56 protein-coding genes and 4 pseudogenes (1 of these 60 cut by a window edge) are annotated in these 55,863 nt (G+C 68.4%); 25 read left to right on the top strand and 35 right to left on the bottom strand.

Annotated elements, in window-relative coordinates; translation table 11 throughout:
• Both B8W69_RS13850 and B8W69_RS13845 read left to right on the top strand, forming a co-directional pair.
• Nucleotides 1–156, top strand: a complete 156-nt coding sequence (locus B8W69_RS13850) for a DUF222 domain-containing protein (protein WP_439330611.1) — start codon at nt 1–3, stop codon at nt 154–156.
• A gap of 299 nt (nt 157–455) precedes the next feature.
• Nucleotides 456–779, top strand: a pseudogene (locus B8W69_RS13845) (HNH endonuclease signature motif containing protein); the annotation flags it as partial.
• Nucleotides 780–793: 14 nt separating this feature from the next.
• Here the strand turns inward: B8W69_RS13845 and B8W69_RS13840 are convergent.
• Nucleotides 794–1,558, bottom strand: coding sequence for an SOS response-associated peptidase (locus B8W69_RS13840; protein WP_085290361.1), 765 nt, complete (start codon nt 1,556–1,558; stop codon nt 794–796).
• A gap of 68 nt (nt 1,559–1,626) precedes the next feature.
• Between B8W69_RS13840 and aroA the strand changes: the two genes are divergently transcribed.
• On the top strand, nt 1,627–2,922 hold the full coding sequence (aroA, locus tag B8W69_RS13835; protein ID WP_085290360.1) for a 3-phosphoshikimate 1-carboxyvinyltransferase: 1,296 nt from the start codon (nt 1,627–1,629) through the stop codon (nt 2,920–2,922).
• On the top strand, nt 2,919–3,914 hold the full coding sequence (gene rsgA, locus B8W69_RS13830; protein ID WP_085290359.1) for a ribosome small subunit-dependent GTPase A: 996 nt from the start codon (nt 2,919–2,921) through the stop codon (nt 3,912–3,914). The genes aroA and rsgA overlap by 4 nt, the downstream gene beginning before the upstream one ends.
• Here rsgA and B8W69_RS13825 read toward each other — a convergent pair.
• A complete protein-coding gene (locus B8W69_RS13825; RefSeq protein WP_085290358.1) occupies nt 3,898–4,374 on the bottom strand; it encodes a winged helix-turn-helix transcriptional regulator in 477 nt (158 codons plus the stop codon). The two genes, rsgA and B8W69_RS13825, sit on opposite strands and share 17 nt — an antisense overlap.
• A 98-nt stretch (nt 4,375–4,472) precedes the next feature.
• Here B8W69_RS13825 and B8W69_RS13820 point away from each other — a divergent pair, with 98 nt between their 5' ends.
• From B8W69_RS13820 to B8W69_RS13795, 6 genes and pseudogenes are all read left to right on the top strand, one after another.
• Nucleotides 4,473–5,669: a thiolase family protein gene (locus tag B8W69_RS13820; RefSeq protein ID WP_085290357.1), complete on the top strand. Its 1,197-nt coding sequence runs from the start codon at nt 4,473–4,475 to the stop codon at nt 5,667–5,669.
• Nucleotides 5,670–5,719: 50 nt separating this feature from the next.
• Complete coding sequence (locus B8W69_RS13815; protein ID WP_085290373.1) at nt 5,720–6,178, top strand: DUF302 domain-containing protein; 459 nt, start codon at nt 5,720–5,722, stop codon at nt 6,176–6,178.
• A gap of 360 nt (nt 6,179–6,538) precedes the next feature.
• On the top strand, nt 6,539–6,877 hold the full coding sequence (locus B8W69_RS13810) for a DUF732 domain-containing protein (protein WP_085290356.1): 339 nt from the start codon (nt 6,539–6,541) through the stop codon (nt 6,875–6,877).
• Nucleotides 6,878–6,990: 113 nt separating this feature from the next.
• A pseudogene (locus B8W69_RS31990) lies at nt 6,991–7,074 on the top strand (hypothetical protein); the annotation flags it as partial.
• 112 nt (nt 7,075–7,186) lie between these two features.
• Nucleotides 7,187–7,795, top strand: a complete 609-nt coding sequence (locus B8W69_RS13800) for a TetR/AcrR family transcriptional regulator (protein WP_085290355.1) — start codon at nt 7,187–7,189, stop codon at nt 7,793–7,795.
• The gene (locus tag B8W69_RS13795; protein WP_085290354.1) at nt 7,792–8,616 is read left to right on the top strand and encodes a hypothetical protein; all 825 of its coding nucleotides are present in this window, start codon (nt 7,792–7,794) and stop codon (nt 8,614–8,616) included. Before B8W69_RS13800 ends, B8W69_RS13795 begins: the two co-directional genes overlap by 4 nt.
• Here the strand turns inward: B8W69_RS13795 and B8W69_RS13790 are convergent.
• The 3 genes from B8W69_RS13790 to B8W69_RS13780 are packed head-to-tail and all read right to left on the bottom strand — an operon-like array spanning nt 8,603 to nt 9,481.
• Nucleotides 8,603–8,899, bottom strand: a complete 297-nt coding sequence (locus B8W69_RS13790; RefSeq protein ID WP_085290353.1) for an AraC family transcriptional regulator ligand-binding domain-containing protein — start codon at nt 8,897–8,899, stop codon at nt 8,603–8,605. The two genes, B8W69_RS13795 and B8W69_RS13790, sit on opposite strands and share 14 nt — an antisense overlap.
• Nucleotides 8,826–9,074, bottom strand: a complete 249-nt coding sequence (locus tag B8W69_RS30305) for a hypothetical protein (RefSeq protein ID WP_133057998.1) — start codon at nt 9,072–9,074, stop codon at nt 8,826–8,828. The genes B8W69_RS13790 and B8W69_RS30305 overlap by 74 nt, the downstream gene beginning before the upstream one ends.
• A gap of 26 nt (nt 9,075–9,100) precedes the next feature.
• The gene (locus tag B8W69_RS13780) at nt 9,101–9,481 is read right to left on the bottom strand and encodes a nuclear transport factor 2 family protein (RefSeq protein ID WP_085290351.1); all 381 of its coding nucleotides are present in this window, start codon (nt 9,479–9,481) and stop codon (nt 9,101–9,103) included.
• A gap of 139 nt (nt 9,482–9,620) precedes the next feature.
• Between B8W69_RS13780 and B8W69_RS13775 the strand changes: the two genes are divergently transcribed.
• The 4 genes from B8W69_RS13775 (at nt 9,621) to B8W69_RS30935 (ending at nt 11,881) form a co-directional block, all read left to right on the top strand.
• Nucleotides 9,621–10,364: an SDR family NAD(P)-dependent oxidoreductase gene (locus B8W69_RS13775; protein WP_085290350.1), complete on the top strand. Its 744-nt coding sequence runs from the start codon at nt 9,621–9,623 to the stop codon at nt 10,362–10,364.
• A gap of 33 nt (nt 10,365–10,397) precedes the next feature.
• Nucleotides 10,398–11,288, top strand: coding sequence for an ABC transporter substrate-binding protein (locus tag B8W69_RS13770; protein WP_085290349.1), 891 nt, complete (start codon nt 10,398–10,400; stop codon nt 11,286–11,288).
• 124 nt (nt 11,289–11,412) lie between these two features.
• Nucleotides 11,413–11,628, top strand: a complete 216-nt coding sequence (locus B8W69_RS30940; RefSeq protein ID WP_085290348.1) for a PAS domain-containing protein — start codon at nt 11,413–11,415, stop codon at nt 11,626–11,628.
• A 52-nt stretch (nt 11,629–11,680) separates the two neighbouring features.
• Nucleotides 11,681–11,881, top strand: coding sequence for an ANTAR domain-containing protein (locus B8W69_RS30935; RefSeq protein WP_085290347.1), 201 nt, complete (start codon nt 11,681–11,683; stop codon nt 11,879–11,881).
• Nucleotides 11,882–11,909: 28 nt separating this feature from the next.
• On the opposite strand, the gene B8W69_RS13755 is transcribed toward B8W69_RS30935, so the two are convergent.
• The 5 genes from B8W69_RS13755 to B8W69_RS30930 form a co-directional block, all read right to left on the bottom strand.
• Nucleotides 11,910–13,193: a fatty acid desaturase family protein gene (locus tag B8W69_RS13755; RefSeq protein WP_085290372.1), complete on the bottom strand. Its 1,284-nt coding sequence runs from the start codon at nt 13,191–13,193 to the stop codon at nt 11,910–11,912.
• Between the two features lie 97 nt (nt 13,194–13,290).
• Nucleotides 13,291–14,451 carry a ferredoxin reductase gene (locus tag B8W69_RS13750; RefSeq protein ID WP_085290371.1) on the bottom strand — a complete coding sequence of 387 codons (1,161 nt, stop codon included), beginning with the start codon at nt 14,449–14,451 and terminating at the stop codon, nt 13,291–13,293.
• Between the two features lie 137 nt (nt 14,452–14,588).
• Nucleotides 14,589–15,110: a DUF6912 family protein gene (locus B8W69_RS13745; RefSeq protein ID WP_085290346.1), complete on the bottom strand. Its 522-nt coding sequence runs from the start codon at nt 15,108–15,110 to the stop codon at nt 14,589–14,591.
• Nucleotides 15,111–15,116: 6 nt separating this feature from the next.
• On the bottom strand, nt 15,117–15,968 hold the full coding sequence (gene ppk2, locus B8W69_RS13740; protein ID WP_085290345.1) for a polyphosphate kinase 2: 852 nt from the start codon (nt 15,966–15,968) through the stop codon (nt 15,117–15,119).
• Between the two features lie 41 nt (nt 15,969–16,009).
• A complete protein-coding gene (locus tag B8W69_RS30930) occupies nt 16,010–17,431 on the bottom strand; it encodes a WS/DGAT/MGAT family O-acyltransferase (protein ID WP_085290344.1) in 1,422 nt (473 codons plus the stop codon).
• Nucleotides 17,432–17,690: 259 nt separating this feature from the next.
• Between B8W69_RS30930 and B8W69_RS13730 the strand changes: the two are divergent.
• A pseudogene (locus B8W69_RS13730) lies at nt 17,691–18,205 on the top strand (Rv3235 family protein).
• 12 nt (nt 18,206–18,217) lie between these two features.
• On the opposite strand, the gene B8W69_RS13725 reads toward B8W69_RS13730, so the two are convergent.
• From B8W69_RS13725 to B8W69_RS13645, 17 genes and pseudogenes are all read right to left on the bottom strand, one after another.
• Nucleotides 18,218–19,375 carry a cation:proton antiporter gene (locus tag B8W69_RS13725; RefSeq protein WP_085290343.1) on the bottom strand — a complete coding sequence of 386 codons (1,158 nt, stop codon included), beginning with the start codon at nt 19,373–19,375 and terminating at the stop codon, nt 18,218–18,220.
• A gap of 4 nt (nt 19,376–19,379) precedes the next feature.
• A complete protein-coding gene (locus tag B8W69_RS13720; protein ID WP_085290342.1) occupies nt 19,380–19,862 on the bottom strand; it encodes a cation:proton antiporter regulatory subunit in 483 nt (160 codons plus the stop codon).
• Between the two features lie 58 nt (nt 19,863–19,920).
• Nucleotides 19,921–20,688, bottom strand: a complete 768-nt coding sequence (mddA, locus tag B8W69_RS13715) for a methanethiol S-methyltransferase (RefSeq protein WP_085290341.1) — start codon at nt 20,686–20,688, stop codon at nt 19,921–19,923.
• Nucleotides 20,689–20,851: 163 nt separating this feature from the next.
• Nucleotides 20,852–21,175: pseudogene (locus B8W69_RS13710) on the bottom strand (HD domain-containing phosphohydrolase); the annotation flags it as partial.
• Nucleotides 21,176–21,338: 163 nt separating this feature from the next.
• Complete coding sequence (secA, locus tag B8W69_RS13705; protein ID WP_085290340.1) at nt 21,339–24,167, bottom strand: preprotein translocase subunit SecA; 2,829 nt, start codon at nt 24,165–24,167, stop codon at nt 21,339–21,341.
• Between the two features lie 135 nt (nt 24,168–24,302).
• Nucleotides 24,303–24,971, bottom strand: coding sequence for a ribosome hibernation-promoting factor, HPF/YfiA family (gene hpf / locus B8W69_RS13700; protein ID WP_085290339.1), 669 nt, complete (start codon nt 24,969–24,971; stop codon nt 24,303–24,305).
• 332 nt (nt 24,972–25,303) lie between these two features.
• Entirely contained in the window at nt 25,304–25,936 is a 633-nt protein-coding gene (locus tag B8W69_RS13695) for a ComF family protein (protein ID WP_085290338.1), read from the bottom strand.
• A 75-nt stretch (nt 25,937–26,011) separates the two neighbouring features.
• Nucleotides 26,012–27,766: an MtrAB system accessory lipoprotein LpqB gene (gene lpqB, locus B8W69_RS13690; protein WP_165762607.1), complete on the bottom strand. Its 1,755-nt coding sequence runs from the start codon at nt 27,764–27,766 to the stop codon at nt 26,012–26,014.
• A complete protein-coding gene (gene mtrB / locus B8W69_RS13685; RefSeq protein WP_085290336.1) occupies nt 27,766–29,442 on the bottom strand; it encodes an MtrAB system histidine kinase MtrB in 1,677 nt (558 codons plus the stop codon). The genes lpqB and mtrB overlap by 1 nt, the downstream gene beginning before the upstream one ends.
• Nucleotides 29,443–29,488: 46 nt before the next feature.
• On the bottom strand, nt 29,489–30,175 hold the full coding sequence (gene mtrA, locus B8W69_RS13680; protein ID WP_007168097.1) for a two-component system response regulator MtrA: 687 nt from the start codon (nt 30,173–30,175) through the stop codon (nt 29,489–29,491).
• Nucleotides 30,176–30,286: 111 nt separating this feature from the next.
• A complete protein-coding gene (locus B8W69_RS13675) occupies nt 30,287–30,943 on the bottom strand; it encodes a dTMP kinase (RefSeq protein WP_085290335.1) in 657 nt (218 codons plus the stop codon).
• 58 nt (nt 30,944–31,001) lie between these two features.
• Nucleotides 31,002–32,474, bottom strand: coding sequence for an adenosylhomocysteinase (gene ahcY / locus B8W69_RS13670; protein ID WP_085290334.1), 1,473 nt, complete (start codon nt 32,472–32,474; stop codon nt 31,002–31,004).
• Nucleotides 32,475–32,572: 98 nt separating this feature from the next.
• Nucleotides 32,573–33,226, bottom strand: coding sequence for a TetR family transcriptional regulator AlkX (gene alkX / locus B8W69_RS13665; RefSeq protein ID WP_110881932.1), 654 nt, complete (start codon nt 33,224–33,226; stop codon nt 32,573–32,575).
• A 76-nt stretch (nt 33,227–33,302) separates the two neighbouring features.
• Entirely contained in the window at nt 33,303–33,488 is a 186-nt protein-coding gene (locus B8W69_RS13660; protein ID WP_067104206.1) for a rubredoxin, read from the bottom strand.
• Entirely contained in the window at nt 33,485–33,658 is a 174-nt protein-coding gene (locus B8W69_RS13655) for a rubredoxin (protein ID WP_085290333.1), read from the bottom strand. Before B8W69_RS13655 ends, B8W69_RS13660 begins: the two co-directional genes overlap by 4 nt.
• The gene (locus B8W69_RS13650; RefSeq protein WP_085290332.1) at nt 33,655–34,905 is read right to left on the bottom strand and encodes an alkane 1-monooxygenase; all 1,251 of its coding nucleotides are present in this window, start codon (nt 34,903–34,905) and stop codon (nt 33,655–33,657) included. The genes B8W69_RS13655 and B8W69_RS13650 overlap by 4 nt, the downstream gene beginning before the upstream one ends.
• 100 nt (nt 34,906–35,005) lie before the next feature.
• On the bottom strand, nt 35,006–36,523 hold the full coding sequence (locus tag B8W69_RS13645) for an amino acid permease (protein WP_085290331.1): 1,518 nt from the start codon (nt 36,521–36,523) through the stop codon (nt 35,006–35,008).
• A gap of 94 nt (nt 36,524–36,617) precedes the next feature.
• Between B8W69_RS13645 and B8W69_RS13640 the strand changes: the two genes are divergently transcribed.
• Nucleotides 36,618–38,087, top strand: a complete 1,470-nt coding sequence (locus tag B8W69_RS13640; RefSeq protein ID WP_245843243.1) for an FAD-dependent oxidoreductase — start codon at nt 36,618–36,620, stop codon at nt 38,085–38,087.
• 1 nt (nt 38,088) lies between these two features.
• On the opposite strand, the gene manA is transcribed toward B8W69_RS13640, so the two are convergent.
• From manA to B8W69_RS13620, 4 genes are all read right to left on the bottom strand, one after another.
• Complete coding sequence (gene manA, locus B8W69_RS13635; RefSeq protein WP_085290329.1) at nt 38,089–39,315, bottom strand: mannose-6-phosphate isomerase, class I; 1,227 nt, start codon at nt 39,313–39,315, stop codon at nt 38,089–38,091.
• A gap of 8 nt (nt 39,316–39,323) precedes the next feature.
• Nucleotides 39,324–40,424 (bottom strand): TobH protein, encoded by a 1,101-nt coding sequence (locus B8W69_RS13630; protein WP_085290328.1) that lies wholly within the window; start codon nt 40,422–40,424, stop codon nt 39,324–39,326.
• The gene (locus tag B8W69_RS13625) at nt 40,421–41,818 is read right to left on the bottom strand and encodes a phosphomannomutase/phosphoglucomutase (protein ID WP_085290327.1); all 1,398 of its coding nucleotides are present in this window, start codon (nt 41,816–41,818) and stop codon (nt 40,421–40,423) included. Before B8W69_RS13625 ends, B8W69_RS13630 begins: the two co-directional genes overlap by 4 nt.
• Before the next feature lie 180 nt (nt 41,819–41,998).
• Nucleotides 41,999–42,442: a DUF3499 domain-containing protein gene (locus tag B8W69_RS13620; RefSeq protein ID WP_181447395.1), complete on the bottom strand. Its 444-nt coding sequence runs from the start codon at nt 42,440–42,442 to the stop codon at nt 41,999–42,001.
• A 188-nt stretch (nt 42,443–42,630) separates the two neighbouring features.
• Here B8W69_RS13620 and B8W69_RS13615 point away from each other — a divergent pair, with 188 nt between their 5' ends.
• Nucleotides 42,631–43,053 (top strand): metallopeptidase family protein, encoded by a 423-nt coding sequence (locus B8W69_RS13615; RefSeq protein ID WP_065029840.1) that lies wholly within the window; start codon nt 42,631–42,633, stop codon nt 43,051–43,053.
• Between the two features lie 69 nt (nt 43,054–43,122).
• On the opposite strand, the gene B8W69_RS13610 is transcribed toward B8W69_RS13615, so the two are convergent.
• Nucleotides 43,123–43,461, bottom strand: a complete 339-nt coding sequence (locus tag B8W69_RS13610) for a WhiB family transcriptional regulator (protein WP_085290325.1) — start codon at nt 43,459–43,461, stop codon at nt 43,123–43,125.
• 389 nt (nt 43,462–43,850) lie between these two features.
• Here B8W69_RS13610 and cofD point away from each other — a divergent pair, with 389 nt between their 5' ends.
• The 4 genes from cofD to B8W69_RS13585 are packed head-to-tail and all read left to right on the top strand — an operon-like array spanning nt 43,851 to nt 48,384.
• Nucleotides 43,851–44,852, top strand: a complete 1,002-nt coding sequence (gene cofD, locus B8W69_RS13600) for a 2-phospho-L-lactate transferase (protein WP_085290323.1) — start codon at nt 43,851–43,853, stop codon at nt 44,850–44,852.
• Between the two features lie 49 nt (nt 44,853–44,901).
• Complete coding sequence (locus B8W69_RS13595) at nt 44,902–46,254, top strand: coenzyme F420-0:L-glutamate ligase (RefSeq protein WP_085290322.1); 1,353 nt, start codon at nt 44,902–44,904, stop codon at nt 46,252–46,254.
• A 10-nt stretch (nt 46,255–46,264) separates the two neighbouring features.
• Nucleotides 46,265–47,851, top strand: coding sequence for an Eco57I restriction-modification methylase domain-containing protein (locus B8W69_RS13590; protein ID WP_085290321.1), 1,587 nt, complete (start codon nt 46,265–46,267; stop codon nt 47,849–47,851).
• A complete protein-coding gene (locus B8W69_RS13585) occupies nt 47,848–48,384 on the top strand; it encodes an NUDIX hydrolase (RefSeq protein WP_085290320.1) in 537 nt (178 codons plus the stop codon). Before B8W69_RS13590 ends, B8W69_RS13585 begins: the two co-directional genes overlap by 4 nt.
• Here the strand turns inward: B8W69_RS13585 and manB are convergent.
• Genes manB through rfbD form a run of 3 tightly spaced genes read right to left on the bottom strand, consistent with a single transcriptional unit; the run spans nt 48,381 to nt 51,274 of the window.
• A complete protein-coding gene (gene manB, locus B8W69_RS13580; RefSeq protein WP_085290319.1) occupies nt 48,381–49,472 on the bottom strand; it encodes a mannose-1-phosphate guanylyltransferase ManB in 1,092 nt (363 codons plus the stop codon). The genes B8W69_RS13585 and manB overlap by 4 nt on opposite strands.
• Before the next feature lies 1 nt (nt 49,473).
• Nucleotides 49,474–50,403 carry a glycosyltransferase family 2 protein gene (locus B8W69_RS13575; protein WP_110881923.1) on the bottom strand — a complete coding sequence of 310 codons (930 nt, stop codon included), beginning with the start codon at nt 50,401–50,403 and terminating at the stop codon, nt 49,474–49,476.
• Nucleotides 50,357–51,274 (bottom strand): dTDP-4-dehydrorhamnose reductase, encoded by a 918-nt coding sequence (gene rfbD, locus B8W69_RS13570; RefSeq protein ID WP_085290317.1) that lies wholly within the window; start codon nt 51,272–51,274, stop codon nt 50,357–50,359. The genes B8W69_RS13575 and rfbD overlap by 47 nt, the downstream gene beginning before the upstream one ends.
• Before the next feature lie 98 nt (nt 51,275–51,372).
• On the opposite strand from rfbD, the gene B8W69_RS13565 reads away from it, so the two are divergent.
• From B8W69_RS13565 to ctpC, 4 genes are all read left to right on the top strand, one after another.
• A complete protein-coding gene (locus B8W69_RS13565) occupies nt 51,373–52,845 on the top strand; it encodes an LCP family protein (protein ID WP_085290316.1) in 1,473 nt (490 codons plus the stop codon).
• Complete coding sequence (locus B8W69_RS13560; protein WP_220084552.1) at nt 52,833–53,561, top strand: TIGR03089 family protein; 729 nt, start codon at nt 52,833–52,835, stop codon at nt 53,559–53,561. The genes B8W69_RS13565 and B8W69_RS13560 overlap by 13 nt, the downstream gene beginning before the upstream one ends.
• Before the next feature lie 112 nt (nt 53,562–53,673).
• Nucleotides 53,674–53,955, top strand: coding sequence for a DUF1490 family protein (locus B8W69_RS13555; RefSeq protein WP_085290315.1), 282 nt, complete (start codon nt 53,674–53,676; stop codon nt 53,953–53,955).
• A gap of 10 nt (nt 53,956–53,965) precedes the next feature.
• A protein-coding gene (gene ctpC, locus B8W69_RS13550; RefSeq protein ID WP_085290314.1) for a manganese-exporting P-type ATPase CtpC crosses the window boundary here: on the top strand, nt 53,966–55,863 show its 5' portion. It continues 343 nt past the right edge of the window; only the first 1,898 of its 2,241 coding nucleotides appear in the window; its start codon is at nt 53,966–53,968; its stop codon lies off the right edge, out of view.

Below are 55,863 nucleotides of genomic sequence, written 5' to 3'. Positions count from 1 at the left end.
ATGAGCGACGTCATCCGGTTGGCCCGCCACGCCCACCACTATCTGGCGATCTTCGACAAGGACAAGGCGCTGGCGCTCTATCACACCAAACGACTCGCCTCACCCGGACAGCGAATCGTGTTGTACGCCAGTGAATGTTTCGGTTGTGCACTCTAAACTGAACAACGAGCAATCTACGACGGGCGGTAACAGGATGGCCGACGCTACCAGCTCATTGAGCCTTCTCAAGCGGCAGCCCTTTTGGTGGTTGGTGATAGGTGTGGCTGGTGCTGCTGGCTCGGTATGGGGGAAGCGCCTAGGCCAGGACCGCCCACTCCTGGGTTATATCGTTTTCGTTGTTGGCCTAGCGCTTATCGCGATCGGTCACGGCTGGGCGATCAACTGGGCGTACGTTCGTCTTGTCGGTCATGATCGGCATCATCAACGGCGCGCCTAATCGCAAGTAGCACGGACATCAGCGCGTCGTGTTGTACGCCAAGGATCGCGGGTGTTCGGCCCCGGGCTGCACCGTGGCCGGCTACTACTGCGAAGTCCACCACGTCACCGACTACAGCAAGTGCCACAGCACCGACGTCAACGACCTCACCTTCGCCTGCGGCCCCCATCATCGCCTGCTGAAACCGGGCGGCTGGACCACCCGCAAGAACGCCAACGGTGACACCGAATGGAGCCCGCCCCCACACCTGGACCGAGGCCAACCGCGAATCAACACCTTCCATCACCCCGAGAAACTGCTCCGCGATGGAGACGACGATGAGGCGGCCGCGTCCTCGGCATAGCGGCCAAAGCCGCGCTACAGGATTTTCATCTGCTCGGGCTGCGGCTCGGCCGGCTCGAGCAACTGCGGGCCGTTGTTGCGGACGTTGTTGACCAACGTCGACACCTCGCGCATCCGGATGGCGCTCACATCGGGCGTGCGGGTCAGCAGTTGCTCGTCGATCGCGGCGTCCGGGTCCAGCCACCGGTCCCAGTCGCGCTCGGGCAACACCAGCGGCATCCGATCGTGAATCTGCGCCAGCTCCCCCGGCGCATCGGTGGTGATGATCGTGCAGCTCAGCAACGGCGACGCGTCCTTGGCCGGCTTCCATACCGACCACAGACCGGCCATGAACAGCGGCTCCCCGTCTTCGGAGTACATGAAGAACGGCGTCTTGCGGGTCTTCTTGCCGGCCGCGTCGTCCGAGTTGACCCGCCACTCGTAGTAGCCGTCCATCGGGATCAGGCAGCGCTTGGACTTGGCGCTGGTCCGGAAGGCCGGCGACGTGGTGACCTTGTCCGCGCGGGCGTTGATCAGCATCGGGCCCTTGGTGTCGGGCGCGCCGTCGGCACCCGCCTTGGCCCACGGCGGCACCAGGCCCCAGCGCATCAGCCGCACCCGACGGGTCGGCTGGTCCTCGGGCTCGGAACGCCTGCTGACGACAGCCGCGATGGACGTGGTCGGGGCCACGTTGTAGTTGGGTGCGCTCGAGGCCCCATCGGCGCCGGTGGCCTCGTCAATCGCCTTGATCTTCTCGGCCAGCAGGGCCGGATCGGTGGTCACCGCGAACCGTCCACACATAAGACCCATAGTGGCAGAGCCGCGAAGTCCTATTGGGGCAGAAACCGGTGACAGGCGATGATGGACCGGTGACGACCTGGACCGCCCCCTTGGCATCGCAGCCGGTGCACGCGACCGTGACCGTGCCGGGTTCGAAGTCGCAGACCAACCGGGCCCTGGTGCTGGCGGCGCTGGCGGCCACGCAGGAACAGGGCACCCCGACCGTCAGCGGGGCGCTGCGCAGCCGCGACACCGACCTGATGATCGGGGCGCTGCGCACCCTGGGCTTGCGCATCGACGGCGACGGGACGGAGCTGACGGTGAGCGGCCGCGTCGCCCCGGAGCCGCCGACGCAAGTCGATTGCGGCCTGGCCGGCACGGTGCTGCGGTTCGTGCCGCCGCTGGCGTCGCTGGCCGAGTCGGCGGTGGAGTTCGACGGCGACGAGCAGGCCCGGGCCCGGCCCATCGCCCCGCTGCTGGACGCGCTGCGCGGGCTCGGCGTGCGGATCGACGGCTCCGGCCTCCCGTTCCGGGTGCTGGGCACCGGTTCGATCATGGGCGGCACCGTGGACATCGACGCCTCGGCCTCGTCGCAGTTCGTCTCCGGCCTGCTGTTGTGCGCGGCCTCGTTCACCGAGGGCCTGACCGTGCAACACACCGGCGCGTCGCTGCCATCGGCTCCGCACATCGCGATGACGGTGGTGATGCTGCGCCAGGCCGGGGTCGACGTCGACGACTCCGTCGCCAACCGCTGGACGGTGCGGCCCGGGCCGGTCGCGGCGCGGCACTGGGAGGTGGAGCCGGACCTGACCAACGCCGTCCCCTTCCTGGCCGCGGCGGTGGTCAGCGGCGGCGCGGTGCGCATCACCGGCTGGCCGGCCAGCAGCGTGCAGCCCGCCGACAACATCCTGCACGTCTTGGGCAAGCTCAATGCCGTTGCCACACACAATGATTCGTCCCTGGAGGTACGCGGGTCCGGGGACTTCGGCGGCTTCGACGTCGACCTGCGCGCGGTCGGCGAGCTGACGCCGTCGGTGGCCGCGCTGGCGGCACTGGCGACGCCGGGGTCGGTGTCACGCCTGTCCGGCATCGCGCATCTGCGCGGCCACGAGACCGATCGGCTGGCGGCGCTGAGCGCGGAGATCAACCGACTGGGCGGCGAGTGCACCGAAACCCCCGACGGTCTCGAGATCACCGCGAAGCCGCTGCGGTCCGGGGTGTGGCACTCCTATGCCGATCATCGAATGGCGATGGCGGGTGCGATCGTCGGGCTGCGGGTGGACGGGGTCGAGGTCGACGACATCGGCGCCACCAGCAAAACGCTGCCGGACTTTCCGCGGCTGTGGGCCCGCATGCTGGAGCCCGGGGAAGAGCAGCGCATGTGAAGCCGGGCGACTACGACGAGTCGGACGTCAAGATCCGCTCCGGCCGGGGCTCGCGCCCGCGGACCAAAACCCGTCCCGAGCACGCCGACGCCGAGGCCGCGATGGTGGTCAGTGTCGACCGTGGCCGCTGGGGATGCGTGCTGGGCGGCGACGTCGACCACCGGGTCACCGCCATGCGGGCGCGCGAACTGGGCCGCACCCCGATCGTGGTGGGCGACGACGTCGACGTGGTCGGTGACCTGTCGGGGCGGCCGGACACGCTGGCCCGCATCGTGCGTCGCGGGGAGCGGCGAACGGTGTTGCGGCGCACCGCCGATGACACCGATCCGACCGAACGGGTGGTGGTCGCCAACGCCGACCAGTTGCTGATCGTGGTGGCGCTGGCCGACCCGCCGCCCCGCACCGGCCTGGTGGACCGGACGCTGATCGCCGCCTACGCGGGCGGACTCACGCCGATCCTGTGCCTGACCAAGACCGACCTCGCCCCGCCGGAGCCGTTCGCGGAGCAGTTCGTCGACCTGGATCTGACCGTGGTGGCCGCCGGCCGCGACGATCCCCTGCTGGCCGTGGCGGACCTGCTCGCGGGCAAGATCACCGTGCTGCTCGGGCATTCCGGCGTCGGGAAGTCCACCTTGGTGAACCGCCTGGTGCCCGACGCGGACCGCGCCGTCGGCGACGTGACCGACATCGGCCGGGGGCGGCACACGTCGACGCAGTCGGTGGCGCTACCGCTGACCGAGCCGCTGGGCACCACCGGATGGGTGATCGACACGCCGGGCATCCGTTCCTTCGGGCTCGCCCATATCCAGCCCGACGATGTCATGATGGCGTTCTCCGACCTGGCCGAGGCCATCGCGGATTGCCCCCGCGGCTGCGGGCACATGGGGCCGCCGGCCGACCCCGAGTGCGCGCTGGACACCCTGACCGGGCCCGCCGTGCGCCGCGTCGCCGCGGCCCGCCGGCTGCTGGCCGCGCTCAACCAGACTTCTTAGCCAGCCGCATGCCGAGCTCGTCGGGCGGCACCAGATGGCCTTCCGCGCAACGAATTTCGACACCCACCTCGGCGCCGCAGCCCAGGTGGGTCAGCCGTAGCCGGTTGCGGCCCGGCAGGTGATGCCTCCCCCACTCGAACAGCGCCCACACCACCGGCATGAAGTCGACGCCGGCGTCGGTGAGCACATACTCATCACGGCTGCGCTGCCCGGGTTCTTGATAGGGCTGGCGCCGTAGCAGCCCCAGCTCGACCAGTTCGCTCAGCCGCGCCGAGGTGGCGGCCTTGGTGATGCCCACCCGCCGGGCGAAGTCGTCGAACCGGGTGGTGCCGTAGTACGCCTCGCGCATGATCAGCATCGCGGATTTGGTTCCGACGACCGCCATCGTCTTCTCGATCGCGCACTCGCCCACCGCCGACCAGGCGTCGCGGTCGGCCAGCGGTCCTTGCAGCAGTGTCATCTAAATCACCTCCGCACCTGGGTTGCTTTAAGCATACCGAGGTGTTTACCTGGGTACAGCGATCTATACCTAGATCGAGATCGACTCGAGGAGGAGTCATGACGAGCCATCCCAGTTTCGGGGTCCGCGACGCCGTCATCGTCGGAGCCGTCCGCACCCCCATCGGCAAGGGCAAGGCCAGTGGCGCGCTGCACGACGTGTTGCCCGCCGACCTGCTGGCCCACAGCCTGCGCGAGCTGGTGGCGCGCACCGGCGTGGATCCGGCCCAAGTCGACGACGTCATCGCCGGCGCCGTCACCCAGGTCGGCGACCAGGCCGCCAACATCGCCCGTAATGCGCTGCTGGGCGCGGGTTTCCCGGAGTCGGTTCCCGGTGTCACGATCGACCGGCAATGCGGCAGTAGCCAGCAGGCCATCAGCTTCGCCGCCCAGGGCGTGGTCGCCGGCGCCTACGACCTCGTCATCGCCGGTGGTGTGGAGTCGATGAGCCGCGTGCCGATGGGTACGCAGGTGCTGCCGGGCAGTAACCCGATGGGCGAGGACATGACCCGCCGCTATCCCGACGGCCTGGTGCTGCAGGGCATCAGCGCCGAGCTGATCGCCGCGAAGTGGGGCTTCTCGCGCGCCCAGCTCGACGAGTTCTCGGCAGGCAGCCACGAGAAGGCCGCCCGCGCCACCAAGGAAGGGCTGTTCGACAACGAGCTCATTCCGATCGCCGGGCTGGCCACCGATGAGATCATCCGCCCCGGCACGACGGTCGAGACGCTGGCCGGATTGCAGCCGGCGTTCTACAGCGACGCGGCCAAAGCCCGCTTCCCGCAGATCAATTGGGAGATCACGCCCGGCAACTCCTCGCCGCTGTCCGACGGCAGCGCCGCGGTGCTGATCGCCAGCAGTGAGGCCGCCAGCAAGCTGGGGCTACGCCCGCTGGCGCGAATCCACACCGCCACCGTGGTGGGCTCCGACCCGCTGTACATGCTGACCGGTGTCATACCGGCCACCGAGAAGGTGTTGTCGAAGGCGGGTCTGACGCTCGCCGATATCGACCTGTTCGAGGTGAACGAGGCGTTCGCACCCGTCGTGCTGGCCTGGGCCAAGGACACCGGAGCGGATCTGGCCAAGACCAACGTCAACGGCGGTGCCATCGCCATCGGCCACCCGTTGGGCGCCAGCGGTGCTCGCCTGATGACCACCCTGGTCAACGCGCTGGAACAGCGCGGCGGTCGCTACGGGCTGCAGACGATGTGCGAGGGGGGCGGCATGGCCAACGCCACCATCATCGAGCGACTCGACTAGGAGGGTCCATCGTGAGTAATTCGCAAGAAATCAAATTCGACGGCATCCGGATGCGCTACGACAGCGCCAAGAGCTACGACGCACTGCTCGCCGCATTGCTGGATGACATCGGTGAAAAGCCGGTGTCGCTGACAGACCTCGCGAAGGCCGATACCTGGGCGTCCTACCAAAAGCAGGTCGAACCCCACGTCGGCCCAAGCGGATTCATGTTGTTCAAGCTGATCGACCACGGTGCCTGGATCAGCAAGGCTGGCATCGACCGCAAGGTGATGCGCGTGGTCCTCGGCAACCCGCTGATCGCCATCACCATGCTGCGCCACGACGTGAAGGCCGGTTTGTTCGCCCCGGTCGAGCTGCTGCTCGTCGACGAGGGTGAGGGCCGCAGCAGTTTGACCTACATCAAGCCGTCGTCACTGATGGTATTCGAACCGAATGCGGAATTACTGAGCGCCGCAGAGAAACTCGACGCCAAGCTGGCGGCACTGGCCGCCAAGGTGACCAGCGGCTAATGCCGTCAACGCAGGTGAGCGGCCCGGAGCGGGTCGATGATTCTGTGCATAATCAGCGTGGGCAGCCGCAATTTCGAGAGCGCCTCAGTCCTGTTGGGGGCAGCGAGCATTGCCGCCTGCTGACGAAGTTTGCCGTTGGGGTCATGGGCCCGTTGACGGCTTATCGCGCCGACTGCGGTGGTGCAAATGGCCAGTAGACTCCGACGAACTTCAAAGGCACTACACAGCTACTCGGGGTAGCATCGCATCTCCGATCATGCCAACGGTTTCGGCACCCCATCCCTGCGGAGCGCATCGCGGAGGTTCTCCAGAGTGAAGTCTTCCAATTCGCTCCGTTTCGTAGGCAAAGGAGAAGGAGCTATGGCGGCGCACAGGCGCTATGGGCGACTTATGGCCCTGCCGCTGACAATTGGTCCGCTTCTGGTCGCCGGGGTCATCTGGGCCGGCCCGGCTTATGCTGACGTTGCCTCCTATCTGAGTGACCTGCACAACGGGGGGATCCGCGACGTCGACGGCGGTGACGCGACGCTGGTGCAAGTAGGCCAGGAGATTTGCCAACAGGTATGGGCGGGCGTTGATGTCCGACAGCTGAAGCAAACGGTGCTGCAGACCTCCGACGCCAGGCTGGGCAGAGGTGGGCTCACTCCCGAACAGGCCAGCGACTTCGTTAACTACGCCGTAAACGATCTTTGTCCATAACTAGTTGGTGTTACCGAGAACAAGTTCCCAGTGGTGTTCCTCAAATAGTGGTTAACGCCTGGTGCAGCCGCACCCGCACTCCTGTGGCGTTCGACGTGTCGCGATGCCTGGGCACCGGCGCCGATCTGGCCAAGACCAACGTCAACGGCGGTGCCATCGCCATTGGCCACCCGTTGGGCGCCAGCGGTGCTCGCGTTGAGGATCCCGGCGATTCGCGACTGGGCGGAACACCCGGCGGCGGGAATCATCGGCTGACACTCGCTGACGACCGTCATTGACGATCGTCAGCCATTGACGTACGGTGCCCCCATGGAGTCACTACGCGCGCCATCCGCGACCGGATCGCCGGGCGCAAGCGTCCGCGAAACGCGCCGGCTGGAAACCCGCGCGCGCCTGTTCGACGCGGCGCTGGCCGAGATCTCGCGGCGCGGCGTGGCCGCCGCCGATGTCAGTGCGATCGTCGCCGAGGCGGGCGTGGCACGGGGGACGTTCTATTTCCATTTCCCGACCAAGGAGCATGTTCTCATCGAGGTGGAGCGGGTGGAGGAGACCCGGATCATCAGCGAACTCGGCGACGCCAAGGGTGAGCTGGCGTCGGTGCTCTCCCAGCTCGTGCATCACGTGCTCAGCGCCGAAAGTCGTTTGGGCGAAGCGGTTTTCCGGGACATGCTCGGATTGCATTTCTCCTCGACCCGTCCGGTCGAAGACGAATTCGCCCAGCACCCGGTCGGACAATTCCTGGTGGGTGTCATCGGTCGGGCCCAGGACGCGGGGCAGGTCAACTCCGACGTCGACGCGGCCGAGCTCGCGACGTTCTTTCTCACCGGACTGTTCGCGCTGCTGGCCACCGGGACCCATGATGCCGCGCTGTTAAGCCGTTACGTGACAACGATTGTCAAAGGAATGGAGAAGCGATGAACCGCACCGGCATCGAAGGCTACCGGGACTTTCTGGCCAAGCGTGACGGCGAGGCCGATCTGCTCAACAGGCGGCTGGCCAACCGCGAGCAGTTCTTCAGCGACATCGAATCCAATCCCGTGCGGTCGGCCCACCCCGCCGACCGAACCACCTTCCTGCGCAACCTGCGCCGCCGACGACCCGAACCCGGACTGGACGCCAAGATGCTGTTCCTGCTGGCAACCGCAAAGCTCAATCAGGCGGAGCGATTCGGCGTGGGGTTGGGCGAGACCTACGGGCGCAACAGCGACGAGAGCGTGCCGCCCGAGCGCGTCTACCTCGAACTCGAAGAGCACTACCACACCCGGCTGCTGGCCTACGCGCTCGACGTGTTCGACCTGACCTTCCAGGTCGTCCCGCCGCCCTTCGTGATACGCCAGTTCGTCAAAGCGAATGTGTTCCTGCCCGAACGGCTCGGCTTCATGTTCGTCGGAGCCGCGGAGATGGCGGGATGCATCCTGTTCGACGAATTACGCCGTGCCGGCAGAAGGCTTTTCGCCGACGAACCCCGCGTCGCCGAGCGAATCGAACTGCTCTACAGCGAAATCCTCACCGACGAGATCGGCCACGTCGGCTACTGCGCGTCGCGCTGCACGTCCGCGGAGCGGGCGATCATGCGCCGAATCTATCCCCTCATCGGGCGACTGTTCGCCCGTCAAACCGCGGAAATAAGCCTGCTCATCGACCCGAAGGCCTTGCACGCGCGTCTGGACCGTCCCTTCGACGTCGAGGAACTCACCGCCGACCTCGACAACGAGACCTATCTCGTCACACACCCCTGACCATAGGGATACGCAGCGCACCCGCAGGGCCACGCCGGTCCAGGGCACGGCGGCGTTCGAGCAGGGCACTGCACTGTTGCTCGCACGTGGCCACGCTCATCTCGCTGGCGCGGGGCGGCCGCTCCTCCAGCAGCGCGACCGGCAGGCGTGCGACATTGGCCGGCGCCCCGTACTGCGGTGCCACGCCGAATGCCTCGCGGGCCGCGTCATCACCCGGCGACGGCGCCGGGCCGGTGAAATCGATCGAGGTGAACGGGACCCGGCTGGCCAACAATTCCGACATGACGCGCGATCGCGGCGAGCTCGCGCCGCACCAGGAACTCGGCGACCGGGCCGGTCAGGTCGGGCAGGTCGAGCCGCAACGCGGCGTGCTGCGCGGGAAAGTGCGACACCTGGGATCCGACGAACACCTGCACATCCTCCTGTATGGCCGAACCGTCCGGGAGGCTCGAATGCATACCGCGACAGTGCAATCCACGGCGGCTCACTCCATGCGTTCAACCCATTGAGCGCGGGATGGCCCCGGTTCGAACGGCTCGCTGAAGTACTGCGTCTCGCGGACCACTTCCCCACCTTCGAGCTCCATGATGCTGACCACGTAGAACGGTTGCCCGTCATACGTCAGGACTAGTTCGCTGATCCAGAGGCCGCCGCCGCCCAGCATGCGCCGGACGTTGAAGCGTTTGGCATTCGGCTGAGCGGCGCGTGCGGCCTGGATATTGGCCCGGCCCCGGATTCGCTCGCCCGATTGCGGATACTCGAGAACAGCGTCGACCCGATAGATCTCGTGCTCCGCCCCGAAGTCGTTGGTGTCCGAAGCTGCCCAGTGGCGCCGCAAAGCGTTGCGCACATCCTCATCATTCATGGCGGCTGTCTCCTCGTGGGTGGATGCACCAATGTTCCGCCATCGGATCTCTGAGCGCAGCCCTTTACCCGGGTGCACCGCGGGAGTATCGTTCGCGCGTGCCAGCCAGGCGCGGTGAGCGCGGTCGGAGGTAGCGCTGATGGGTCGTGTCGCGGTGATCACCGGAGCCAGCCGGGGCATCGGCGCGGCGACCGCATTGGTCATGGCGGAGCAGGGATTTCGGGTGGGCGTCAACTACCGGTCCAGCGCCGCGGAGGCCGACGAGGTGGTCGCGGCCGCCGCCGCTGCGGGCAGTGAGGCCGTCGCGATTCGAGCCGATGTCACCGAACCCGACGATGTCGCCGCCATGGTCGGCGAGATCAACACGAGGTGGGGCGGCGTTGACGTGCTCGTGCACAACGCGCTCATCCCCTACGACGTCACCTCGTTCGCCGATCTGAGCTGGGAGCAGCTGGGCGGCAAGCTGGACCGCGAACTGCATGCCGCCTTTTTGGTGACCAAAGCCGTTGTCCCCGAGATGATTTCGCGGACGTATGGTCGGCTGATCTATCTCACCACGGTGTTGTCCCGCCGTCCCAGACAGGGCATGATCACGGTAGGAACCGCCAAGGCGGCAATGGACCAGTTTGTCCGCTACGTCGCACTCGAGCTGGCTCCGCACCAGATCACGGCCAATCTCGTCTCGCCCGCCACCGTCGCCGATCCCACGGCGAACGCGCTGTTGACGGCCGAACAGATACACCAGCTCGGCGCGACCAATCCCATGGGGCGGCTCGTCAGCCCCGAGGAGGTGGCGAAGACGGTGGCCTTCCTGGCCGACGAGGATTCCGGCTTCATCACCGGCCACTGCCTGGAGGTCAACGGCGGCCTCGCCATGGATTGACAGCGGATTCTGCTACCGGGAAAGGGGTTCGGCGTGCAGACGATCGATCTCGCTTACGTCGGGCGGGGCATTCACGAGGAGCTGGTCGCCCATGTCGCCGATCAGGAGGACTACTACCGGGACGAAGGTGTTCACGTCGCGATCCGCGATGGGGTCGGCTGGAGCGCGCAGCGGCTGCGCCACGGCGCGGTGATCGGCCTGGGCCGGGCCCTGCTGTCGCGGCTTCACGACGGGATCGGATGGAAAGCGTTGAGCGTCAACACCGATCGCCCGTTGTTCTGGTTTCTGGGCAACGCCGAGGTGAAGTCCATGGCGGACCTTCGTGGTCGGCGTCTGGCCGTACACGCCGCCGACAATCCACCAGGCACCTTCGCCCGGATCGTCCTGCGTGAGCATGGCCTGGACCCCGACCGCGACCTCCGCTGCGTGGTGCGGCATCCGGGTGACTACCAGATGGACATCCGGCGGCTGCGTGACGGCTCGATCGATGCCGCCTACGTGGGCAGCACCCTGTCCCCCGAACAGGTCGCCGCCGAAGAGGGGTTTCACCTGCTGGCCTGGGTCGGCGATCACTTCCAGATCCCCACCGTGGGCGTCGCCGTGGACCCAGTCCACATCCCCCTGGACAGCCCCGCGCTGCAGGCCCTGCTGCGTGCCAATCAGCGCGCGCTGCGATTTCTCACCGAACAGCCAAGCCGTGCAGTCGATTACATCAACTCGTTCCTCGACCGGCTCGCCCCCGATGAAGCGCGATGGCACTACGAGCGTTACGTCGGCCCGTACTTCACCCCGGACTATCGGGTTGATCCGGAGGTCGCGCAGCGCGCGATCGACGCGGTGGCCGGCGAACTCGGTGTCGCACCGATAAGCGCGACGGGCTTCTATGAGTGTGGCCACGGAGTTTCGCCGCCAGGTGACCAATAGCTCATACCGGGCTGGGTACGCGATAAGAATGCCAGCGAACCGACGAATCTCTCGAGTGCTGGACCAACACCGTTTTCATGCGCTTTCAGCGGTTTTGCCGCCTGGATCAGCCAGTACCGCCCTGATGTTGTTGGACCCCGACCTGCGCATTCGCGGCCTGAACGCGTCCTACGAGGCGATCTCCCTGCGCGCACGCAACGAGCTGCTCGGCAGCTACGTCGGCGACGCGTTCCCGGAGAATCTCGACGACCAGCCGGCCAACGGCCTCGGGTTGCTGGCGGCGTCCGTGGAGTCCGCGCTGGGCCGCAACAGGACCGACGTCATGCCGATCATGCGCTAACATCACCGATCCGCGGAATCCCGATAACTTCCTGCCGGACGGCGCGTCGGCGATGGCCGAAGAAATTCGGCAACTTCAGCGCGCGCTGGAAACCCGAGACGTCATCGGGCAGGCCAAGGGCATGCTCATGGAGCGCTTCGACATCGACGCGGCGGCGGCCTTCGATCTACAGGTGAGGCTCTCACAAACCTTGAGCACTCCACTGGCCGAGCCGGCCCACAAGCTGATCCAGATCGACCACCCCAACCGATGACGATCCGGCGCGAAAAGCCAACGGGCAGTTAGGCAGCCAGGCCTTCGCCGGCAGGGCGGGCGACGGCCGCACGCTTCCCGCGCCGCCAACCACGCACCGCGGCAATCGCGGATTTCAGGCCGCGGCGGCGGCCGGTCACCGGGTCGGTGCCCAGGAAGCCGGGCTCGAGCTCGGCGAACATCCGCTCGCTGCGGGTCTCCGGGGCGTTGTCGGCGTCGTCGCGCAAATACTTGTTCGGCAGCGACAGCTTGGCCAGCGTGCGCCACGTCTTGGCGTACTGGAGCAAGAATGAGCCTGTGGTGTAAGGCAAGTCGTACTTGTCGCAGACTTCGCGCACTCGCACCGAGATCTCGGCGTACCGATTGCTCGGCAGATCCGGGAACAGGTGGTGTTCGATCTGGTGGCACAGGTTCCCGCTCATGAACCGCAGCGCCGGCCCGGCCTCGAAATTGGCGCTACCCAGCATCTGGCGCAAGTACCACTGCCCCTTGGACTCACCGACCATGTCGGTCTTGGTGAATTTCTCTGCGCCGTCAGGGAAATGGCCGCAGAAGATGACCGCGTTGGCCCACACGTTGCGGATCACGTTGGCAACCGCATTGGCCTTCAGCGTGGAGGTGTAGGTTGCGCCGGGCGATAGCGCGGTCAAAGCCGGGAATGCGACATAGTCCTTGAGCACCTGCCGTCCGGCCTTGGCCAGGAACTCGTCGGTGCGCTGTCGCGCGTCGTCGTGGTCCATCCGCTTCTTGACGATCTTGCCGAGCTCCACATGCTGCAGGCCCACCCCCCACTCGAAGAGCAGCGCGAGCAGGGTGTTGTACACCAGGTTGAAGATGTTGAAGCGCTTCCAGCGCTGGTCGCGGGTGACGCGCAGCAGGCCGTAGCCCACGTCGTCGTCCATCCCGAGGATGTTCGTGTACTTGTGGTGCACGAAGTTGTGGGTGTAGCGCCAGTGCTTGGACGACCCGCTCATGTCCCACTCCCAGGTCGAGGAGTGAATCTCGGGGTCGTTCATCCAGTCCCACTGGCCGTGCATGACGTTGTGGCCGATCTCCATGTTCTCGACGATCTTGGCCACGCCCAGGGTCACCGTCCCCGCCCACCAGGCCGAGCGCCGCGAACTGGCGGCCAGCAGCAGCCGGCCGGATACTTCCAGCGCGCGCTGGGCGGCGATGGTGCGGCGGATGTAGCGGGCGTCCCGCTCGCCGCGCGAATCCTCCACGTCCTGGCGGATGGCATCCAGCTCAGCGGCCAGGTTCTCGATATCGGCGTCCGTTAGATGGGCGAATACGTCGACGTCTGTGACTGCCATCGTCGTCATCTCCCTGCGATCGTTGATTCGGTCCTTAAAGTGGTCCAGACCTACGCTATCGTAACCTACGAAGCCGTAGGTTACCTATGAGTAGCGTTTAAATGTCGAGCATGCAATCGCCGGAAGCGGCGGACACACAGGTCTGCACCCGGGTCCCCGGGTCGTGCTCCTGGCCCGTGCGCAGATCACGAACGTGACCCTCCACGAGGCCGACCACACACGACTGGCAGATCCCCATGCGGCACCCGAAGGGCATCTGCACGCCGGCGCCCTCACCCGCGTCCATCAGCGACGTCGCCGCGTCGGCATCGACCGTGCGTCCGCTTCGGGCGAAGGTGACAGTGCCGCCGGCGCCGGTGGGTGCGGCCTTGGACACCGCGAACCGCTCGAGGTGCAAGCGCTCACCGATACCCGCGGCCGACCAAACTCGCTCGGCCTCGGCGAGCATGCCTTCCGGACCGCAGGCCCAGGTTTGGCGTTCGCGCCAGTCCGGCACCTCCCGATCCAGCACGGAGAGGTCCAGCCGGCCCTGGGTGCGGGTCTCGCGCAGCCGCATCCGATAGCCGGGATGCTCGGCGGCCAGCGCGGACAACTCGGCGCGAAACATGACGTCTGACTGGGTGGGCGCCGAGTGCAGGTGGGCGATGTCGCCGATTTGGTTGCGTCGCACCAGGGTTCGCAGCATCGACATCACCGGCGTGATCCCGGAGCCGGCGGTGAGGAACAGGATCGACGCGGGCGCCGGATCGGGCAGCACGAAGTTGCCCTGCGGCGCGGCCAGCCGGACGATGGTGCCCGGCTCGACGCCGGCCACCAGGTGCGACGACAGGAACCCCTCCGGCATCGCCTTCACGGTGATGGTCACGGTGCGCGCCGAACCGGAGTCGGAGCGCGAGCCTCCGCCGGCCGGGGCCGAGGTGAGCGAATACGACCGCCAGCGCCAGCGACCGTCCATCAGCAGTCCGATGCCGATGTACTGGCCCGGCTGGTAGTCGAAGTTGAAGCCCCAGCCCGGCTTGATGACCAGCGTCGCGGAATCTTCCGTCTCGCGGCGCACCTGCAGGATGCGGCCCCGCAGTTCGCGGGCCGACCAGAGCGGGTTGGCCAGGTGCAGATAGTCATCGGGCAGCAGCGGCGTCGTGATGCGCGCGGCGAGCTTGCGCAGCGCATGCCAGCCAGGGTGCCGGTCAGCGCCGGCGACAACGGGTCGCGCGGTATCGACGACGTTGCCCGTGATCGATGGGTTACGTCTGCCCAGGGGAAGCTCCTGTTCACGATGCGGCGTCTGGCTTGCGCTCACATTGTGATCGATTCTGTGCGCTTCACGAAACCTACGGTACCGTAACCTACGCTGTCGTAGCTAGCGCTGCTGCCCGATTTGTCTCACATTCGGCTTCACATCAACTCCAGCAGGAACGGCAGCTCCTGGTTGGCGTACCAGGCCAGATCGTGGTCCTGCGCATCGCCGACGATCAGGTCGGCGTCCTCATCGCCCAGATCGGCGGCGTCGACCGCCTCGATCGCCCTCGCCACCGCCGGTTCGGCCCCGGCGTTGTCGACGTAGGCGGCGATCACGTCGTCGATCGGCACGGGCCCGGACAGTCTGACCACGGCGTCGTCGAGGTCGGGACGGTACGTGACGTCCTCGACCTCGGCTGCCAGCACCGCGCGGCGGGGCGGCGGGGGCTCGGACGACTCGCCGCCACCTTCCCCTTCCGAACCCGCCAGCAGCCGCAGCGACGCCAGCGCCGCCTCGCGCAACGCCACGTCGGCGAGCTCGTCGTCGTCGCCCTCGGCGTAGGCCTCGCGCAGCCTCGGCGTCAGCGCAAACGCGGTGCCGCTGACCGGCCACAACGAGCCGTCGGCGACGAGCTGCGCCAACATGGGCAGCGTGGCGGGGATATAGACGACCGTCATGTGCGGCTAAATCAGCGTGGCCGCGTAGTCGTCGACGTACGTCGACAGCTCGCGCGGCGGGCGCTGGTAGTTACCGCTGACGACGGGACGCTCCGGCAGCTTGACCTTGGGCGTCTCGACGTCGTGGTAAGGGACGGTGGACAACAAATGGGCCATCATGTTCAGTCGCGCGTGTTTCTTGATGTCGGATTCCACTATGTACCAGGGGCTCACCGGGGTGTTGGTGTGCACCATCATCTCGTCTTTGGCACGCGAATAATCATCCCACCGATATAGCGATTCCATGTCCATCGGGGACAGTTTCCATTGCCGCACAGGGTCATTCAGCCGGGCCTTGAACCGGCGCAGCTGTTCGGCATCGGAAACCGAGAACCAATACTTGCGCAACAATACCCCGTCGTCGATCAGCATCTGCTCGAAGATCGGCGTCTGGCGCAAGAACAACGCATGCTCTTGGGGTGTACAAAACTCCATCACCTGCTCCACGCCGGCCCGGTTGTACCACGACCGATCGAACAGCACGATCTCCCCTTTGGTGGGGAGGTGGGCGATGTAGCGCTGGTAATACCACTGGCCGCGCTCCCGGTCGGTCGGCGCGGGCAACGCCGCGATGCGGGTGACGCGCGGGTTCAGGTATTCGGTGATCCGCTTGATGGTGCCGCCCTTGCCCGCCCCGTCACGGCCTTCGAAGATGACCACCAGGCGTTGTTCGGCATGCCGCAACCACTCCTGCAGTTTCACCAATTCCGTTTGCAGCCGGAACAATTCGGCTTGGTAGACCTCGTCGGAGATCTTTGGCACGGCCGACCGCGCGGACTTCTTCTTGGTCGGCCCACCGTTACTTTTCGCGGTGCTCACAGCAACGAATAATAGCCCCACGCAGGCGTTTTCACCGCCGACTAGGACCGGGACGCCTCCAGGAGTTCTTCGAGCGCCTGGTTCAGCAGTCCGGGCAGTAACTCGACGTCGCTCATGGCTTCGCGGTCGGCGTTGATTCCGTAGTACAGCTCGCCGTTGTACGAGGTCACGCCGATGGCCAGCGCCTGATTGTGCAGCAGCGGCGGCACCGCGTAGGTCTCCAGCAATTTGGTGCCCGCGATGTACATCTGCGACTGGGCGCCGGGGGCGTTGGTGATGAGCAGGTTGAAGGTGCGCTTAAAGGAACCCCGGAAACTGGTCGCCGCCCGGATGCCCATGGCGTGCAGCGTCGGTGGGGCAAAACCCGAGAGCGTGACGATGGTCCTGGCGTCCACCAATTGGGCGGCCGTCGGGTTCGATTCGGTGGCGTGCGCGATCTGCGACAGCCGCACCACGGCGTTGGGTTCCCCCACCGGCAGGTCGACGAGGAACGGCATCACCTGGCTGATCGCCTGACCGGGCCCGCTCGTGTCGAGGTCACCGTCGTCGTATACCGACAGCGGCGCCATCGCCCGCACCGTCGCGGTGGGCGAGACCGCCACGCCCCGTGACATCAGCCAGTTACCCAGGGCGCCGGCGATGACCGCGAGCACCACGTCGTTGACATCGCAGTCATAGCGCGCACGCACGGTGCGGTAATCCTCCAACCTGCCCCGTGCGACCGTGAAGCGCCGGTGCCGCGACACGGTGGCGTTGAGCGGGCTGCTGGGCGCGGTCCCCCGGGCCACCGCGCGCACCAGGTCGACAGCCCGGCGGCCGGCGTCGAGCAGCTCGCCGTTGTTGGTCACCAGACCGCCGATCATCGACCCGACGGCCTGCAGCTGGGCGCCCGGACCCGTGACCCATTCACCGATCGCGCCCAAGACCAGCCGGGTGTTGCCGGGGTCTCGCTCCGGTATCCAGATGTCCTCGGGGAACGGGGGCGGGCGTTTCGTCCGATCGACGATGACGTGGTTGATCTCCAGCGCCGACATGCCGTTGATCAGCGCTTGATGCGACTTGGTGTAGAGGGCCAACCGGTTCTGAGACAGGCCTTCGACCAGGTACATCTCCCAGAGTGGGCGCGACTTGTCCAGTGGCCGCGCGGCCAGCCGCGCGATCAGCTCGTGCAGCTGCTCGTCACTGCCCGGAGAGGGCAACGCCGAGCGCCGCACGTGATAGGTGATGTCGAAGTCGTTGTCGTCCACCCAGACCGGCCGGGCCGTGCCGACCCGCACTTCCCGCACCTTCTGCCGGTAGCGCGGTATCTGCGGCAGCCGCCGCTCGACGGTGGCCAGTAGCGTCTCGTAGCTCAAGCCGGCACGGGGCCGACGCAGGATCGATAGCGATCCGACGTACATGGGAGTCGCGGTGTTCTCGAGCCGATAAAACGACGCGTCCGGCGGGGACAAGCGAGTCACCATGCGGCGCTGTCCTCCTGGTCAGTTCGTCGCCCGTGCGCTCGGGGCCCCCGGGGCCGCTGGGGCCCGATATCCCGCCCACGGTAACCGTGTGGCCGTGCACCGGTCAGCGTGGGTACGCGTCCGGTCGAGTTGTGCCATGATGACCACTGACTAACCACCGTCTGCCCCTCTCCAGCAGGCTTGAAGGTCCGGCCGAAGAGTTGGAGAGTGCGCGTTGAACACTAATCCTGTTGCGAATCCATCTGACGCTTTCACCGTCATACCAGTCGTCGACTACGAGCCGCCGACGCAGGACGTGCCCCACACCGTCGCGCAGTGCCGGCAATCCCCGCGTCCCGCGCTGCGCCGCCGCAGCAGCCACGCGCCGCCGCGCTCCTACACCGGGCAGCCCAGCAGGGCGCCGGCACCGGATCCCGGCGCGCCCATGTCCCCCGCCTGCGTCAGGCGGCCGTCTTCGCCGACGCGGCGCTGCGGCGAGTGCTGGAAGTCATCGACCGTCGCCGGCCCGCGGCGCAGTTGAATCCGCTGCTGGCGCCGAGCCTGGTGGATTCGGTTGCCGCGGTTGGCCGTTCGGCCGCGGGCCATAACCGAGACGCCGCGGTGTTGCGCCGCATGCGGCTACAGGCGGCCGGTCACCGCGACCCGGACTCGGCGGCCGAGGTCTTCGGTTCCTACAGCCGCGGGAACCGGATCCACGCCATCGCCTGCCGGGTGGAGCAGGTCAGCGCCGCGGGCGGAGCGCGGTGGATGGTGGTCGCGCTGCACATCGGATGACGGCGGCCGCCGTCAGGTCGCCGGCGCGGCGCCGGGCGCCCGCGGACCGCCCGTGTAGCGGGTGAGGATGGGCCCCACGGTCGCCATGATGAAAACGTAGGACGTCGCCAGCGCCGCGACCGCGGGCAGCGACTTGCCGGCCAATCCGATGATGATCAACGAGAACTCGCCGCGCGCGATCAGCGCGGTGCCTGCGCGCAACTGCCCGCGCCGTGCCACCCCGTCATGCCGCGCGGCGAAGATCCCGGTGGCCACCTTGGTCGCCGCGGTCACCGCGGCCAGGATCAGCGCCGCCGGAAGCATCGGGACCAACTCGTGCGGGTCCACCGAGTAGCCGATCGCCAGGAAGAAGATGGCGGCGAACAGGTCGCGCAGCGGGCTCAGCACCTGACGGGCCCGCTCGGCCGTCTCGCCGGTCAGGGTGAGGCCCACCAGGAACGCGCCGACCGCGGCCGAGGCGTGCAGGGACTCCGCCATCGCCGCCACGATCAGGGTGATGCCCAGCACCCGCAGCATGAGCTGTTCGGAGTCGGGGTGTTGCACGAGCCGCTCTACGTGGTGACCCCACCGGTAGGACGCGGCGAACGCAGCCACCAGAGCGCCCACCGCCACGACCATGCCGCCGACCGCGTGCAGCCATCCGCCGCCCGACGCCAGCACCGCGAAGAGCGGTAGATAGGCGGCCATCGCGAAGTCTTCGAGCACCAGCACCGACAGCACCGACGGCGTCTCCCGGTTCCCGAGCCGCTGCAGATCCTCCAGCAGCCGTGCGATGACGCCCGAGGAGGAGATGTAGGTGACGCCGGCCAGACACAGGACGGCCACACCGTCCAATCCCAGTAGCCAGCCGGCGATCGCGCCGGGCGCGGCGTTGAGCACGATGTCGACGGCCGCCGACGGCAGGTGGTGGCGCATGCTGCTGGAGAATTCGGCCACCGAGAACTCGCAGCCCAGAGTCAGCAGCAGCAACACGACGCCGATGGGCGCGCTGGTGGTGATGAACTGGCCACCGGCGGCCATCGGCAGGATGCCGCCGTTGCCCAGCGCCAGGCCCGCCAGCAGGTACACGGGGATGGGCGACAACGCGAATCGCCTTGCGGCGGCGCCTAATACGGCCAGAGTGGCCAGGAGGGCGCCGAGTTGCAGAAGCAGCGTCCCCGAAATCTGCACCGGCTCAGCCTTTGTCGATAATCTTCTCGACGCCCGCGATGCCGTCTTCGGTGCCGATCACGATCAGAACGTCTTGGACGTGCAGCATCTCGGCGGGTCCGGGTGAGGCGAGCACTTCCTCGTTGCGCACGATCGCCACGATGGACGCGCCGGTGCGGGTGCGCGCCCGGGTGTCTCCGAGCGGGTGATCGACGAAGGGGCTGCCTGCCAGGATGTGCACCTGGCCGGTCTCGAGCCCCGGGATCTCGCGGGCCAGCTCGGTGAATCGCTCGGCGATCCGCGGCGCCCCCAGGATCTGGGCCACGGCCTCGGCCTCCTGGTCGCTGAGGTGCAGCAGCGGCCGGGCCTCGTCCGGATCTTCGCGCGCGTACACGACGACGTCGAAATCGCCGCCGCGCCGCGCGATGATGCCGATGCGGTCGCCCTTGTGATCGGTGAATTCGTAGCGAAGACCGACCCCGGGGAGCAACACCTCCCTGACATCCATGCCGTCAATCCTGACAGGTCGCCCGGCGCTGCCGAAAGCGGCTGGATGCAAAGATGCTTCAGCCCGTTGCGTCCGCCGGGCGGCTGGGGCCACCGCGCGGTCGGCGTCCGAGCGGCAGCAACCTCGGTACCTCGCGGCGGTAGTTGAGATAGTCATCGCCCAGCGCCTCCACCAGGTCGCGCTCCTCGATCCGGGTGGCGACCAGGATGTAACCCGTCAGGGCGATGGAGAACAGCAGATGCCCGGCCGTCATGGTGGGGGCCGCCCAGAAGGCGATGATGAAACCGAGCATGAGCGGGTGGCGCACCAGCCGGTAAAACATCCGAATGTGGAAAGCTATGTGCGTGTAGGGTTTTCCGCGCCACGCCAGATACACCTGCCGGAGCCCGAACAGGTCGAAATGGTTGATCATGAACGTCGACGCCAGGGCGATCACCCAGCCGAGCCCGAACAGCGTCCACAGCACCAGGCGCCCGGCCGGTAGTTCCACCTCCCAGATGACGGCCGGCATCGTTCGCCATTGCCAATAGAGCAGCACCAGCACGGCGTTGGACAGGATCACGTAGGTGCTGCGCTCTATCGACGGCGGCACCACCCGCGTCCACCACGCCTTGAACCCGGGTCGCGCCATGACGCTGTGCTGCAGGCCGAACAGGCCGAGCAGCGCCATGTTGACCAACACTGCCTGGCCGATGGGCGCCGATAGCCCGTGGTCGACCGTCCGCGGCACCCAGAAGTTGCCGACGAAGGCGACAAGGTACAGAAATACGGCAAGAAAGAGCAGATAAGCGGCCACGCCGTAGCCGACCGTCAGGTAACGCTTCATTTGCTGATTGTGCGCCTGATCGGCGCGCGCGCATATAGGTCATTCGCCCCAATTTCGGCGGGCGCGGTCTGGGCGTCGCTGACCGGCCGGTTCGATCATTTTGAGGCAATCGCCTCATGTGGCGGTGCAAGCGGTGGGCCGATGATCACCGGTGAAAGGTCGTCCCACGGCCGAGATTGCTCATGAGGAATCGACGGTATGGCGCGCCTGACCAGTCGATGTAGTGGCTGTCATGTCGCACCGCGATGTCGTCGCCGAACCACTGCACATACTCGTGTGAGTCGGCGTGACAGCCGATCCACATCACCAAAGCCGTGTAGAAAACGGTCCCGCACTCGCGCTCGTCGAGTCCCAGCCGCGCCGCCAACCTCGAGCCCATCGCCGCCGACCGCAGCATGTGATCCATCGGCTGCCCGAGGCCGAGGTCGATCGCCAGAGATAGCGCCGCAAGGACGTCAGTCCGCGACACGGCTCCGTCGAAGGGCATGGAACTCGTCCCTTCCTCGGCCCCTCATCGGCGCGGCGTCTGTATAGCCACACGAAAGCCGATGCCTGATAAGCCTAGGGCATGGGCGTTGCCAGACGCTTGGCTCGCCGCCGAGTGTGAAGGCGGCTTCACGCTCGGCTCAGGACGGCTAGGCCGGCAGCGCTTAGCGCCGCTTGACCGACTTGGGTGGCTTGGCCCCGCGGCCCTGCTGCCGCGCCGCGGCCCGGCGCTCGCGCCGGCTCGCGCCACCGGGCACCCCGGCCGGCGCACGGGTGTCGCCGCCGTTGCGCTGCACCGCCGCCGTGCCGTCCTCGGACGGGCCGGAGTACGTCATGGCCGGCGCCTCGTTGTCAATTCCCTTGGCGCGCAATTGGGTTGGAGCCTCTTCACGCACGACGGTCGCGGTGCTGCCCTGCTGTCCGGCGGCGGCGGTGGCGAACTCCTCCAGCCCCTCCGGCGCTTCGACCGGCGCAACCTGCGGGCTGGGCACCGCCTCGACTGTGACATTGAACAGGAACCCGACCGACTCCTCCTTCATGCCGTCGAGCATCGCCATGAACATGTCGTAGCCCTCGCGCTGGTACTCCACCAGCGGATCGCGCTGCGCCATCGCGCGCAGCCCGATGCCCTCCTTCAGGTAGTCCATCTCGTAGAGGTGCTCGCGCCATTTGCGATCGACGACGTTGAGCAGCACGTTGCGCTCCAGCTGGCGCATCGCGCCCTCGCCGGCGATCTCCTCGAGCTCGGCTTCCCTTGTGGCATAGGCATTTTCGGCGTCTTTGAGCAGCTCCTCGAGCAGTTCCTCACGGGTCAGGTCGTCGCGGTCGGAGTCCGCATCGTGGTGGGTCAGCGTCGCATGGTCGATGCCGACCGGGTACAGCGTCTTGAGCGCCGTCCACAGGGCTTCGAGATCCCAGTCCTCGGCGTAGCCCTCGGCGGTCGCGCCGTTGACGTACGCGGTGACCACGTCGCGGACCATGTCCAACGCCTGCTCCTTGAGGTTCTCGCCCTCCAGGATGCGGCGGCGCTCGGCGTAGATCACCTTGCGCTGCTGGTTCATCACCTCGTCGTACTTGAGGACGTTCTTGCGGACCTCGAAGTTCTGCTGCTCCACCTGGGTCTGGGCGCTCTTGATCGCCCGGGTGACCATCTTGGCCTCGATCGGCACGTCGTCGGGCAGGTTCAGCCGGTTGAGCATCGCCTCGAGCGCGGCACCGTTGAACCGGCGCATGAGCTCGTCACCCAGCGACAGGTAGAACCGCGACTCGCCCGGGTCACCCTGCCGGCCGGAGCGGCCGCGCAGCTGGTTGTCGATGCGGCGGGACTCGTGGCGTTCGGTGCCCAGCACGTACAGCCCGCCGGCCTCGATCACCTCGGCGGCCTCGGCGCTGACCTCCTCCTTGACCTTGGGCAGTTCCTCGTGCCACGCCGCGTCGTACTCGTCGGGCGTCTCGACCGGGTCGAGCCCGCGCTCACGCAGCCGCTGGTCGGTGAGGAAGTCGGCGTTGCCGCCCAGCACGATGTCGGTACCGCGGCCGGCCATGTTGGTGGCCACGGTGATGCCGCCACGGCGGCCGGCGACGGCGACGATGGTCGCCTCCTGCTCGTGGAACTTCGCGTTCAGCACGTTGTGCGGCACGCGGCGCTTCTGGAACTGCCGCGACAGGTACTCCGAGCGCTCGACGCTGGTGGTACCGATCAGCACCGGCTGGCCCTTCTCGTAGCGCTCGACGACGTCGTCGACCACGGCGATGTACTTGGCTTCCTCGGTCTTGTAGATCAGGTCGGACTGGTCGGCGCGGATCATCGGCTTGTTGGTCGGGATCGGCACCACGCCCAGCTTGTAGATCTCGTGCAGCTCGGCCGCCTCGGTCTGGGCGGTACCGGTCATGCCGGCGAGCTTGTCGTAGAGCCGGAAGTAGTTCTGCAGCGTGATGGTGGCCAGGGTCTGGTTCTCGGCCTTGATCTCCACGTGCTCCTTGGCCTCGATGGCCTGGTGCATGCCCTCGTTGTAGCGGCGGCCGTAGAGCACGCGGCCGGTGAACTCGTCGACGATCAGGACCTCGCCGTCGCGAACGATGTAGTCCTTGTCGCGGTTGAACAGCTCCTTGGCCTTCAGCGCGTTGTTGAGGTAACTGACCAGCGGCGAGTTGGCGGCCTCGTACAGGTTGTCGATGCCGAGCTGGTCCTCGACGAACTCCACGCCCAGCTCGTGCACGCCGACGGTGCGCTTGCGCAGGTCCACCTCGTAGTGGGTGTCCTTCTGCATCAGCGGCGCCAACCGGGCGAACTCGCTGTACCAGTTCGACGCGCCGTCGGCGGGGCCGGAGATGATCAGCGGGGTGCGGGCCTCGTCGATCAGGATGGAGTCGACCTCGTCGACTATGGCGAAGTTGTGCCCGCGCTGGACCAGATCGTCGAGCGAGTGCGCCATGTTGTCGCGCAGGTAGTCGAACCCGAACTCGTTGTTGGTGCCGTAGGTGATGTCGGCGTTGTAGGCCACCCGGCGCTCGTCGGGCGTCATCTGCGCGAGGATCACGCCGACGTCCAGGCCGAGGAAGCGGTGCACCCGGCCCATCCACTCGCTGTCACGTTTGGCCAGGTAGTCGTTGACGGTGACGATGTGCACACCCTTGCCGCCGATGCCGTTGAGGTAGGCCGGCAGCACCGAGGTCAGGGTCTTGCCCTCACCGGTCTTCATCTCGGCGACGTTGCCGAAGTGCAGCGCCGCGCCGCCCATCAGCTGCACGTCGAACGGGCGCTGGTCGAGCACCCGCCAGGCCGCCTCCCGGGCCACCGCGAAGGCCTCGGGCAGCAGGTCGTCGAGGCTTTCGCCGTCGGCGTGCCGCTTCTTGAACTCGTCGGTTTTGGCCCGCAACTCGGCGTCGGTGAGCTTTTCGATCTCGTCGGACAAGGTGTTGACGTAGTCAGACACCCGCTTGAGACGCTTGAGCATGCGACCTTCGCCAAGGCGCAGCAACTTCGACAGCACAGCTATGTCCCCTGTTGGTAGGAGTCTTTGATTGAGCGACTCCCATGGTAGGCGACGAGCCCGTGGGTACCGCCGTAGCGGCGATCGCCAGCGCGGCAACGCCGGGCGTAGCGGGTCGCCGCCCGAGGAACCCCGTCAGGAGAGCCTGATCAGCCCGTAGTCGTAGGCGTGCCGTCGGTAGACCACGCAGGGCCGTTCGGTCTGCTTGTCGTGGAACAAGAAGAAGTCGTGTCCGACGAGCTCCATCTCGTAGAGCGCGTCGTCGACCGTCATCGGCGTGGCCGGGTGCTCCTTGGTCCGCACGATCCGTCCGGGCTCGTGGTCGGGCTCCACGCCGTCGTGCTCGGCCGGCGCGGGCTGCGCCGCGGTGCTCAGCGGGGCGGGCGGCGGCACCGCGGTCGCGGCGGCCAGTGACACCGGGGTCTTGTCCCCGTAGTGGACCTTGCGGCGGTCCTTGACGCGGCGCAGCCGGTTCTCCAGTTTGTCGACGGCGGACTCGAACGCGGCGTAGAAACTGTTGGCGCAAGCTTCCGCCCGCGTCACCGGGCCGCGGCCACGGGCGGTGATCTCCACGCGCTGACAGGATTTGCGCTGACGCCGGTTGGGCGCGTGCTTGAGCTCGACGTCGAAAAGATAAATGGAGCGATCGAACCGCTCGAGGCGGGCGAGCTTTTGCGAGACGTACAGACGGAAATGATCGGGGATTTCTACGTTGCGGCCCTTGAACACAACGTCTGCGGTGGTTGTCGGTTGGGCTTGCCCGTCGGTGACGGGCGGTTGGTCCAGAATCTGACCGGAATCCACGGATAGCCTTGACATACGTGACAACTCGTTTCTCTCTTCACGTCACACGCGCGCTGCGTGCCCGGCTGCTCAATGCGCCGACGAGGTGGGAGCGGTTCGAGACTGGCTACCGCCGCAGGCTGCCCGCCGGAGCAAGGTGTCGATTACTCACCCCTTCCCGCGGATGGGTCTCACCTGGAATTCTGCGACCAGTGAGTCAGACCGATGAGTCGTTCTTCGTTGTTCTCGACGTTAGCTCGTGTTCGCCTGCCGATGCCACTAATTTGGTCGAGCTGTTGCGAGTTCTTCACATGCTCTTGGCTAGTTCATCGGTTGGGCGCAGCCGCTACCGATCACACCGCGGCGATCGCCAGCACCGCGGCGACCCGGACCCCGGCGGTGTGCAAGATCCGCACCGATTCGCGCGCCGTCGCTCCGGTGGTGACGATGTCGTCGACGACCATGGCTTCGGTGCGCGGCGGTTCACCGCGCAGCACCACCCGGCCGGCGACGTTGCGCTCGCGCGCGGCGGTGCCCAAGCCCACCGAGTCACGCGTCAGTGCCCTGAGCCGCAAGACCGGCGCGACGGCGATGTCCGGATGCCGCGCCACCGCGGCGCGCGCCAACCGGGCGACGGGGTCACCGCCGCGCCGGCGCGCGGCCGAGCGCCGGGTCGGCGCGGGCACGACCGTCAACGGGGTCGGCACGATCCCCCACCACAACAGCCGGTGCACGCCGATGGCCAGCGCCCGCGCCAGCGGGTCGACCAGGTCGGCGCGGCCCTGCTCCTTGAGCGCCAGGATCGCGTGCCGGCGGGCGTTGGCGTAACGGCCGAGCGCGAACACCGGGACCCCCGGGTCGATGCGCGGGTTCACCACATGCGGCTGATCGGCGGCCACCGACAGCTCGCCGGCGCACGCGTCGCACCAACGGGTCGACGGCGCCCCGCAGCCGCCGCATTCGGCCGGCAGGAACAGGTCGAGCATGGCGCCAGTGTGCTGGTCGGGTGTGACATATCTGCCGACCCGCAGCGCCCGGCTGCGCCGCGCTGGCGATCGCCGCTAGCCCGGCAGCACCGGGACCGCCCCGGGCACCGTCAGACCCGGCACCTCCGACCAGCCCTGCTGGCCGTCGGCCGCCGGCGAATACTGCAGCACCCCTTGCGGACCCGCGACGTAGGCCGTCGACGGGTTCGCGACCACCGTCGTCACCGGCATCTGCAAACCGCGCGGCGGCGCATCGGAGTTCACCCCGTCGATGTTGACGTAGGACACCGGATGGCTGGCGTCCGTGCGGGTCACCACGATGTCGTCACCGGTGCGCCACGACAGCGACACCACCGAATTGCCCAGCCCGAAACCGAGCCGGCGCGGGAAGGTCAGGGCGTATTGCCCGGCCTGCGTCTGCTCGACGCTGGCGAGAATCACCTGACCGCCGATCACCATCGCGGCGCGGGTGCTGTCGCGGGACAGCTGCAGGTCGGTGATCGGCCCCGGGAACCGGGTGGCCACCGCCACCGAATCCACCGGAAGGCGCGCGGGCTGCCCGGACGCCGGCTCCTGGATCGCCCGTAACACGTTGTTGCCGTCCACCACCACCCAGACCACGTCGTCCAGCGACCAGGTGGGCCGCGACAGGTTGTGCCCGTCGGCCGCCTGCACCGCTTCCTGGCCGAGATCACCGATCCACAGCGACGCCGCCATGTCCGGGGCGCCGCGGTGCAAGGTCACCACCGACGCCACCTGCCGGCCGGTGCGCGACAGCGCGGCGCCGGTCTGATCGCCCACCCGCCCGAACGCGCCGGGCACCGTAACGGTGTGCTGGCCGTCCAGCGCCACCAGCGAGCCGTTCACCAAAGCATGCAGCCCCGCGCCAGCGCCGTCGGCCGCACCGGGATCGGTGGCCGCGACGTCGGAGGTGGTCCACCCGTCGCGGAACCGGTCGTCCAGCGGCGCGCCGTCGGCGCTGATCACGTACGGGCCCCGGATGTCGGCCCTGGCCAGGGTCCAAATGATCTGTGCCGCAAGCAATTGCCGGCTGTGCGGATCGGTGGTGGACAGCTTCTCGAGATCGACGCGGGCACCGCCGTACCCGCGCCCGATGCCGCTCTTGCCGCCGTCGGCCCGGGACACCGGCCCGCGCAGCCGCAGTGGCGGGGCGAGCAGGTTGCGGACCGTATGCGCCATCTCGGGTCGCGGCCCGGCGATCAGCTTGGAGATCAGCTCGGTGGCCAACTGGTCATGGTCGGGCACCGCGACATAACGCGGATCGGGAACCACCGTCTTGCCGGTCGGGTCGGCGAAGTAGAGCGTGTTGCGTTTGTAGGTGGACTGGAACTGCTGCCAGTCCAGGAAGACCCCATTGGGCAACCGGTCGATCCGCCAGCCGCCGGACGTCTTGACCAATTCGATCGGCCCGGGGTCGGGCAGCACCCCCTCGGCGGTTTCGAACACCCCCACGTCGGACAGCGAACCCAGAATGTCCGCTCGCATGGTCGCCGAAACCCGTTCGGCCGCGCGGGTTTCGACGAACACCACGTGGTCGATCAGCAGCGCGCTACCGGCGTCATCCCAGGAGTTGGACGCCGACTGGGTGAGGAACTGTCGGGCGGCCAGGTGCCGGTTCGCGGGATCGGCTGTGGCCTTGAAGAATTCGCGCAGCAGCACGTCGGGGTCCATGCCCGGGGTCGGCTTGGGCAGGTTCGACGGCGCCGGGCGCTCGACGGTGCCGATGGCCTGCGGCGCCGACGAGCTGGGCACCCCCGCGCAGCCGGCCAGCAGCATGGCCAGCATCAGCAGGCCCAACAACCGCCGCATCACAGGCTTCTTTCGGCGTGTTCGTGTTGGCGCGGACGGTCTTTCGCGTGCTGCGGGCCGGTCGCGGCGGTCTGCGGAATAGGCTTCATGGGCAGCGGGCTGGTGGTGACCTTGTGACCGCGCACCAGCGGCAGCGTCAGCCTGAAGCACGAGCCTTGACCCGGTTCGCCCCACGCCTCCAGCCGGCCCTGGTGCAGTCGCGCATCCTCGATGCTGATCGCCAGACCCAGGCCGGTGCCGCCGGAACGGCGCACCCGCGAGGGGTCCGCCCGCCAGAACCGGCTGAACACCAGCTTCTCCTCCCCCGGCCGCAGTCCGACGCCGTAGTCGCGGACGGTCACGGCAACCGTGTCCTCGTCGGCGGCCATCCGGATCTGGACCGGTTTGCGTTCGGCGTGGTCAATCGCGTTGGCGATCAGGTTGCGCAGGATGCGCTCCACCCGGCGGGTGTCGACCTCGGCGATCACCTCCTCGGTCGGCAGGTCCACCAGTAGTTTGATGCCGGCGTCTTCGGCCAGGTGGCCCACATTGCCCAGCGCGCTCTGCACCGTGGTGCGCAGGTCGACCGCCTCGACGGACAGCTCGGCGACACCGGCGTCGTGCCGCGAGATTTCGAGCAGGTCGTTGAGCAGCGACTCGAACCGGTCCAGCTCGTTGACCATCAGCTCGGTGGAGCGCGCCAGCGTCGGGTCCAGGTCGGCGCTGTGGTCATAGATCAGGTCGGCGGCCATCCGCACCGTGGTCAGCGGGGTGCGCAGCTCGTGGCTCACGTCAGAAGTGAAGCGGCGCTGCAGATTACCGAACTCCTCCAGCTGGGTGATCTGGCGCGACAGGCTCTCGGCCATGTCGTTGAACGACATGGCCAGCCGCGCCATGTCGTCCTCGCCGCGCACCGGCATGCGTTCGGACAGGTGCCCTTCGGCGAACCGTTCGGCGATGCGCGACGCCGATCGCACCGGCACCACCACCTGCCGCGACACCAGCAGCGCAATCCCGGCCAGCAGCACCAGCAGCACCGCGCCGCCGGTGATCATGGTGCCGCGCACCAGCTGGATGGTGGCCTGCTCGTTCTTCAGCGGGAAGATCAGGTACAGCTCCAGGTTGGCCACCTGAGACGACGCCGGCGTGCCGACGATCAGCGCCGGCCCGGAGAACCCGTCGGTGTGCACGGCGGCGTACTGGTAGGACGCCTGCCCCGCCTTGACGAAGCCGCGCAGCGAACTGGGCACCTGGTCGACGGGCCCGGCGGTGGTCGCGGCGCGCGGGCCGTCGCCCGGCACCATGAGCGCCGCGTCAAAGGCGCCGGCCATCCCCGCACCCGAGGCCGGGTCGGTCTTGGAGGTCAGCGTGTTGCGCGCCAGCTGCAGGCTGCTGTCCAACGAGCGCGCCTCTTCGCCGTTGACGATCCCGCCCACTGTGGTGCGTGCCCGCTCGATCTGCTCGATGGCGGCCTTGACCTTGACGTCGAGCACACGATTGGTGACCTGACTGGTCAATACGAAGCCGAGCGCCAAGATGACCGCCAGGGACAGGCCCAGGGTCAGCGCAACCACCCGCAGCTGCAGCGAGCGTCGCCAGGCAATGGCCACGGCGCGACTCACCGCGCCCATGCCACGAGTCATGGGGCCGGAGCGTCCCCAGCGGCTTCGAGTGCGTCGCCGGGAGCCCCAGATCACTGCCGGCGCTCCTCCCTAACGCGACGCTCTACAACGTCGCCGCCGGTCACGGAGGTCCGGCCTTGTAACCCACTCCTCGAACGGTCAACACTACGGTCGGGTTTTCAGGGTCTTTCTCAACCTTGGCGCGCAGACGCTGGACGTGCACGTTCACCAGGCGGGTATCCGCCGGGTGACGATAGCCCCACACCTGTTCGAGCAGCACATCACGAGTAAACACCTGCCGCGGTTTACGCGCCAACGCCACCAGCAAGTCGAATTCCAGCGGTGTCAGAGAGATCTGCTCGCCGTTGCGCGTGACCTTGTGCGCCGGCACGTCGATCTCGACGTCGGCGATCGACAGCATCTCGGCGGGCTCGTCGTCGTTGCGCCGCAGCCGCGCCCGCACCCGGGCCACCAGCTCTTTCGGCTTGAACGGCTTCATGATGTAGTCGTCGGCACCCGACTCGAGGCCCAGGACCACGTCGACGGTGTCGGTCTTGGCGGTCAGCATCACGATCGGCACGCCGGAGTCGGCGCGCAACACCCGGCACACATCGATGCCGTTCATGCCGGGCAGCATCAGGTCCAACAACACCAGATCGGGGCGCAGCTCGCGCACCGCAGTCAGGGCCTGGGTGCCGTCACCGATGACCGCCGTGTCGAAACCCTCACCCCGCAACACAATGGTCAACATCTCGGCGAGCGAAGCGTCGTCATCGACGACGAGAATCCTTTGCCTCATGGAGTCCATGGTGTCACCAGATCGGGACAAAATTGGGGCGCCACACGGGCGTTTCTTGGCCCGATGGCCAATTTTGGATGCAAATTCCGTTAAATTGCCTGATTCGGCCGCCCCGGCGCATCAGTCCCGCGCTGCCGCAGCGCCCTCGGCGCCGGTCAACATGGCGGCCAGTCGCCCCGGATCGACGTCCGCGTCGACGCTCAGCCAGGGACCACCCCAGCCCGCGGCGGCCAGTTCGGCGTAGACCGCGGCGGTGCGTTGCTGCAGCCCGTCGTCGCGTTCGTAGCTGTCGCGCACACGGCCCGGATCGGCCTCGGCCCGGCTGCGGGCACGCTGCCCGGCCAGCTCGGCCGTCACCGCGAGCAGCACCTGCCAGTCGGGCGCCGGCAGCCCGAGCCGCCGGTACTCCAGTGCGCGTATCCACTCCACGGCCGGCCCGGACGCGTCCTGGTGCAGACGTGCGGCGGTGTAGGCCGCGTTGGAGGCGACGTAGCGATCCATGATCACCAAGTCGTGCTCGCGGCGCAGCGCATCGATTTCGTCGACCGCACCGGCACGGTCCAGCGCGAAGAGCGTCGCCATCGCATATACCGACGACGCGAGGTCGCCGTGCTCGCCGTGCAGGGCCTCGGCGGCGATGTCGGCGGTCACCGATCGCCCGTAGCGCGGGAAGGCCAGCATGGCCACCGACTTGCCGTCCGCATGAAAAAGGTTGCGGAGCTTGTCCGTCAGCGTCCGCTTGCCGGCGCCGTCAATGCCTTCGATCGCGATCAGCACGGCGCGAGCCTATCGCCGCCGAGTGCCACGCTGGCGCGACACTCGGCGGTCGGGCGGCTTAGTAGCGGTAGTGGTCGGCCTTGTAGGGGCCGTCGACGTCGACGCCGATGTACTCGGCCTGCTCCTTGGTGAGCTTGGTCAGCTCGCCGCCGAGCGCCTCCACGTGGATGCGCGCCACCTTCTCGTCCAGGTGCTTGGGCAGCCGGTAGACCTCGTTGTCGTACTCGTCGTTCTTGGTCCACAGCTCGATCTGCGCGATGACCTGGTTGGAGAAGCTGTTGCTCATCACGAACGACGGGTGGCCGGTGGCGTTACCCAGGTTCAGCAGCCGGCCCTCGGACAGCAGGATGATCGACTTGCCGGTGTCCGGGAACGTCCACAGATCGACCTGCGGGCGGATGTTGGTCTTGGTGGCGCCGGACTTCTCCAGCCGGGCCACCTGGATCTCGTTGTCGAAGTGGCCGATGTTGCCCAGGATCGCCTTGTCCTTCATCGCCTTCATGTGCTCGAGGGTGATGATGTCCTTGTTGCCGGTGGTGGTGATGATGATGTCGGCCTCGCCGATCACGTCCTCCACCCGCTTGACGTCGAAGCCCTCCATCAGCGCCTGCAGGGCGTTGATCGGGTCGATCTCGGTGACGGTCACGCGTGCGCCCTGGCCGGCCACCGACTCGGCGGAGCCCTTACCGACGTCACCGTAGCCGCAGATCAGCACCTTCTTGCCGCCGATCAGCACGTCGGTGCCGCGGTTGATGCCGTCGATCAAAGAGTGCCGGCAGCCGTACTTGTTGTCGAACTTGCTCTTGGTGACCGAGTCGTTGACGTTGATCGCCGGGAATGCGAGGTCGCCGGCGGCGGCGAACTGGTAGAGCCGCAGCACACCGGTGGTGGTCTCCTCCGAGACACCCTTGATCGACGCGGCGATCTTGCTCCACTTGTCCTTGTCGGTCTCGAACCGCTTGCGCAGCAGGTTCAGGAACACCCGGTGCTCGGTCGAGTCGTCTTCCTCGTCCGGCGGCACCACGCCGGCCTTCTCATACTGCGCGCCGCGCAGCACCAGCATGGTGGCGTCGCCGCCGTCGTCCAGGATCATGTTGGCCGGCTCGTCGGGCCAGGTCAGCACCTGCTCGGCCGCCCACCAGTACTCCTCGAGCGTCTCGCCCTTCCACGCATACACCGGAACGCCCTTGGGCTCCTCCGGGGTGCCGTGCGGGCCGACGACCACTGCTGCGGCGGCGTGGTCCTGGGTGGAGAAGATGTTGCAGGACGCCCAGCGAACCTCGGCGCCCAGCGCGACGAGGGTCTCGATCAGCACCGCGGTCTGCACGGTCATGTGCAGCGAACCCGAGATGCGCGCGCCCTTGAGCGGCTGCACGTCGTGGTACTCGCGGCGCAGCGACATCAGACCCGGCATCTCCTGCTCCGAGAGCTCGATGTCCCGGCGACCGTAATCCGCCAACGACAGATCGGCGATCTTGAAATCGATGCCGTTCCGGACGTCGGGGGCCAGTGCGTTTTCGGTCGTCGTCATAACGTGTTCTTCCTTTTTCGGCTCGCTCGGATCCAAGCGGTAATTAGCTTAGGTACGTTCTTGCGCCACTGTAGTCGCGGGTGGCCGCGCCTCGCGGGTCAGGGAACGTTGATGACGCCGTGACGCTCGGCGAACGGCGTCATCAACCGGGCCAGATCGGCCGCCACGTCGTGATCCGCCTCCGGCGGCATCGACACGTAGCTCAGCGCCAGCCGCACGATGGCCCGCGCCAGCACCCCGGCGTCCTCGTCACTGGTGGCCACCCAGCTCTGGGTCAGCGCCGTGGTCAGCCGTTCGGAGGCGCGGTTGATGATCGGGGCGCTGTCGGTGGTGATGATCTGCAGCAGGTCCGGCTTGGCCACGCCGGTGAGCAGCGAGATCACCAGCGGATCCGCCGACAACTCGGTGAACAGGTCGCGGAAGCCCTGCAGGAACGCTTGAAAGATGTTGCCGACGTTGGCCTCCAGCGCGGCGTTGACGGCGTCGACCAGCCGGTCGGCCAGGCGCAGGCCGTATCCCTGCGCCAGGCCCTGCCGGGAACCGAACTCGTTGTAGATCGTCTGCCGGCTGATGCCCGCGGCGCGGGCCACGTCCGACAGGGTGATGGCCGACCAGTCCCGGGTCAGCAGCAGATCCCGCATCGCGTCCAGCACCGAGTCGCGCAGCAGGGCACGCGACGCCTCGGCGTAGGGCATCCGCTTCACAGGCGCGACAATAGCGGCTCGGGCCCCGGATTCGGTTTTTTCCCGCATGGCGGTCTGTTCCGCGGCGTTGGCGACCATCATTGGCGCCGCTCCTCACCGCTACGCTCTGCATCGTCGCCGGAGGTCACGAACGGGCGATCTCGACCATCTCGAAGTCGGTCTTGGCCGCACCGCAATCCGGGCAGCTCCAGTCCTCGGGGATGTCGTCCCACCGGGTGCCCGGGGCGATGCCGTCTTCCGGCCAGCCCTTGGCCTCGTCGTATTCGAATCCGCACTGCACGCAGATGAAGAGCTTGAAGTCGTCGCTCATCGGTGCACTCCTATCGTTTCGAAATCGGCCTTCTCGAGCACCGCGCAATCGGGGCAGCACCAGTCTTCGGGGATGTCGGCGAAGGGCGTGCCCGCGGGAAACCCTTCCCGCGGTGCGCCTTTCGCTTCGTCGTAGGTGTACTCGCAGCCGGGGCAGCGATACGCGCTCATGCCGCACCGACCTGTGGGGCCCCGTAGCGCGCCAGCAGCTTCTCGCGCAGCCTGGGTTGCACATTGACCCGGGTGATGTCGCCGTCGTAGTGCGCCAGCACCCGGTGATCCATCACCTTGCGCCACAGCGGCGGGAAGTAGGTGAGCGAGATCATCGAGGCGTAGCCGCTCGGCAGGTTGGGCGCGCCCTCCATGCTGCGCAGCGTCTGGTAGCGACGGGTCGGGTTGGCGTGGTGGTCGCTGTGCCGCTGCAGGTGGTAGAGGAACAGGTTGGTCACCACGTGGTCGGAGTTCCAGCTGTGCACCGGGGTGCAGCGCTCGTAGCGGCCGCTCGAATTCTTCTGCCGCAGCAGGCCGTAGTGCTCCAGGTAGTTGACCGATTCCAGCAGGCTGAAGCCGAAGACCGCCTGGATGATCACGAAGGGGATCAGCGCAGGGCCGAAGATCGCGATCAGCGCCCCCCACAGCACCACCGACATCAGCCAGGCGTTGAGGACGTCGTTGGACGCGTACGTCTTGGGGTGCCACGGGCTGGCGCCCTGCCGGCGGATCCGTTGCGCCTCCAGCCGCAGCGACGAGCGCAGGCTGCCGAACACGCTGCGCGGCAAGAACTCCCAGAAGGTCTCGCCGAAGCGCGCCGACGCGGGGTCTTCCGGGGTGGCGACCCGCACGTGGTGGCCGCGGTTGTGCTCGATGTAGAAGTGCCCGTAGCAGGTCTGCGCCAGGGTGATCTTGGACAACCAGCGCTCCAGCGAGTCCTTCTTGTGGCCCATCTCGTGGGCTGTGTTGATGCCGACCCCGCCGAGCACGCCGACCGACAGCGCCAGCCCGAGCTTTCCCGCCCAGCTGAGCGCGCCGTCAAAGCCGAGCCAGCTCAGGTTCGAGGCGGTGAACAGGTAGGCGCCGAAGGCGACGCTGAGGTACTGAAACGGGATGTAGATGTAGGTGCAGTAGCGGTAGTACCTGTCGTTCTCCAGCCGCTCCATGACCTCGTCGGGCGGGTTCTGCCCGTCGGGCCCGAAACGCAGGTCGAGGATCGGCAGCAGGACCCAGAGCAGGATAGGCCCGATCCACAGCGGCACCTGCGCCGCGGCGTGCCAGCCCAGCCGGTTCAGCCCCCACATCAGCGGCAGCATCACGAACAACGCCGTCGGGGCGATCAGCCCCATCAGCCATAGGCGACGCTTCTTATCCCGCCAGGCGAGCGGCTCGGATTCCCGGCTCAGTTGCGGTTCGAATGTGGTCATATGCCAAACCTCCTTGTGAGTCACACCACGTCGAGGTTGGACAATACCGAGGTTTGCGTCTTCTGTCTAGACAAAAGTCGCTAGTTTGTAAAGCCGGTTGTTAGGGCACCGGGCTGCGCGGGTCGGCCTCGAGAGCGTCGCCGTACTCGGTCTCCCCCTCCCCCCGCCGGCCCTGCACCGAGTGCCAGTAGCCGTAGCCGGCGTAGATCGCCGTGCCGACCACCAGCCACACCCCAAACCGGACCCAGGTGAGCGCGGTGAGGTTGAGCATCAGCCACAGACACGCGGCGATCGAGGCGATCGGCAGCAGCGGCACCCACGGCGCCTTGAACCCGCGCTCCAGGTCCGGCCGGGTCCGGCGCAGGACGATCACTCCGGCCGAGACCAGGACGAAGGCGAACAGGGTTCCGACGTTCACCATCTCCTCGAGCTTCGTGATGGGAAACACCGATGCCGTCACCGCAACCACCACGGCGACCAGCACGGTGATCCGCACCGGAGTCCCGTGGGAGCCCGTCTTGGCCAGCGAGCGCGGCAACAGCCCGTCGCGCGCCATGGCGAACAGGACCCGGCACTGGCCGAGCATCAGCACCATCACCACGGTGGTCAGTCCCGCCAGCGCCCCGATGGAGATGATCTTGCTCGCCCAATGGATGCCGTTCGCGGTGAAGGCCGTGGCCAGGTTCGCCTGTCCGCGGCCCTGGACGGTCTTGAGTTCTGTGTAGGAGACCATCCCGGACAGCACGATGGCGACGGCGACGTAGAGGAGGGTGACGATGCCCAGTGACGCCAGGATTCCCCGCGGCACGTCGCGCTGCGGATTCTTGGTCTCCTCGGCCATGGTGGCAACGATGTCGAACCCGATGAACGCGAAGAACACGATGGACGCCCCGGCCAGCACGCCGTACCAGCCGTAGTGGCTGCTGTGCGCGCCGGTCAGCAACGACAGGACGGACTGGTCGATGCCCTTGGCCTGGCTACCGGCTTCCGCTTTGGGGATGAACGGCGAGTAGTTGGCGCGCTTGATGTAGAAGGCGCCGACCACCACCACGAACAGCACGACCGACACCTTGATCGCGGTGACCACCGCGGAGAACCTGGACGACAACTTGGTGCCCAGCGCGATCAGGGTCGCCACGCCCCCGACGATCACCAACGCCCCCCAGTCCACCTGGGCGGAGCCGAATTTGGCCGTGCCGCCGGCGAATCCGAACACCGTGCCCAGGTAGCTCGACCAGCCCTTGGCCACCACGGCCGCACCGATCGCCAACTCCAGCAGTAGGTTCCAGCCGATGATCCAGGCCAGGAACTCCCCGAAGGTGGCGTAGGAGAACGTGTAGGCGCTACCGGCCACCGGCAGCATCGAGGCGAACTCGGCGTAGCACAGCGCGGCCAGCGCGCAGGTGCCCGCCGCGATCACGAACGACACCCAGATCGCCGGGCCGGTGATGTCGCCCGTCGTCGACGCGGTGACGGTGAAGATACCGGCGCCGATCACCACCGCGACGCCGAACACGACCAGGTCCCGCCAGGTCAGGTCCTTGCGCAGCTTGGTGTCCGGCTCGTCGGTATCGGCGATTGATTGCTCGATCGACTTGGTCCGCCATCGATTGGCCATGCATTCGCCCTTTCCCAACGCACCATTGGTCCGTCACAGTACTGGGTACTCTCCGCGAATGCCGGATAGCACAGCAACGGCCAGGGACCATGCCGTGGTCATCGGCGGGAGCATCGCTGGTCTTTGCGCCGCGCGGGTGCTTTCGGATTCGTATTCGCGGGTGACGGTGTACGAGCGCGACGAGTTACCGGCCAAACCGGCCAACCGGGCGACGGTGCCCCAGGATCGGCACCTGCACATGCTGATGGCCCGCGGCGCCATCGAATTCGAGGACCTTTTCCCCGGCCTGCTGGACGACATGGTGGCCGCCGGCGTGCTCAAACTCCAGAATCGGCCCGACTGCATCCACCTGGGCGCCGCGGGCCACGTGCTGGGCACCGGGCAGACCCTGCGCGACGAGTTCACCGCCTATGTGCCCAGCCGCCCGCAGCTGGAATGGCAGTTGCGCAAACGGGTTCGCGACCTCGACAACGTCAGCGTGGCGCGCCGCTCGGTGGCCGAGCCGCGGTTCGACCGCGAGCGGCAACGGGTGACCGGCGTGCTGCTGGATTCCGACGGCCCCGACGGCGACGACCCGGAGTTCGTCGCTGCGGACCTCGTCGTCGACGCGGCCGGCCGCGGGACGCGGCTGCCGGCGTGGCTGACGGATTGGGGATTCGAGCGCCCGGTCGAACAAGCCCTGGACATCGGCATCCATTACGCCACCCAGCGGTTCGCCATCCCCGACGGGCTGGTCGCGGAGAAGGTGGTGGTCGCCGGGGCCTCGCACGACCAGTCGCTGGGGCTGGGCATGCTGTGCTACGAGGACGGCACCTGGGTGTTGACCACGTTCGGCGTGGCAAACGCCAAACCGCCGAGGACCTTTCCGGAGATGCTGGAGCTGGCCCGGCACATGCTGCCGGCCCACTTCCACGCGGCGCTGTCGCGGGCCCAGCCGTTGGGCGAACCGGCGTTTCACGCCTTCCCGGCGAGCAAGTGGCGGCGCTACGACAAGCTGGAGCGCCTGCCGGCCGGCATCATCGCCTTCGGCGACGCGGTGGCCAGCTTCAATCCCACCTACGGCCAGGGCATGACGATGACCTCGCTACAGGCCGGGCACCTGCGCCGCGCGCTGCAGTTCCCCGACGATCGGGTTGCCGCGGAGCTGAATCGGGCCACCGCCAAGAGCACCTTCCCGGTGTGGATGATGAACGCGATCGGCGACGTCACGTTTCACCGTGCCGGCACCAAGGGGCCGATCCCCTGGTGGTGGCGGCCGTCGGGGGCACTGTTCGATCAATTCCTGGGCGCCGCGGAGACCGAGCCCGTTCTGGCGGAATGGTTCCTGCGACGGTTCTCGCTGCTCGACAGCCTCTACATGGTTCCGCCGCCGCGGATCATCGGCCGAGCGATGGCGCACAACCTGCGGCTATGGCTGAGCGAACGGCGCGACGCCGCCAAACGGCGGCGGGCCGTGGCGATCGCAAGCCCGGCCGCGGCGATCGCAAGCGCGGCGAAGCCGGGCGCTGCGGGTCGCCGCACTCGGCACGAGCCGGGCGAAGCGGGTCGTCACCGCCAGGCCTAGCTCACAGCCCAACAGTCGCCCTGAACAGCTTGGTGGGTTCGTGCGCGACCAGCCGGATCGGGGTGTCGTCGGCGGCCACCCAGGCGGCCGTCCCCCGCTTCAGCGTCAGCGAACCGGACTTGCCGTACACCGTCGTGGAACCCTGGCTGCACAACAGGATCTGCGGACCCTCGTGGCTGCACGTCGCGTCCACCTCGTGGCCGACGTACTCGTCGTCGAGCTCCAGCAGCGCGACGGCGAACTCGTCGGCCGGGGTCTCATAGATCAGTCCTAAGCCCTCGCGGCGGATGCGCGGCCGTAGCTGCTCCTCGGTGGTGGGCGCGAAGTCCAGCACCCGCAACAGCTCGGGCACGTCGACGTGCTTGGGGGTCAGGCCACCACGCAAGACGTTGTCGGAGTTGGCCATCACCTCCACCGCGAAGCCCCGCAGGTAGGTGTGCAGGTTTCCGGCGGAGACGAAGATGGCCTCGCCGGGCGCCAGGCCGACGCGGTTCAGCAGCAGTGCCGCCAGGACGCCCGCGTCACCGGGATAGCGTTCGCCGAGCTCGAGCACCGTCTTGGCCTCGGCGGCGAATTCGGTCGCGCCCGAACTGAGGTAGGCGATGGCGCCGTCCAGCACGGCGGTCACCAGCACGTCGATGTCGGGCTGCGGGGCGGTGATCCAGGTGGTGAACAGCGCGCGCAGACCGTCGGCGTCGGACTGGTCGTTCAGCAGATCGATGTAGGGGTCGAGGTCGGAGACGGCCAGGGCCCGCAGCAGCTCGACGGTGCGCGAGGCCTGCCGGAATCCGGCCAGCGCCTCGAACGGGTGCAGCGCGACCAGCAGCTCGGGCTTGTGCGACATGTCGCGGTAGTTGCGCACCGGCGAGTTCAGCGGGATGCCGACCCGCTCCTCCCGCATGTACCCCTCGGCCGCCTGCGCGGCGCTCGGGTGGGCCTGCAGGGACAGCGGCTCGTCGGCGGCCAGCACCTTCACCAGGAACGGCAGCACGTCGCCGAACCGCGCCCGCGACACCCGCCCGAGCTGTCCCTCCGGGTCGTCACCCAACGCCTCGAGCAACGAGATTTCGCCGTTGTCCGTCTCCAGCCACGCCGGATCGCCGGGGTGCGCCCCGAACCAGAGCTCGGCCTCGGGATGCGCCGCCGGCACCGGACGCTCGGTGAATTCGGCGATCGCAGTACGCGAACCCCAGGCGTACGTTCTCAAGGCACCGCGAAGCAGTTCCACTGTTGTATCTATCCCCGCACCAGTCGCATATAAACCGCGGCCATTTCCAGCCGGACGGCCAATACTGCCAGTTGCTGCTCACGGTTGCCGGGGCCCCCCAGCGCAGGCGACACGCCGTAGCCGGCCGAGCCGCCGGGTCCGTCGGGCACGTCCTCAGCAGCGAGCAGGTACACGTTGTCCAGCCCGGCGGTCCGGGCGGATACCCCCGCCTGCTCGGCCGCCAGGACCACGGCCAGCACCCGCAACCGTTGCGGCAGCGGTCCGTCGATCTCTTCGTCGTGGAAGAGGGCGGCGTCGGGATCCTCGAAGCCGTCCGACGCCGCGGCGCGCAGGGCGACCAACGCGTCCGCCAGCCCGGCAGCCGGGGTCACCTGGTTCGCGACCCGCAACAGCACCGAGCTGCCGTGCCGGGCCAGCGCGAGCGTCGCGGCCCCGTCGCCGGCCAGCGCCACCTGACGCTCGGTGATCCGCGCGGCCAGCAGCTTGGCCGGGTTGGTGAACAGCTCGCGGGTGGCGCTGTTGCGCAGCGCCTCGGCGTCCAGCTCGTCGGCGAGCACCGCCAGGTCGACCTTTGGTCGCGAATCCACGGCGTGCACGACGGCCAGCCCGGCGGCCAGGTACCGGGACAGGCCGAACTCGTCGGAAACCGACAGCCGGGGCGCCAGCACCGCGGCGCGCCCGGCGGTGGCGTCCCGCAACGGGCCCTCGTACGGCGCCGCCACCACCACCCGGGCGCCCCGGCGCAACCCGGTCGCGGCCGCGGTGACCAGCGCGGGATCACCCGCTTCGCCGCCCGCGACGACCAGCACATCGAGCGGACCCACCCACGGCGGCGCCTCGTCGGCGAGGGTGAAGGGCTGCGAGGCGGTTCCACCCATGGTCGCGGCCAGCATGGTCCCGGCGGTGTCGGCGGTACCGCGCCCCGCCACCCAGATGACGCTGCGCGGACGGTCGTCGGCGCGCAGCGGGTCCAGCGCACCCTCGTCGACCGCGGCGGCCACCGCACGGACCTGGGCACCGGCCGACGACGCGGCCCGCAGCAGGCCGTCGCGGTCGGCCGCCAACAAGCCCTCGGTGTCCTCGAGGTCGATCGACCGGATGGCGTTCACGGCGCGGCCTTCACGCCCGAGGTCGTCGTGGCGATTTCGGCACTGATCTGGGCGACGACCGCGGCCACGTCCTCGGCCGTGCGGGCCTCCACGTTGAGCCGCAGCAACGGCTCGGTGTTCGAGCTGCGCAGGTTGAACCAGCTGCCGTCGCCCAGGTCGGCCGTCACCCCGTCCACGTGATCGAGGGAGTGAATCCGGGTGCCGAACGACTTCAACACCGCCTCGGTGCACTGCCCGGCGTCGGAAACCGTGAAGTTGATTTCGCCGGACGATTCGTAGCGCTGGTAGTCCGCGGTCACCTCCGACAGCGGGCGGTCCTGCTCGCCGAGCGCGGCCAGCACGTACAGCGCCGCCAGCATCCCGGAGTCGGCGCCCCAGAAGTCGCGGAAGTAGTAGTGCGCCGAATGCTCACCGCCGAAGATTGCGCCGGTGTCGGCCATCAGCGCCTTGATATAGGAGTGCCCCACCCGGGACCGCAGCGGAGTGCCGCCGCGCTCGGCGACGAGTTCGGGCACCGCGCGCGAGGTGATCACGTTGTGGATGATCGTCGCGCCGATCTCGCGGCCCAGCTCGCGGGCGGCCACCAGGCTGGTCACCGTCGACGGCGACACGGGATTGCCGCGTTCGTCGACCACGAAGCAGCGGTCGGCGTCGCCGTCGAAGGCCAGCCCGATGTCGGCGCCGGTCTCGCGCACATAGGCCTGCAGGTCCACCAGGTTGGCGGGGTCGAGCGGGTTGGCCTCGTGATTGGGAAACGAGCCGTCGAGCTCGAAGTACAACGGCTCCAACGTGATCGAGTCGATCGCGCCGAGAACGGCGGGCGTGGTCAGACCGGCCATGCCGTTGCCGGCGTCCACGGCCACCCGTAGCGGGCGCAGCCCGGAGGTGTTCACCAGCGACCGCAGGAACTGTCCGTAGTCGGCCAACACGTCGCGATCGCTCACGCTGCCCGGTTCCCCGTCGTAGCCCTCGACGCCGGCGATCACGTCATCGGCGACGACGCGCAGGCCGGTCTCGGCGCCAACGGGTTTGGCCCCCGCCCGGCACAGCTTGATGCCGTTATAGGCAGCCGGGTTGTGGCTCGCGGTGAACATGGCGCCGGGGCAGTCCAGCAGCCCGGAGGCGAAGTAGAGCTGATCGGTGGACGCCAGACCGATGCGCACCACGTCCAGACCCTGGCCGGTCACCCCGGCGGCGAACGCGGCGGCCAGCGTGGGCGAACTGTCGCGCATGTCGTGGCCGATCACGACCTGTCGCGCGCCCTCGCCGCGCATGAGTTTGGCGAAGGCTGCGCCGAGATCGGTGACCAGCGGCTGGTCGAGCTCTTCGCCGACTAGCCCACGCACGTCGTAAGCCTTGACGACACGGTGGACAGTCGCGGCGGGCCGAGACATGCGGGACTCCTGACGACGTGAACTCTTGGCCGTCAGCCTATCGGGCCACGGAGAACTGGAGCCCCGGCGGTGCGTGAGGATTTCGCGTCGGGCCGGTCAGGACGGCGGGTCGCCACCATCAGGGCTAGTGGCGATCGCAAGCGCGGCGGAGCCGGGCGCAGCGGGTCACCACCATCAGGGCTAGTCACTGGGATCGGGCAACACGCGCAGATGTCCGCGGCGCCGCCCGGAGCGGTGCTCGGGCGGTGCCAGCAGGCTGCTGCTGGGCGCGGTGGCCTGGGACCCGCCGTGATGGATGTGCGCGTCGGCGAAGCCGTTCACCGGCGTCGCCGCGTACGGCGCGCCGCGATCGCCGCCCTCGCGCACCGCGTCGGCCAGGGCGACCAAGTCGTCCTCGTCAGGATGGGCGGGCTCCGAAAGGAGAGGCCCGGCGTGGCGCACCAGCTCCCACCCGCGGGGCGCGGTGATCCGGCCGGCATGGTTGACGCACAAATCCCAGGAATGCGGTTCCCGCGCGGTCGCCAACGGACCGACGACTGCCGTCGAGTCCGAATAGACGAACGTCAGGGTCGCCACGGCGTAGTGCGGGCACCCGGGCCGGCAACAGCGACGGGGAACGTTCACGCTCGAAAGGCTATCGTGCGCAAACGCCGCCGAAGCGCCGGACACGCGCAACTCCCGGGCCCTCGATGTGCAACCGTTACCATCGGCGCGTGGGTGATTCGCGCAGCTCCCCGCGAAGAGATCGGTTTTCCGACGGTTCGGCTCCGCGGCGAGCCGCTACCCATCGACTCTTCCGCAGGGGTCGCGATATGCGCGGCCCGCTGTTGCCCCCGACCGTGCCGGGGTGGCGTAGCCGCGCCGAGCGGTTCGACATGGCGGTGCTGGAGGCCTACGAACCCATCGAGCGGAGCTGGCAGGACCGGCTGGCCGAACTGGACGTGGCGGTCGACGAGATTCCGCGCATCTCGGCCAAGGATCCCGACAGTGTGCAGTGGCCACCCGAGGTGATCGCCGACGGGCCGATCCCGCTGGCGCGATTGATCCCGGCCGGGGTCGACATCCGCGGCAACTCCACGCGGGCGCGAATTGTGTTGTTCCGCAAGCCAATTGAGCGACGGGCTAAAGACACCGTCGAACTCGGTGACCTGCTGCACGAAATCTTGGTGGCTCAGGTCGCCATCTACCTCGACGTTGAGCCGTCGGTCATCGATCCGACGATCGACGACGAATAACTTTCGCTTGCGCGTTGCGCGTCGAATGCTGGAGGCTTAACACTCAGCGCGCATTGCGATCAGCGTGCGTCAGATTATGCCGCGCTTGAGGCGGCGGCGCTCACGTTCGGACAAACCGCCCCAGATACCGAAGCGCTCGTCGTGCTCGAGGGCGTAGTCGAGGCACTCATGACGCACCTCGCAACCCAGGCAGATCTTCTTCGCCTCGCGGGTGGAACCACCCTTTTCCGGGAAGAAGGCCTCGGGGTCGGTCTGGGCGCAGAGCGCCCGATCCTGCCACTGGTCGGCGGCCGGCTCCGGCAGGGGCTCGGGCTCGAAAGCGATTGGCGCATCAGGAACCACGGTCAAATGCGGCCGAGCGGGGCGGTCCAGCGCCGGGTCGATGTCGGTGTGCGGCGTGCTCGCCATGGCGCCTCGAAAAGTTTCGTAAGACATACGGTCGTCCGCCTCCTCAGCTTGATTGAGAGAGTGTGATTGGTTTCCCACTGTTCTGATGTACAGACAATTCGAACAAGTGATCGAATCTCGGTCTGCGACACCGGAGTCGGCCGGCCAACCGGGAAATGACACTGTTGTGATTAGACACGGGTTGATCTGCCGGGTCAAGCACTTCGGCGCATTTCCATACCATCTCGTGATCGAATTTCGGCGTTTCTGTTGTTTTGAGCCTTCGGCGTGTCGATCACAGGGCCCTCAACTTTCCCACAAGTCGCCCACAACCGCTGGGGAACCGCAACTTTGAGGCACCCCCAATGGGCCCGTCACAGGACTGCGGCCGGGCAGTACTGTCGTGCAATGTGAAGGTCACCGTTCTGGTCGGTGGGGTTGGCGGCGCCCGCTTCCTGCTGGGGGTTCAACAGCTGTTCGGGCTCGGTCAATTTCAATCGCAACGGCACCCGGACGCGGAGGCCGGCAGTCACGAGCTGACGGCGATCGTCAACATTGGCGATGACGCCTGGATCCACGGACTGCGCGTCTGCCCCGATTTGGACACCTGCATGTACACCTTAGGTGGAGGTGTAGATCCGGAGCGAGGGTGGGGGCACCGCAACGAAACTTGGCACGCCAAAGAGGAATTGGCGCGCTACGGCGTGCAGCCGGACTGGTTCGGGCTCGGCGACCGTGACCTGGGCACCCACCTGGTGCGCACCCAGATGCTCAACGCCGGCTACCCCCTGTCGCAGATCACCACCGCGCTGTGTGACCGCTGGCAACCCGGCGCGCGGCTGCTGCCCGCCAGCGACGACCGGTGCGAGACCCACGTGGTGATAACCGATCCCGACGACGGCAGCCGGCGGGCCATTCACTTCCAGGAGTGGTGGGTCCGCTACCGGGCCCAGGTGCCCACCCACAGCTTCGCCTTCGTCGGCGCCGAAAACGCGGCCGCCACAACTGATGCCACGGCGGCCATCGCGCAGGCCGACGTGATCCTGCTGGCTCCGTCGAACCCGGTGGTGAGCGTCGGCGCCATCCTGGCCGTGCCCGGCATCCGCGGTGCGTTGCGCGCGGCGCGCGCACCGATCGTCGGCTACTCGCCGATCATCGGTGGAAAGCCTTTGCGCGGCATGGCCGATGCCTGCCTATCCGTGATCGGGGTCGACTCGACCGCCGAAGCGGTCGGCCGCCACTACGGCGCGCGCCGCGACACCGGCATCCTGGACGGCTGGCTGGTGAGCGAGGACGACCGAGCCGACATCGACGGCGTCGAGGTGCGCTCGGTGCCGCTGGTGATGACCGACCCGGCGGCGACGGCCGAGATGGTCCGGGTCGGGCTGGACCTGGCGGGGGTGAGCCCGTGACGCGCGGCGGCGACGATGCAGAGCGAAGCGATGCGAAGGAGCGGCGCCGATGAGTTCTCCGCCCGGCGAGCACGGCAGCGCCGCCGCCATCGAAATTCTGCCCGTCCCCGGGCTGCCCGAGTTCCGGCCAGGCGACGATCTGGGCGCGACCGTCGCCGCGGCCGCGCCGTGGCTGCGCGACGGTGACGTCGTCGTGGTCACCAGCAAGGCGGTGTCCAAGTGTGAGGGACGGCTGGTGCCGGCGCCGCGGGATCCCGAGCAGCGCGACGAACTGAGGCGCAAGCTGGTCGACGACGAAGCCGTCCGGGTGCTCGCCCGCAAAGGCCGAACCCTGATCACCGAGAACCGGATCGGCCTGGTGCAGGCCGCCGCGGGCGTGGACGGATCCAACGTCGGCCGCGACGAACTGGCGCTGCTCCCGGTCGACCCGGACGGCAGCGCCGCGGCGCTGCGCGCTGGGCTGCGCGAGCGGCTCGGCGTCGAGGTCGCCGTCGTCATCACCGACACGATGGGCCGCGCGTGGCGCAACGGCCAGACTGACGCGGCCGTGGGTGCGGCGGGTCTGGCTGTGCTGCACGGCTATTCAGGGGCCGTCGATCAGCACGGCAACGAGCTGCTGGTCACCGAGGTCGCGATCGCCGACGAGATCGCCGCGGCCGCCGATCTGGTCAAGGGCAAACTGACCGCGATGCCGGTGGCGGTGGTGCGCGGCCTGTCCGTGACCGACGACGGCTCCACCGCGCGGCAGTTGCTGCGGCCGGGCACCGAGGACCTGTTCTGGCTCGGCACCGCCGAGGCGCTGGAGATGGGCCGGCGCGAGGCGCAGCTGCTGCGCCGATCGGTGCGCCGGTTCAGCGCCGAGCCTGTGCCCGCCGATCTGCTGGAGGCCGCCGTCGCCGAGGCACTGACCGCACCGGCGCCGCACCACACTCGCCCGGTGCGGTTCGTCTGGCTGCGCACACCGGCCACCCGGACCCGGCTGCTGGACCGCATGAAGGACAAGTGGCGCGCCGACCTCGCCGGTGACGGCCGGCCCGCCGACTCCATCGACCGCCGGGTGGCGCGCGGCCAGATCCTCTACGACGCGCCCGAAGTCGTCATCCCGATCCTGGTGCCCGACGGCGCCCACGCCTATCCCGATGCCGCCCGCACCGACGCCGAGCACACCATGTTCACCGTCGCGGTCGGCGCGGCCGTGCAGGCGCTGCTGGTCGCGCTGGCCGTACGCGGGCTGGGCAGCTGCTGGATCGGCTCGACGATCTTCGCCGCCGACCTGGTGCGCGCCGAGCTGGAACTGCCCGCCGACTGGGAGCCGTTGGGCGCCATCGCCATCGGTTATGCCGCCGAACCGGGCGGGTCGCGGGATCCGGCAGACCCCGGTGATCTGCTGATCCGCAAGTAATACTGAGCCCATGAAGTTCGCGGGCAAAGCGACGGCGTCGGCCGACAAAGTCCGCGGCGGCTACTACACCCCTGCGCCGGTGGCCCGCTTCCTGGCCGCCTGGGTCCGCGCGGCGGGACCCAAGATTGTCGAACCCTCCTGCGGCGACGGCGCCATCCTGCGCGAGCTGGCTCGCCTCAGCGACCAGGTCCGGGGCGTCGAGCTGAACGCCGCCGAGGCGGCCAAGTCCCGCCGGTTCGCGCCCGTCGACGCCGAGAGCCTGTTCGCCTGGCTCGCCACCGCCGAGGCCGGCGGCTGGGACGGGGTCGCGGGCAATCCGCCCTACATCCGGTTCGGCAACTGGTCGTCGCAGCAGCGCGATCCGGCGCTGGACCTGATGCGGCGCGAGGGTCTGCGCCCCACCCGGCTGACCAACGCGTGGGTGCCGTTCGTGGTGGCGAGCACCGTGCTGGCGCGCGATGGCGGACGGGTGGGACTGGTGCTGCCGGCCGAGCTGCTACAGGTCGGCTACGCCGCGCAGCTGCGCGACTTCCTGCTGAGCCGGTTCCGCGACATCACCCTGCTGACCTTCGAGCGGCTGGTGTTCGACGGCATCCTGCAGGAGGTCGTGTTGTTCTGCGGTGTCGTCGGCACCGGCCCCGCGCGCATCCGCACCGTCCACCTCAGGGACGCCGACGCCCTGGCCGAGGCCGACCTGGATGTCGAATCGGCACCGGCGCTCTTACACGAAGACGAGAAGTGGACCAAGTACTTTCTGGACCCCGCCGCGATCCGGCTGCTGCGGGCGCTCAGAAGCTCGGGCAGCCTGACCCGGCTCGGATCGGTCGCCGAGGTCGACGTCGGCATCGTGACGGGGCGCAACGCCTTCTTCACGTTCACCGACGCCCAAGCCGACGAGCTGAGGTTGCGGCCGCACTGCGTCCCGCTGGTCTCGCGCAGCGCCCAGCTGTCCGGGCTGGTCTACGACACCGATTGCCGCGCAAGCGATCTCGCCGCCGGGCAGCGCAGCTGGCTGCTCAACGCGCCACCCGAACCGGCGGATCCAGCGTTGATCGCCCACATCCGCGCCGGCGAAGCCGCCGGGGTGCACCGCGGCTACAAGTGCTCCATCCGCAAGCCGTGGTGGGCCACGCCGTCGCTGTGGGTGCCCGACCTGTTCCTGCTGCGCCAGATCCACCGGGCGCCGCGGCTGACCGTCAACGCCGCCGCGGCCACGAGCACCGACACCGTGCACCGGGTGCGCCTCACCGCCCGCTCCGATGCGCGGGTCGAATCGGCCGCGCTGGCCGCCGCCTTCCACAACAGCGTGACGTTCGCCTTCGCCGAGATCATGGGCCGCAGCTACGGTGGCGGCGTCCTGGAGCTCGAGCCCCGCGAGGCGGAGCAGCTGCCCATCCCCGCGCCGGCGCACGCGGATGCCGAGCTCGCCTGCGATGTGGACCTGCTGCTGAAGGCCAACGAAATCGAGAAGGCGCTCGACGTCGTCGACCGCCGCGTACTGATCGACGGCCTGGGCTTGCCCGCCGACGCGGTGGCGGACTGCCGCGCGGCGTGGGTGTCATTGCGGGATCGGCGGAAACGGCGGGCGTCACGATGAGCGTTCGGGAATCGGCGATCGCCGTGCTGTCGGACTGGGAGCCCCCCGACCCGGCCCAGGATTCCTTGCGGCACGCCGTGCTCGCGTTCGTGCACGCCCGCGCCGACGCGTGCCTGCGCGAGTGCGTACCCGGCCACGTCACCGCGTCGGCGCTGGTGCTCGACCACGCCGGCAAGCAGGTGCTGCTGACCCTGCATCCCCGCGTGGGCCGGTGGGTGCAGCTTGGCGGCCATTGCGACGATGACGACGCCGACGTCCTCGCGGCGGCGCTGCGCGAGGCCACCGAGGAGTCCGGGATCGACGGGCTGCGCATCGAGCCCCGACTGGCCGCGGTGCACGTGCATCCGGTGACCTGCTCGCTGGGAGTGCCGACCCGCCATCTGGATCTGCAGTTCGTCGGGCACGCGCCGGCCGGCGCGCAGATCGCGATCAGCGACGAGTCGGAGGACCTGCGCTGGTGGCCCGCTGACGCACTGCCGGAGGGGACGGATCACGCGCTGGCCTATCTGGTCGCCCGGGCCACGGGCGCCTAGACGTCAGACGAGTAGCGGATGCCGCCGTCGGGAATCGACACACCGGGCCACACCCGGGCGCCGCGCAGCAACTCGCAGCGCGCCCCGATGTCGGCGCCGTCGCCGATCACGCCGTCGCGGATCAGCGCCCGCGGGCCGATGCGCGCGCCGAAGCCGATGATCGAGCGCTCGATCACGCTGCCGGCCTCGACCTTGACGCCGTCGAAGATCACCGCGCCGTCCAGCCGGACGCCCGGACCGATCTCAGCGCCCCGCCCGACGACCGTGCCGCCAATCAGCACCGCGCCCGGCGACACCGCGGCGCCGTCGTGCACCAGCTGCTCGCCGCGGTGGCCGTGCAGCGCCGGCGACGGGGCGATGCCGCGCACCAGATCCGCCGAGCCGCGGACGAAGTCCTCGGGCGTGCCCATGTCGCGCCAGTAGCTGGCGTCGACGTAGCCGCACACCTTCACGCCGGGGTCGGACAGCAGCGCGGGGAACACCTCACGCTCCACCGAGACCTCCCGGCCGCGCGGAATCCGGTCGATCACCTGGCGGCAGAAGACGTAGGTTCCGGCGTTGATCTGGTCGGTCGGCGGGTCCTGCGTCTTCTCCACGAACGCGGTGACCCAACCGTTGTCGTCGGTGGTCACGCAGCCGAACGCCCGCGGGTCACCCACCCGCACCAGGTGCAGGGTGACGTCGGACTGCTGGGCGGAGTGGAAGTCGAGCATCTGGCCCAGGTCGGCCCCGGAGAGCACATCGCCGTTGAACACCATCACGGTGTCGTGCCGCAGGTGCCCGGCGACGTTGGCGATGCCGCCGCCGGTGCCCAGCGGATGCTCCTCGGTGACGTATTCGATCTGCAGGCCGAGTTTGGAGCCGTCGCCGAACTCCGCCTCGAACACCGCGGCCTGATACGACGTGCTGAGGATGACGTGCTCGATGCCGGCCGCGGCGACCCGCGACAGCAGATGCGTGAGGAACGGCAGCCCCGCGGTGGGCAGCATGGGCTTGGGTGCCGAGAGGGTCAGCGGCCGCAGCCGGGTGCCCTTGCCGCCGACCAGGATCACCACATCGACTTCGGGACCCCGCGAAAGATCTGCCACCTCAGTGTCGCCCTTCTGCCAGTTTCCGCCGTCCGGAGGCGCGCAGCGCGCTGCGCACCATCAGGCGGGACCGCACCGCCAGCGAGGCGCGCAGGGTCCAGCGCAGCGGAGCGCGCAGCCAACCGGAATGCCGGTCGGCCAGGAACATATACGTGCTCTTGTGGTGGGCGGCCAGGTGGTTGGCCGGATCCCCGCCGGTGGAATGGCCCTTGTGGTGCAGCACTTCCGCCGACGGCACGTAGACGGACAGCCAGCCGGCCTTGCCGAGCCGGTCGCCGAGGTCGACGTCTTCCATGTACATGAAGTAGCGCTCGTCGAACCCGCCGATCTGGCCGAACGCCGAGCGACGCACCAGCAGGCAGGCCCCCGACAGCCAGCCCACCGGCCGCTCGCTGGGCTCCAGCCGCTCCTGGCGGTACGCCGCCGACCACGGGTTGCGCTTCCAAAACGGCCCGACGACCGCGTGCATGCCGCCGCGGATCAGGCTGGGCAGGTGCCGCGCCGACGGATACACCGACCCGTCGGGATCGCGGACCAGCGGGCCCAGCGCACCGGCGCGCGGCCAGCGCGACGCGGCGTCCAGCAGTTCGTCGATGCTGCCCGGGCCCCACTGCACGTCCGGGTTGGCGACGATGACCCAGTCGTCCTCGGGGTCCAGCCGTGCGACGGCGCGATTCACCGCGGTCCCGTAGCCGAGGTTGGCCCCGGTGTGGAACAGCCGCACGTTGGGATAGCGCTCGACGGCGGCCTCGGGGGTGCCGTCGGTGGAGCCGTTGTCGGCCAGCAGCACGCACACCTCTCGCTCGGTGGCCAGCGACAGCGAGGCCAGGAAGCGCTCCAGGTGCGGGCCCGGTGAGTAGGTCACCGTCACGACCGGCAGGACGTCAGTCACGCGTAGAGGGTAACGGTCGATCGGCCCCAACAGCGCCATCAACGTTGCTTTGAGAGGCGGCCAGGGCCGCGACAAGCGCAGGGCGCCAAGGCCTCAGCGGCCGCATTCCCGCCGCCACGGACTGTCCGCTGGACAGCGCGGAGTAGGCCGGGCGGGGTGCCGGGCGGGGGAAGTGGTCGGTAGTGACCGGTCGCACCCGCTCCGGATCGGCGCCGCACTCCTCGAAGACGGCGCGGGCCTGTTCGAACCGCGAGCACGCACCCTCGTTGGCGGCGTGCAGGATTGGACCGGGCACACCGTCGTCGACGATCTGCAGCAGCGCGGCCGCCAGGTCGCCGACGTAGGTCGGGGAGCCGGTCTGGTCGTGCACCACGTCCACCGGACCGTCCCCGGCGGCCAGCCGGCGCATGACGGCGACGAAGTCCTTGCCGGTGCCGCCGGTGTAGACCCAGGCGGTGCGGACCACGACCGCCTCCGGCAGCGCCGCCAGCACAGCCCGCTCCCCCGCGACCTTGCTGCGGGCGTACACACTCTGCGGCGCGGTTTGATCGGTGGGCTCGTACGGCCGGGGCGCCGCGCCGCCGAAGTCCCCGTTGAACACGTAGTCGGTGGAGACGTGGACCAGCTGCGCGCCGGCCTGCGCGCAGGCGCGGGCGATGTGCCCGGGGCCGGTTTCGTTGACCGCGAACGCGCCGGCCTCGTCGCTCTCGGCGCCGTCGACGTTGGTGTAGGCCGCGCAGTTGATCACCACGTCGCCGGGCTGCACGATCCGCTCGGCGGCCGCGGGGTCGGTGATGTCCCACTGCGACGACGTGAGCGACAGGGCGTCGCGGCCCTGACGTGCTGTTAGCGAGGTCAAATAGCCGCCCAGCTGCCCACCGGCGCCGGCGATCACAATCCTGCCCGACATGGTTCGAGTTTGGCATGGCCCGAAATCCAGGGGCCAAGCCCGGGGCACGCGGGGCTTCGTTACCCGTGAAGCTCCTGTGTCGCAAGTAATGTAGTGGGATGCCTGTGGAACGTGTGGTTCGTGTGATCGCCACCGCGCTGACGCTCGCGGTCGTCCTCGGCACCGGGATCGCGTGGAGCAACGTCCGGTCTTTCGAAGACGGGATCTTTCACATGTCCGCGCCCTCGCTGGGCAAGGGCGGCGACGACGGCGCGATCGACATCCTGCTGGTCGGGCTGGACAGCCGCACCGATGCGCACGGCAACCCGTTGTCGCAGGAGGAACTGGACACGCTGAAGGCCGGCGACGAGGAAGCCACCAACACCGACACGATCATCCTGATCCGCATCCCCAACAACGGGAAGTCGGCCACCGCGATCTCTATCCCCCGCGACTCCTACGTCGCCGCCCCGGGTCTGGGCAAGACCAAGATCAACGGCGTCTACGGCCAGACCCGGGAGGCCAAGCGCACCGCCCTGGTCAAGGCCGGTGCCTCCGCTACCGAGGCCGCCGCGCAGGGCACCGAGGCCGGTCGCGAGGCGCTGATCAAGACCGTCGCCGACCTCACCGGCGTCACGGTCGACCACTACGCCGAGATCGGCCTGCTCGGCTTCTCGCTGATCACCGACGCCCTCGGCGGTGTCGACGTCTGCCTCAAGGAGCCGGTGTTCGAACCACTTTCGGGTGCCGACTTCCCGGCCGGCCCGCAGCGACTCAACGGTCCCGAGGCGCTCAGCTTCGTGCGTCAGCGCCACGAGCTGCCGCGCGGCGACCTGGACCGGGTGGTGCGCCAGCAGGTGGTGATGGCCTCGCTGGCCCACCGGGTCATCTCCGGCCAGACGCTGTCCAGCCCCAGCACGGTCAAGCGGTTGGAGGCCGCCGTCCAGCGCTCGGTGGTGATCTCCGCGGGTTGGGACGTCATGGATTTCGTGCAGCAGATGCAGAAGCTGGCCGGCGGCAACGTCGCCTTCGCCACCATTCCGGTGCTCGACGGCGCTGGCTGGAGCGACGACGGCATGCAGAGCGTGGTGCGGCTGGATCCGCATCAGGTGGCCGACTGGGTGGCTGGCCTGCTGCACGACCAGGAGCAGGGCAAGACCGAGGAGATCGCGTACACCCCGGCGAAGACCACCGCCAGCGTGCTCAACGACACCGACATCAACGGCCTGGCCTCGGCCGTGTCAGACGTGTTGAGCTCCAAGGGGTTTGCCACGGGTACGGTGGGCAATAACGACAGCGGCCACGTCAAGGCCAGCCAGGTGCGCGCCGCCAAGAGCGACGACCTGGGGGCGAAGGAGGTCTCCAAGGAATTGGGTGGGCTGCCGGTGGTCGCCGACACCTCGCTTGCGCCGGGCGCGGTGCGGGTGCTGCTGGCCAACGACTACAGCGGTCCGGGCTCGGGCCTGTCCGGCGGCGCGGAGATCGTGCCCGCCAAGGTGTCCACCGCAGGCGCTGTGGCGGCCGACCCCAGGGTCCCCGCGCCCTCACCGATCCTGACCGCCGGCTCCGACAAGCCGGAGTGCATCAACTGAGCACGCTGAGCGGGGCCATCCTCGATCCGATGCTGCGGGCCGATCCGGTGGGCCCGCGCATCACCTACTACGACGACGCGACCGGCGAGCGCATCGAACTGTCCGGTGTGACGCTGGCCAACTGGGCCGCCAAGACGGGCAACCTGCTGCGCGACGAGTTGGGCGCCGGACCGAGCAGCCGGGTGGCGATCCTGTTGCCTGCGCACTGGCAGACGGCGGCCGTGCTGTTCGGGGTGTGGTGGATCGGTGCCGAGGCGGTGCTGGCGGGCCCGGCCGACCTCGCGCTGTGCACCGCGCAGCGACTGGACGAGGCGGACGTCGCCGTAAGCGCGGCGGTATCGGGGGGTGAGGTGGCGGTGCTGTCGCTGGATCCGTTCGGCCGCCCGGCACCCAACCTGCCGATCGGCGTGACGGACTACGCGACCGCGGTGCGGGTGCACGGTGATCAGATCGTGCCCGAGCCGAGCCCGGGGCCGGCGCTGGCCGGGCGATCGGTTGACGAGGTGCTGGCCGATTGTCAAAGCTCCGCGGCGGCAAGGGGTTTGACGTCGAGCGACCGGGTGCTGTCCGGCGCGTCGTGGTCGGAGCCCGCGGAACTGGTGGACGGCCTGCTGGCGATCATGGCCGTCGGCGGCTCGCTGGTGCAGGTGGCCAACGCCGACCCGGCCGGACAAGAGCGCCGAATCGAGACCGAGAAAGTCACCAGGGTGCTGTAAGGCCCGGCGACCGGCACAACCACGTCCGCGATACATATTGATATCGCTATATTTCGATGTTAACGTCGTGCAAGCATGGGCTTAACGCTGAGACGATAGGAAGGTTGCGGCAATGGCGGTGTACGGGCTCCTGGCGAAGGCGGCAGGCACGGTGGTCACCGGGTTGGTCGGCGTGACCGCCTACGAGGTGGTGCGCAAGGCCGCGGCCAAGGCGCCGCTGCACGAGACCGCGGTCAAGGGCGCCGAGCTCGGACTGCGCGGCACCCGCAAGGCCGAGGAGGCCGCCGAGTCGGCGCGCCTCAAGCTGGCCGACGTCATGGCCGAGGCCCGCGAGCGCATCGGCGAGGAGGCGCCCACCCCCTCGATCGCCGACATCCACGACCACGAGCACTGATCGAAGCGATATGGAACTCGCCCTAGTCCCCGACATCGCAGGCGAGGAGCGAACCGAAGACCCTGCGCTGCATGTCGTTTCGGATGCGGCCGGACGCATGCGGGTCGCCGTCGACTGGGTGCGCGCCAGCTCCCGGCGCGCCGTGGCGGTCGAAGAGGCGGTCGCCAAGTGTGAGGGCGTGCGCGTTGTGCACGCCTACCCGCGAACCGGATCGGTCGTCGTCTGGTACTCGCCGCGGCGCTGTGACCGCTCCGCGGTGCTGGCCGCCATCGGCGAGGCGTTGCACGTCGCCGCCGACCTGATCCCGGCCCGCGCGCCGCATTCCTCGGAGATCCGCAACGCCGACGTGCTGCGCATGGTCATCGGCGGCGCCGCGCTCGCCCTGCTCGGGGTGCGCCGCTACGTCTTCGCGCGGCCGCCGCTGCTGGGACCCAGCGGCCGGGTGTTCGCCACCGGCGTCACCGTGTTCACCGGGTATCCGTTCCTGCGCGGCGCGCTGCGCTCGCTGCGCTCCGGCAAGGCCGGCACCGACGCGCTGGTGTCGGCGGCGACCGTGGCGAGCCTGGTGCTGCGGGAGAACGTCGTCGCGCTCACGGTGCTGTGGTTGCTCAATATCGGTGAGTACCTCCAGGATCTGACGTTGCGCCGGACCCGCCGCGCCATCTCGGAGCTGCTGCGCGGCAGCCAGGACACGGCCTGGATCCGGCTCCCGGATCCTTCTGGGGCCCCCGGCGCCAGCACCGAGGTTCAGGTGCCGATCGACACCGTGCAGATCGGCGACGAGGTGGTGGTCCACGACCACGTCGCCATCCCGGTCGACGGCGAGGTGGTCGACGGCGAGGCGATCGTCAACCAGTCCGCGATCACCGGGGAGAATCTGCCGGTCAGCGTGCTGGTCGGCGCGCACGTGCACGCCGGTTCGGTGGTGGTGCGCGGACGCCTGGTGGTGCAGGCCCGCGCCGTCGGCAACCAGACCACCATCGGCCGCATCATCGCCCGGGTCGAGGAGGCCCAGCACGACCGGGCGCCGATCCAGACCGTCGGCGAAAACTTCTCCCGCCGTTTCGTTCCCACCTCGTTCATCGTCTCCGCCATCACGCTGGCGATCACCGGCGACGTCCGCCGGGCGATGACCATGCTGCTGATCGCCTGCCCGTGCGCGGTGGGCCTGGCCACCCCCACCGCGATCAGCGCGGCGATCGGCAACGGCGCCCGCCGCGGCATCCTGATCAAGGGCGGCTCGCACCTCGAGCAGGCCGGCCGGGTGGACGCGATCGTGTTCGACAAGACCGGCACGCTGACCGTCGGACGTCCGGTGGTCACCAATATCATTGCGTTGCACAAGGATTGGCAGCCCGAACAGGTGCTGGCGTATGCGGCCAGCTCGGAGATCCACTCCCGGCACCCGCTGGCCGAGGCGGTGATCCGGTCCACCGAGGAACGGCACATCACCATCCCGCCGCACGAGGAGTGCGAGGTCCTGGTGGGTTTGGGCATGCGGACCTGGGCTGACGGCCGGACCTTGCTGCTGGGCAGCCCCGGACTGCTGCGCGCCGAAAACGTGCGGGTGTCCAAGAAGGCGTCGGAGTGGGTGGACCGGCTGCGCCGCCAGGCCGAGACCCCGCTGCTGCTGGCCGTCGACGGCAAGCTGGTGGGATTGATCAGCCTGCGCGACGAGGTGCGCCCCGAGGCCTCCGACGTGCTGAACAAGCTGCGCGCCAACGGTATTCGCCGCATCGTCATGCTCACCGGCGATCACCCGGACATCGCCGAGGTGGTGGCCGGCGAGCTCGGGATCGACGAATGGCGCGCCGAGGTGATGCCGGAGGACAAGCTCGCGGCGGTGCGCGACCTGCAGGACGAGGGCTACACCGTCGGCATGGTGGGTGACGGCATCAACGACGCGCC

The sequence above is a fragment of the Mycolicibacterium vulneris genome, from assembly GCF_002104765.1.
GTDB lineage: Bacteria > Actinomycetota > Actinomycetes > Mycobacteriales > Mycobacteriaceae > Mycobacterium > Mycobacterium vulneris.
The sequence above is the reverse complement of the archived record's forward strand: the minus strand, read 5'-3'. Positions and strand labels throughout refer to the sequence as shown.

Coding starts and splice junctions, on each gene's coding strand:
- B8W69_RS13815 (WP_085290373.1), top strand. CDS start 5,720: ATGCGCTACGACAGCGCCAAGAGCTACGACGCACTGCTCGCCGCATTG.
- B8W69_RS13650 (WP_085290332.1), bottom strand. CDS start 34,905: ATGACCACATTCGAACCGCAACTGAGCCGGGAATCCGAGCCGCTCGCC.
- B8W69_RS13825 (WP_085290358.1), bottom strand. CDS start 4,374: ATGACACTGCTGCAAGGACCGCTGGCCGACCGCGACGCCTGGTCGGCG.
- B8W69_RS13590 (WP_085290321.1), top strand. CDS start 46,265: ATGAAGTTCGCGGGCAAAGCGACGGCGTCGGCCGACAAAGTCCGCGGC.
- B8W69_RS13595 (WP_085290322.1), top strand. CDS start 44,902: ATGAGTTCTCCGCCCGGCGAGCACGGCAGCGCCGCCGCCATCGAAATT.
- B8W69_RS13645 (WP_085290331.1), bottom strand. CDS start 36,523: ATGGCCAATCGATGGCGGACCAAGTCGATCGAGCAATCAATCGCCGAT.
- B8W69_RS13800 (WP_085290355.1), top strand. CDS start 7,187: ATGGAGTCACTACGCGCGCCATCCGCGACCGGATCGCCGGGCGCAAGC.
- B8W69_RS13695 (WP_085290338.1), bottom strand. CDS start 25,936: ATGCTCGACCTGTTCCTGCCGGCCGAATGCGGCGGCTGCGGGGCGCCG.
- B8W69_RS13755 (WP_085290372.1), bottom strand. CDS start 13,193: ATGGCAGTCACAGACGTCGACGTATTCGCCCATCTAACGGACGCCGAT.
- lpqB (WP_165762607.1), bottom strand. CDS start 27,766: ATGCGGCGGTTGTTGGGCCTGCTGATGCTGGCCATGCTGCTGGCCGGC.
- B8W69_RS13660 (WP_067104206.1), bottom strand. CDS start 33,488: ATGAGCGACGACTTCAAGCTCTTCATCTGCGTGCAGTGCGGATTCGAA.
- ahcY (WP_085290334.1), bottom strand. CDS start 32,474: ATGACGACGACCGAAAACGCACTGGCCCCCGACGTCCGGAACGGCATC.
- mtrA (WP_007168097.1), bottom strand. CDS start 30,175: ATGGACTCCATGAGGCAAAGGATTCTCGTCGTCGATGACGACGCTTCG.
- B8W69_RS13795 (WP_085290354.1), top strand. CDS start 7,792: ATGAACCGCACCGGCATCGAAGGCTACCGGGACTTTCTGGCCAAGCGT.
- B8W69_RS13555 (WP_085290315.1), top strand. CDS start 53,674: ATGGCGGTGTACGGGCTCCTGGCGAAGGCGGCAGGCACGGTGGTCACC.
- B8W69_RS30305 (WP_133057998.1), bottom strand. CDS start 9,074: ATGCATTCGAGCCTCCCGGACGGTTCGGCCATACAGGAGGATGTGCAG.
- B8W69_RS13790 (WP_085290353.1), bottom strand. CDS start 8,899: ATGTCGGAATTGTTGGCCAGCCGGGTCCCGTTCACCTCGATCGATTTC.
- B8W69_RS13585 (WP_085290320.1), top strand. CDS start 47,848: ATGAGCGTTCGGGAATCGGCGATCGCCGTGCTGTCGGACTGGGAGCCC.
- B8W69_RS13820 (WP_085290357.1), top strand. CDS start 4,473: ATGACGAGCCATCCCAGTTTCGGGGTCCGCGACGCCGTCATCGTCGGA.
- B8W69_RS13655 (WP_085290333.1), bottom strand. CDS start 33,658: ATGAGCGCGTATCGCTGCCCCGGCTGCGAGTACACCTACGACGAAGCG.
- mddA (WP_085290341.1), bottom strand. CDS start 20,688: ATGAAGCGTTACCTGACGGTCGGCTACGGCGTGGCCGCTTATCTGCTC.
- B8W69_RS13780 (WP_085290351.1), bottom strand. CDS start 9,481: ATGAATGATGAGGATGTGCGCAACGCTTTGCGGCGCCACTGGGCAGCT.
- B8W69_RS13625 (WP_085290327.1), bottom strand. CDS start 41,818: ATGTCTCGGCCCGCCGCGACTGTCCACCGTGTCGTCAAGGCTTACGAC.
- alkX (WP_110881932.1), bottom strand. CDS start 33,226: ATGCGGGAAAAAACCGAATCCGGGGCCCGAGCCGCTATTGTCGCGCCT.
- B8W69_RS13840 (WP_085290361.1), bottom strand. CDS start 1,558: ATGTGTGGACGGTTCGCGGTGACCACCGATCCGGCCCTGCTGGCCGAG.
- B8W69_RS30940 (WP_085290348.1), top strand. CDS start 11,413: ATGTTGTTGGACCCCGACCTGCGCATTCGCGGCCTGAACGCGTCCTAC.
- B8W69_RS13720 (WP_085290342.1), bottom strand. CDS start 19,862: ATGGATGTCAGGGAGGTGTTGCTCCCCGGGGTCGGTCTTCGCTACGAA.
- B8W69_RS13610 (WP_085290325.1), bottom strand. CDS start 43,461: ATGGCGAGCACGCCGCACACCGACATCGACCCGGCGCTGGACCGCCCC.
- B8W69_RS13810 (WP_085290356.1), top strand. CDS start 6,539: ATGGCGGCGCACAGGCGCTATGGGCGACTTATGGCCCTGCCGCTGACA.
- B8W69_RS13615 (WP_065029840.1), top strand. CDS start 42,631: ATGCGCGGCCCGCTGTTGCCCCCGACCGTGCCGGGGTGGCGTAGCCGC.
- B8W69_RS13745 (WP_085290346.1), bottom strand. CDS start 15,110: ATGACGGTCGTCTATATCCCCGCCACGCTGCCCATGTTGGCGCAGCTC.
- rfbD (WP_085290317.1), bottom strand. CDS start 51,274: ATGTCGGGCAGGATTGTGATCGCCGGCGCCGGTGGGCAGCTGGGCGGC.
- B8W69_RS13575 (WP_110881923.1), bottom strand. CDS start 50,403: ATGGCGCTGTTGGGGCCGATCGACCGTTACCCTCTACGCGTGACTGAC.
- B8W69_RS30930 (WP_085290344.1), bottom strand. CDS start 17,431: ATGGTGACTCGCTTGTCCCCGCCGGACGCGTCGTTTTATCGGCTCGAG.
- B8W69_RS13775 (WP_085290350.1), top strand. CDS start 9,621: ATGGGTCGTGTCGCGGTGATCACCGGAGCCAGCCGGGGCATCGGCGCG.
- B8W69_RS30935 (WP_085290347.1), top strand. CDS start 11,681: ATGGCCGAAGAAATTCGGCAACTTCAGCGCGCGCTGGAAACCCGAGAC.
- B8W69_RS13565 (WP_085290316.1), top strand. CDS start 51,373: ATGCCTGTGGAACGTGTGGTTCGTGTGATCGCCACCGCGCTGACGCTC.
- B8W69_RS13850 (WP_439330611.1), top strand. CDS start 1: ATGAGCGACGTCATCCGGTTGGCCCGCCACGCCCACCACTATCTGGCG.